65 protein-coding genes and 3 pseudogenes (2 of these 68 only partly in view) are annotated in these 56,555 nt (G+C 42.7%); 65 read left to right on the forward strand and 3 right to left on the reverse strand.

The annotated features are described in order from the left end of the window. Positions 1-43 carry the beginning of a hypothetical protein gene (locus ACHHV8_RS11030; protein ID WP_395158306.1) on the reverse strand. It extends 272 nt beyond the left edge of the window, so the window shows 43 of its 315 coding nt (coding positions 1-43); its start codon is at positions 41-43; its stop codon lies off the left edge, out of view. A 289-nt stretch (positions 44-332) separates the two neighbouring features. On the opposite strand from ACHHV8_RS11030, the gene ACHHV8_RS11035 reads away from it, so the two are divergent. The 40 genes from ACHHV8_RS11035 (at position 333) to ACHHV8_RS11230 (ending at position 30,297) form a co-directional block, all read left to right on the forward strand. Further along, a complete protein-coding gene (locus ACHHV8_RS11035; protein WP_395158307.1) occupies positions 333-653 on the forward strand; it encodes a hypothetical protein in 321 nt (106 codons plus the stop codon). Positions 654-836: 183 nt separating this feature from the next. Further along, entirely contained in the window at positions 837-1,355 is a 519-nt protein-coding gene (locus ACHHV8_RS11040; protein WP_395158308.1) for a hypothetical protein, read from the forward strand. Positions 1,356-1,475: 120 nt separating this feature from the next. Next, entirely contained in the window at positions 1,476-1,739 is a 264-nt protein-coding gene (locus ACHHV8_RS11045) for a hypothetical protein (RefSeq protein WP_395158309.1), read from the forward strand. 338 nt (positions 1,740-2,077) lie between these two features. After that, entirely contained in the window at positions 2,078-2,377 is a 300-nt protein-coding gene (locus ACHHV8_RS11050) for a hypothetical protein (RefSeq protein ID WP_395158310.1), read from the forward strand. A 134-nt stretch (positions 2,378-2,511) separates the two neighbouring features. Then, positions 2,512-4,149, forward strand: a complete 1,638-nt coding sequence (locus tag ACHHV8_RS11055; RefSeq protein WP_395158311.1) for a DNA primase family protein — start codon at positions 2,512-2,514, stop codon at positions 4,147-4,149. A 650-nt stretch (positions 4,150-4,799) separates the two neighbouring features. Next, a complete protein-coding gene (locus ACHHV8_RS11060; RefSeq protein ID WP_395158312.1) occupies positions 4,800-5,021 on the forward strand; it encodes a hypothetical protein in 222 nt (73 codons plus the stop codon). A gap of 93 nt (positions 5,022-5,114) precedes the next feature. Beyond that, a complete protein-coding gene (locus ACHHV8_RS11065) occupies positions 5,115-5,417 on the forward strand; it encodes a hypothetical protein (RefSeq protein ID WP_395158313.1) in 303 nt (100 codons plus the stop codon). Continuing rightward, entirely contained in the window at positions 5,383-5,700 is a 318-nt protein-coding gene (locus tag ACHHV8_RS11070) for a hypothetical protein (RefSeq protein WP_395158314.1), read from the forward strand. Before ACHHV8_RS11065 ends, ACHHV8_RS11070 begins: the two co-directional genes overlap by 35 nt. Before the next feature lie 221 nt (positions 5,701-5,921). Continuing rightward, a complete protein-coding gene (locus tag ACHHV8_RS11075) occupies positions 5,922-6,224 on the forward strand; it encodes a hypothetical protein (protein WP_395158315.1) in 303 nt (100 codons plus the stop codon). A gap of 56 nt (positions 6,225-6,280) precedes the next feature. Then, positions 6,281-7,183: a hypothetical protein gene (locus tag ACHHV8_RS11080; protein ID WP_395158316.1), complete on the forward strand. Its 903-nt coding sequence runs from the start codon at positions 6,281-6,283 to the stop codon at positions 7,181-7,183. Beyond that, complete coding sequence (locus tag ACHHV8_RS11085; protein ID WP_395158317.1) at positions 7,180-7,641, forward strand: crossover junction endodeoxyribonuclease RuvC; 462 nt, start codon at positions 7,180-7,182, stop codon at positions 7,639-7,641. The genes ACHHV8_RS11080 and ACHHV8_RS11085 overlap by 4 nt, the downstream gene beginning before the upstream one ends. After that, positions 7,625-7,852, forward strand: a complete 228-nt coding sequence (locus tag ACHHV8_RS11090) for a hypothetical protein (protein ID WP_395158318.1) — start codon at positions 7,625-7,627, stop codon at positions 7,850-7,852. The genes ACHHV8_RS11085 and ACHHV8_RS11090 overlap by 17 nt, the downstream gene beginning before the upstream one ends. Beyond that, the gene (locus tag ACHHV8_RS11095) at positions 7,852-8,217 is read left to right on the forward strand and encodes a hypothetical protein (RefSeq protein ID WP_395158319.1); all 366 of its coding nucleotides are present in this window, start codon (positions 7,852-7,854) and stop codon (positions 8,215-8,217) included. Before ACHHV8_RS11090 ends, ACHHV8_RS11095 begins: the two co-directional genes overlap by 1 nt. Continuing rightward, entirely contained in the window at positions 8,214-8,336 is a 123-nt protein-coding gene (locus tag ACHHV8_RS11100; protein ID WP_395158320.1) for a hypothetical protein, read from the forward strand. Before ACHHV8_RS11095 ends, ACHHV8_RS11100 begins: the two co-directional genes overlap by 4 nt. A gap of 72 nt (positions 8,337-8,408) precedes the next feature. Then, positions 8,409-8,750 carry a hypothetical protein gene (locus tag ACHHV8_RS11105; protein WP_395158321.1) on the forward strand — a complete coding sequence of 114 codons (342 nt, stop codon included), beginning with the start codon at positions 8,409-8,411 and terminating at the stop codon, positions 8,748-8,750. A 4-nt stretch (positions 8,751-8,754) separates the two neighbouring features. Beyond that, positions 8,755-9,138, forward strand: a complete 384-nt coding sequence (locus ACHHV8_RS11110) for a hypothetical protein (protein ID WP_395158322.1) — start codon at positions 8,755-8,757, stop codon at positions 9,136-9,138. After that, the gene (locus ACHHV8_RS11115) at positions 9,128-9,727 is read left to right on the forward strand and encodes a hypothetical protein (RefSeq protein ID WP_395158323.1); all 600 of its coding nucleotides are present in this window, start codon (positions 9,128-9,130) and stop codon (positions 9,725-9,727) included. Before ACHHV8_RS11110 ends, ACHHV8_RS11115 begins: the two co-directional genes overlap by 11 nt. A gap of 2 nt (positions 9,728-9,729) precedes the next feature. Beyond that, the gene (locus tag ACHHV8_RS11120; protein WP_395158324.1) at positions 9,730-10,350 is read left to right on the forward strand and encodes a hypothetical protein; all 621 of its coding nucleotides are present in this window, start codon (positions 9,730-9,732) and stop codon (positions 10,348-10,350) included. A gap of 732 nt (positions 10,351-11,082) precedes the next feature. Next, positions 11,083-11,376, forward strand: coding sequence for an ImmA/IrrE family metallo-endopeptidase (locus ACHHV8_RS11125; protein WP_395158325.1), 294 nt, complete (start codon positions 11,083-11,085; stop codon positions 11,374-11,376). Then, positions 11,376-11,525, forward strand: a complete 150-nt coding sequence (locus ACHHV8_RS11130) for a hypothetical protein (protein WP_395158326.1) — start codon at positions 11,376-11,378, stop codon at positions 11,523-11,525. The genes ACHHV8_RS11125 and ACHHV8_RS11130 overlap by 1 nt, the downstream gene beginning before the upstream one ends. Beyond that, entirely contained in the window at positions 11,518-12,315 is a 798-nt protein-coding gene (locus ACHHV8_RS11135; protein ID WP_395158327.1) for a sigma-70 RNA polymerase sigma factor region 4 domain-containing protein, read from the forward strand. Before ACHHV8_RS11130 ends, ACHHV8_RS11135 begins: the two co-directional genes overlap by 8 nt. A 220-nt stretch (positions 12,316-12,535) precedes the next feature. Then, a complete protein-coding gene (locus ACHHV8_RS11140; protein WP_395158328.1) occupies positions 12,536-12,859 on the forward strand; it encodes a hypothetical protein in 324 nt (107 codons plus the stop codon). A gap of 62 nt (positions 12,860-12,921) precedes the next feature. Next, positions 12,922-13,647, forward strand: coding sequence for an HGGxSTG domain-containing protein (locus tag ACHHV8_RS11145; protein WP_395158329.1), 726 nt, complete (start codon positions 12,922-12,924; stop codon positions 13,645-13,647). Next, positions 13,637-15,034, forward strand: coding sequence for a terminase large subunit (locus ACHHV8_RS11150; RefSeq protein ID WP_395158330.1), 1,398 nt, complete (start codon positions 13,637-13,639; stop codon positions 15,032-15,034). Before ACHHV8_RS11145 ends, ACHHV8_RS11150 begins: the two co-directional genes overlap by 11 nt. A gap of 4 nt (positions 15,035-15,038) precedes the next feature. Beyond that, positions 15,039-16,424 (forward strand): hypothetical protein, encoded by a 1,386-nt coding sequence (locus ACHHV8_RS11155; protein WP_395158331.1) that lies wholly within the window; start codon positions 15,039-15,041, stop codon positions 16,422-16,424. A 163-nt stretch (positions 16,425-16,587) separates the two neighbouring features. Further along, positions 16,588-17,154 (forward strand): hypothetical protein, encoded by a 567-nt coding sequence (locus tag ACHHV8_RS11160; RefSeq protein ID WP_395158332.1) that lies wholly within the window; start codon positions 16,588-16,590, stop codon positions 17,152-17,154. A gap of 20 nt (positions 17,155-17,174) precedes the next feature. Further along, the gene (locus ACHHV8_RS11165; protein WP_395158333.1) at positions 17,175-18,152 is read left to right on the forward strand and encodes a hypothetical protein; all 978 of its coding nucleotides are present in this window, start codon (positions 17,175-17,177) and stop codon (positions 18,150-18,152) included. Positions 18,153-18,203: 51 nt separating this feature from the next. Next, the gene (locus ACHHV8_RS11170) at positions 18,204-18,407 is read left to right on the forward strand and encodes a hypothetical protein (protein ID WP_395158334.1); all 204 of its coding nucleotides are present in this window, start codon (positions 18,204-18,206) and stop codon (positions 18,405-18,407) included. Continuing rightward, positions 18,400-18,801: a hypothetical protein gene (locus ACHHV8_RS11175; protein ID WP_395158335.1), complete on the forward strand. Its 402-nt coding sequence runs from the start codon at positions 18,400-18,402 to the stop codon at positions 18,799-18,801. Before ACHHV8_RS11170 ends, ACHHV8_RS11175 begins: the two co-directional genes overlap by 8 nt. A gap of 4 nt (positions 18,802-18,805) precedes the next feature. Beyond that, a complete protein-coding gene (locus tag ACHHV8_RS11180) occupies positions 18,806-19,255 on the forward strand; it encodes a hypothetical protein (protein WP_395158336.1) in 450 nt (149 codons plus the stop codon). Then, positions 19,245-19,772 carry a hypothetical protein gene (locus ACHHV8_RS11185; protein WP_395158337.1) on the forward strand — a complete coding sequence of 176 codons (528 nt, stop codon included), beginning with the start codon at positions 19,245-19,247 and terminating at the stop codon, positions 19,770-19,772. Before ACHHV8_RS11180 ends, ACHHV8_RS11185 begins: the two co-directional genes overlap by 11 nt. Beyond that, entirely contained in the window at positions 19,769-20,215 is a 447-nt protein-coding gene (locus ACHHV8_RS11190; RefSeq protein WP_395158338.1) for a hypothetical protein, read from the forward strand. Before ACHHV8_RS11185 ends, ACHHV8_RS11190 begins: the two co-directional genes overlap by 4 nt. 21 nt (positions 20,216-20,236) lie before the next feature. Further along, positions 20,237-20,905 (forward strand): hypothetical protein, encoded by a 669-nt coding sequence (locus tag ACHHV8_RS11195; RefSeq protein ID WP_395158339.1) that lies wholly within the window; start codon positions 20,237-20,239, stop codon positions 20,903-20,905. Positions 20,906-21,071: 166 nt separating this feature from the next. Beyond that, positions 21,072-22,370: an IS110 family RNA-guided transposase gene (locus ACHHV8_RS11200; protein ID WP_395158340.1), complete on the forward strand. Its 1,299-nt coding sequence runs from the start codon at positions 21,072-21,074 to the stop codon at positions 22,368-22,370. A gap of 416 nt (positions 22,371-22,786) precedes the next feature. After that, positions 22,787-23,449: a hypothetical protein gene (locus ACHHV8_RS11205; RefSeq protein ID WP_395158341.1), complete on the forward strand. Its 663-nt coding sequence runs from the start codon at positions 22,787-22,789 to the stop codon at positions 23,447-23,449. Positions 23,450-23,493: 44 nt separating this feature from the next. Further along, on the forward strand, positions 23,494-23,679 hold the full coding sequence (locus ACHHV8_RS11210; RefSeq protein WP_395158342.1) for a hypothetical protein: 186 nt from the start codon (positions 23,494-23,496) through the stop codon (positions 23,677-23,679). A 23-nt stretch (positions 23,680-23,702) separates the two neighbouring features. Next, positions 23,703-26,444: a hypothetical protein gene (locus tag ACHHV8_RS11215; protein WP_395158343.1), complete on the forward strand. Its 2,742-nt coding sequence runs from the start codon at positions 23,703-23,705 to the stop codon at positions 26,442-26,444. Between the two features lie 49 nt (positions 26,445-26,493). Continuing rightward, on the forward strand, positions 26,494-26,850 hold the full coding sequence (locus tag ACHHV8_RS11220) for a hypothetical protein (protein WP_395158344.1): 357 nt from the start codon (positions 26,494-26,496) through the stop codon (positions 26,848-26,850). Then, complete coding sequence (locus ACHHV8_RS11225) at positions 26,850-29,105, forward strand: hypothetical protein (protein WP_395158345.1); 2,256 nt, start codon at positions 26,850-26,852, stop codon at positions 29,103-29,105. The genes ACHHV8_RS11220 and ACHHV8_RS11225 overlap by 1 nt, the downstream gene beginning before the upstream one ends. A gap of 19 nt (positions 29,106-29,124) precedes the next feature. Further along, positions 29,125-30,297 carry a hypothetical protein gene (locus ACHHV8_RS11230; protein ID WP_395158346.1) on the forward strand — a complete coding sequence of 391 codons (1,173 nt, stop codon included), beginning with the start codon at positions 29,125-29,127 and terminating at the stop codon, positions 30,295-30,297. 47 nt (positions 30,298-30,344) lie between these two features. Here ACHHV8_RS11230 and ACHHV8_RS11235 read toward each other — a convergent pair. Continuing rightward, positions 30,345-31,573, reverse strand: a protein-coding gene (locus tag ACHHV8_RS11235; RefSeq protein WP_395156174.1) for an IS3 family transposase whose coding sequence is annotated in 2 segments (ribosomal slippage) — positions 30,345-31,285 and positions 31,285-31,573 — 1,230 coding nt in all. Because the reading frame shifts where the segments join, the coding sequence is not laid out codon by codon here. A gap of 151 nt (positions 31,574-31,724) precedes the next feature. Here ACHHV8_RS11235 and ACHHV8_RS11240 point away from each other — a divergent pair. The 9 genes from ACHHV8_RS11240 to ACHHV8_RS11280 all read left to right on the forward strand — a co-directional run bounded on the left by ACHHV8_RS11240 (position 31,725) and on the right by ACHHV8_RS11280 (position 39,147). Further along, a complete protein-coding gene (locus tag ACHHV8_RS11240; RefSeq protein WP_395158347.1) occupies positions 31,725-32,261 on the forward strand; it encodes a hypothetical protein in 537 nt (178 codons plus the stop codon). 13 nt (positions 32,262-32,274) lie between these two features. Continuing rightward, positions 32,275-32,439, forward strand: a complete 165-nt coding sequence (locus ACHHV8_RS11245; RefSeq protein WP_395158348.1) for a hypothetical protein — start codon at positions 32,275-32,277, stop codon at positions 32,437-32,439. Between the two features lie 145 nt (positions 32,440-32,584). Beyond that, the gene (locus ACHHV8_RS11250; protein ID WP_395158349.1) at positions 32,585-33,079 is read left to right on the forward strand and encodes a phage holin family protein; all 495 of its coding nucleotides are present in this window, start codon (positions 32,585-32,587) and stop codon (positions 33,077-33,079) included. Position 33,080: 1 nt separating this feature from the next. Beyond that, positions 33,081-34,028: a peptidoglycan recognition protein family protein gene (locus ACHHV8_RS11255; protein WP_395158350.1), complete on the forward strand. Its 948-nt coding sequence runs from the start codon at positions 33,081-33,083 to the stop codon at positions 34,026-34,028. 157 nt (positions 34,029-34,185) lie between these two features. Next, positions 34,186-34,575 (forward strand): hypothetical protein, encoded by a 390-nt coding sequence (locus tag ACHHV8_RS11260; protein ID WP_395158351.1) that lies wholly within the window; start codon positions 34,186-34,188, stop codon positions 34,573-34,575. A gap of 943 nt (positions 34,576-35,518) precedes the next feature. Further along, positions 35,519-36,049: an RAD52 family DNA repair protein gene (locus ACHHV8_RS11265; protein ID WP_395158352.1), complete on the forward strand. Its 531-nt coding sequence runs from the start codon at positions 35,519-35,521 to the stop codon at positions 36,047-36,049. A gap of 128 nt (positions 36,050-36,177) precedes the next feature. Beyond that, positions 36,178-37,377, forward strand: coding sequence for a DNA cytosine methyltransferase (locus tag ACHHV8_RS11270; protein ID WP_395158353.1), 1,200 nt, complete (start codon positions 36,178-36,180; stop codon positions 37,375-37,377). A gap of 142 nt (positions 37,378-37,519) precedes the next feature. Then, positions 37,520-38,314, forward strand: coding sequence for a TdeIII family type II restriction endonuclease (locus tag ACHHV8_RS11275; protein ID WP_395158354.1), 795 nt, complete (start codon positions 37,520-37,522; stop codon positions 38,312-38,314). 29 nt (positions 38,315-38,343) lie between these two features. Then, complete coding sequence (locus tag ACHHV8_RS11280) at positions 38,344-39,147, forward strand: TdeIII family type II restriction endonuclease (protein ID WP_395158355.1); 804 nt, start codon at positions 38,344-38,346, stop codon at positions 39,145-39,147. A gap of 516 nt (positions 39,148-39,663) precedes the next feature. Here ACHHV8_RS11280 and ACHHV8_RS11285 read toward each other — a convergent pair. Next, a pseudogene (locus ACHHV8_RS11285) lies at positions 39,664-40,720 on the reverse strand (YifB family Mg chelatase-like AAA ATPase); the annotation flags it as partial. 205 nt (positions 40,721-40,925) lie between these two features. Here ACHHV8_RS11285 and ACHHV8_RS11290 point away from each other — a divergent pair. From ACHHV8_RS11290 to fliI, 16 genes and pseudogenes are all read left to right on the forward strand, one after another. After that, entirely contained in the window at positions 40,926-41,186 is a 261-nt protein-coding gene (locus ACHHV8_RS11290) for a hypothetical protein (RefSeq protein WP_395158356.1), read from the forward strand. Between the two features lie 340 nt (positions 41,187-41,526). After that, positions 41,527-42,687, forward strand: coding sequence for an ADP-forming succinate--CoA ligase subunit beta (gene sucC, locus ACHHV8_RS11295; RefSeq protein WP_395158357.1), 1,161 nt, complete (start codon positions 41,527-41,529; stop codon positions 42,685-42,687). A 60-nt stretch (positions 42,688-42,747) separates the two neighbouring features. Continuing rightward, positions 42,748-43,677 carry a succinate--CoA ligase subunit alpha gene (gene sucD / locus ACHHV8_RS11300; protein ID WP_395158358.1) on the forward strand — a complete coding sequence of 310 codons (930 nt, stop codon included), beginning with the start codon at positions 42,748-42,750 and terminating at the stop codon, positions 43,675-43,677. 142 nt (positions 43,678-43,819) lie between these two features. Next, positions 43,820-44,926, forward strand: a complete 1,107-nt coding sequence (gene dprA, locus ACHHV8_RS11305; RefSeq protein ID WP_395158359.1) for a DNA-processing protein DprA — start codon at positions 43,820-43,822, stop codon at positions 44,924-44,926. Positions 44,927-44,966: 40 nt separating this feature from the next. Continuing rightward, positions 44,967-47,052: pseudogene (gene topA, locus ACHHV8_RS11310) on the forward strand (type I DNA topoisomerase). 61 nt (positions 47,053-47,113) lie between these two features. Continuing rightward, positions 47,114-48,442 (forward strand): FADH(2)-oxidizing methylenetetrahydrofolate--tRNA-(uracil(54)-C(5))-methyltransferase TrmFO, encoded by a 1,329-nt coding sequence (gene trmFO, locus ACHHV8_RS11315; protein WP_395163474.1) that lies wholly within the window; start codon positions 47,114-47,116, stop codon positions 48,440-48,442. A 222-nt stretch (positions 48,443-48,664) separates the two neighbouring features. After that, on the forward strand, positions 48,665-49,210 hold the full coding sequence (hslV, locus tag ACHHV8_RS11320; RefSeq protein WP_395158360.1) for an ATP-dependent protease subunit HslV: 546 nt from the start codon (positions 48,665-48,667) through the stop codon (positions 49,208-49,210). 19 nt (positions 49,211-49,229) lie between these two features. Continuing rightward, positions 49,230-50,624 carry an ATP-dependent protease ATPase subunit HslU gene (gene hslU, locus ACHHV8_RS11325; protein ID WP_395158361.1) on the forward strand — a complete coding sequence of 465 codons (1,395 nt, stop codon included), beginning with the start codon at positions 49,230-49,232 and terminating at the stop codon, positions 50,622-50,624. 44 nt (positions 50,625-50,668) lie between these two features. Further along, positions 50,669-51,442: a GTP-sensing pleiotropic transcriptional regulator CodY gene (codY, locus tag ACHHV8_RS11330; protein ID WP_395158362.1), complete on the forward strand. Its 774-nt coding sequence runs from the start codon at positions 50,669-50,671 to the stop codon at positions 51,440-51,442. 214 nt (positions 51,443-51,656) lie between these two features. Beyond that, entirely contained in the window at positions 51,657-52,055 is a 399-nt protein-coding gene (flgB, locus tag ACHHV8_RS11335) for a flagellar basal body rod protein FlgB (protein ID WP_395158363.1), read from the forward strand. A 6-nt stretch (positions 52,056-52,061) separates the two neighbouring features. Continuing rightward, positions 52,062-52,514, forward strand: coding sequence for a flagellar basal body rod protein FlgC (gene flgC, locus ACHHV8_RS11340; RefSeq protein WP_395158364.1), 453 nt, complete (start codon positions 52,062-52,064; stop codon positions 52,512-52,514). Between the two features lie 29 nt (positions 52,515-52,543). Beyond that, positions 52,544-52,843, forward strand: a complete 300-nt coding sequence (fliE, locus tag ACHHV8_RS11345) for a flagellar hook-basal body complex protein FliE (protein ID WP_395158365.1) — start codon at positions 52,544-52,546, stop codon at positions 52,841-52,843. Positions 52,844-52,889: 46 nt separating this feature from the next. After that, complete coding sequence (gene fliF / locus ACHHV8_RS11350; protein WP_395158366.1) at positions 52,890-54,482, forward strand: flagellar basal-body MS-ring/collar protein FliF; 1,593 nt, start codon at positions 52,890-52,892, stop codon at positions 54,480-54,482. Positions 54,483-54,494: 12 nt separating this feature from the next. Then, entirely contained in the window at positions 54,495-55,511 is a 1,017-nt protein-coding gene (gene fliG / locus ACHHV8_RS11355) for a flagellar motor switch protein FliG (protein ID WP_395158367.1), read from the forward strand. Continuing rightward, positions 55,504-56,326: pseudogene (locus ACHHV8_RS11360) on the forward strand (FliH/SctL family protein). Before fliG ends, ACHHV8_RS11360 begins: the two are co-directional and overlap by 8 nt. Before the next feature lies 1 nt (position 56,327). After that, a protein-coding gene (gene fliI, locus ACHHV8_RS11365) for a flagellar protein export ATPase FliI (protein WP_395158368.1) crosses the window boundary here: on the forward strand, positions 56,328-56,555 show its start. The gene runs 1,089 nt beyond the window's last position; only the first 228 of its 1,317 coding nucleotides appear in the window; it begins with the start codon at positions 56,328-56,330; the stop codon falls past the right edge of the window.

The raw sequence follows: 56,555 nt of genomic DNA on the forward strand, positions 1-56,555 counted from the left end.
TCCTCATATTAAAAAGGGGATAGAACCCAACGGCCTTAATCACAGAAGCACCTCCATACCTCATTATAAAACGAGAACGTGTTTTTGGTCCATAGCGATGCGCGTCGAAAAATATAACAAATACGGGATTAGACAGTTGATGAAAAATAAAATAAAATTATTGGAGAAATAAAAAGGATATTTAACTTGGAAGTATAAATATAGAGTGTAAACTAAATTTGAATACTTAAACACACAACACCAACACACCCACTGGAGCCGCGACCTCCTAAAATTTAGTTACACGCGGCTCCTAAAGGTGTGTTTTTTATTTACGGAAAGGAGTGATTACGATGGTAGGCTACGAGTTCAGCAAAAAAGGCTTGCTTGCCCAGGCAAAGGATTTCCATTCCCTCAGCGAAGATGTAATGGAACAAGAATATGGATTGGTAAAGGTGAAGTCTCGAAACGGAAAGCCGCTAAAAATCGAGGGTTACAACGTCTACAGAAGATACCTTGCGGATCTCGATGATTGGGAGTTCAAATACGTAAGCAAGTCTGGAAGAAAGACATTGCGAAACATGAAGTTTCAGGACTGGGAGTTAATTAAGGAAGTCGGAAAGCCCATTGCACCTCATGCAAACTTTATAAATTACTTGAATGCTGCGGGGTAAAATAATGCTCCGCACCATTCAAAGAATATTTATATTTTTTCTATTTTTTATCGGAGAAAAAAGCAGGAGGTTATCAAGAAAAGTTTAAATGTATAAGTGTAAGCAATGAGAACGAATGTTCTGTAATGGGTTATGTCTTAATCCCACATACAAAAAGCACCGCATAGGGAGGGGAAATGAATTATGAAAGATATTAAGTTTGAAACATTTACGAAGGAATTTGAAGGTAGAAAGGTGATTTTCGAGGTTGCTGCAAAAGAAGATAATCATGGTGGTATATATCTCATCATTAAAGGAACTGGACATAGCAAATTTGAAAAGGAAGTAGTAACAGCCGTTATAGAAAAGAATGGAGTTTACTATTACAAATATGGAACTGTTGGAATTAGTTCTCCTAACGCAAATAAAGCAATTGTTTTTAGAGATAACATTCAAGATGAGATTGACAGAATGACAGTTTTCTTCAGTCCTCAAACGGTCTGCTGGACAGTACCTAGTTTTAGATTAGAAAGCAGTGTTGATAAAAGAATCTTTAATCTTCTTTTGAGCAATGGACTATACAAACAAGAATATGACGAAGAAACTGAAAGCCGTTTTTCTGGTTGGGCAATAAACGGTGAAGAAAAGTTTACAGAGGTAAAAAGAGAATTAGAAGCAATAGGATATAAAGTTTTATTAGGTAAACAAGTGAAAATTAAATAATCACATTTGGCTCGGTTGGGTTATCCATTTGGACACCAACGGAGCCCTTGGTAGTACAAGGGTTATGTCTTTATCCCTTCTACAAAAAAAGCGCCGCATAGCGAAAGGGGAATGATTTATATGTTATTAAAAAATCAAGCAGTAAAGGTAAGTTCAAATGGAGGTACTAAAAATATCAGTTTTGGAATGTTGAGACACTACTACAAAATGGGAGAACACAAAAGCGAAATGTTCCACAATGGAAGATGGACAATCATTTTTTGGTTGGATAAAGGTACTAAGTTCGTAACAGCAAGCCTCGGTGAAGGTGAACACGATTTTGTAACTTCGGAAGACACTTACTACGATAGCGAAATTGCAATTTACGATAGTATTACAGCCTAAAAACCGAAAACCAACCCCGTGAGTAGGGGGTGGCGCATATGACAGAGTTTTTGCAACTAAAGACAAACCGGGTGGTTCCGCATAGCCGCCACTGGCAATACTGATGTTGAGGTGATAGACATGTTCAAGTTCATGTTCGCAGTAGTAGTAACAGTAAATATCCTTGCTGTTGCAAGTTTGTTCCTGTACTTTGCAAAATTCACTGCCAACCAACAAAATTTAGTATTCCAGGCTGTTCTCGTCTTGCTGCTTACCATCATGTTGGTAAGTTACATAAAACTGATAGTAGCGCATGTAAAGTATGCTAGAGAGAACTATTAAAAAAGGAGGAGATAATCATGCAAAATGTTTTAACACTTAAATTGCTCGACATTAACTACTACGTAATGGCTCACACTGACGAAGAGGACGAAATTCAGTTCATTTCTGTCACAACCATTAATCCGCTAACCATGAAGAGTCAGCGGGAAAATTATTTCGACCTAGATGATTTCAGAAGCATCTTCATTTACGGGAAGTTGAAGAACCTTTGGAATGATTATCAATTCAAAAAAGTTGAAAACAAAAGCAGGGTTTACAACGAAATAAACGAAGCAAAGAGACAACTGAATTGGTTCGTTGATATTATGAAGATTTAAATGCAAGAACTTACTTAGATAGACAGTCCCGCTTCACTAAAGACAGAACAGGTGGCATCGCATAGCCCACCAAGGAGACAAACACAACAGTTCAATAAAGCACGTTCTCCCTTATCGAAAGGAGAGCGATATATATGAATAAAATTAATTTACCGGCATTCGACGATATGCCAACAAAAAAGGTGTCCAACTTCCAAGGTGTTGAGTTTAACACCAGACCGGTTCCCGCTCCTACAGAGGAACTGATTGAAGAGGAAGTTGAAGAAGTAACTACTGTTGAAAGCAAGCCACAGGAAAGCAATGTGGTTAACATAAACACAGCAACAAAAGGATCAAGTAAAAAAATAAAAAAAGAAAAGAAGGAATTAGACACTTCAGAACGATTAGAGTACTACAAATACAACGAAGACGGTGAGGTTGTTGGAATTAATACCGGTCTCTACGTTGAGAGTATTGCTTTCAGAGTACCCGCGATATCCGTTCACGGCGATTTTTACCTCTACAAAAACGGTTACTATCAAAAATGTGATGAAGAGGACGCATTAGAGTTTTTAACTGGAAGTATTCACCCGGCCGTGAGAACATACGGCACGATGAGCGATATAAGCAAGCAATGGCATGTGCATTACCATATCAGAAAGAAGCCGCACCAAGTCAACGCAGACCCCTACAAACTCAATTTGACGAACGGTATTTACAACTTAGCAACGGGGGAGTTCGCAGAAGGGCATTCCGCAAATGACCTAATGACACATAGAGTCCATGCGAACTACAATCCAAATCTATCTCAAAAAGATGGTGAGGTATGGCATAAGTTTTTAGACTATGCTTTACCAGATAAGCATACCCAAATGGTTCTTCAAGAGGTCATGGGGTACTGTGTCACACAGTTTGTGGATGCTAAGAAATTTTTCGTTTTTGACGGTATCTCAAATAGTGGTAAGTCTAAGATTATTGAATTCCTTGTTAAGTTGTTAGACCCAACGAATGTGAGCCATGTGCCAATTCAAGATTTAAAGGGATTTAATTTGGCAGAACTACATAATAAGTTGCTTAATACCTTCGCTGATCTACCTGCTAAACCAATAGATGACGCAAACCTAATTAAGATAATGACCGGGGACGATGACGCTTCTGCAGAAAGAAAATTTAAAACAAGAATTAGTTTTAAGAATATTGCTAAAATGCTTTTCTCCACAAATGGAATGCCTAAAAATTATGGGGACAAGAGTACAGCGTTCTATAACCGTCTTATTATTATTCCTTTCAACAATGCAGTAACTAAGGAAAATAGGGATAAAGACCTTCCATACAAATTACAAAAAGAAAAAGATTATATCTTTATGTGGATGCTTGAAGGTCTTGAAAGATTGATTGAAAATGGATTCGTTTTTACAGAAGCCGATGAAATCAATTCTGCTGTAAAAAACTACATGGAAGACGGTAACACGGTTATCCAGTTCGTAAAAGACAAGTGCAGCATTCAGGAAGACAAAAAAATGCAATCATTACTGTTATTTAAAGACTACAAGAAGTATTGCAAAGATGAATTAGGCATAGATGGAATGGGCAAGAACAACTTCTTTAGAGAACTAAAAGAAAAGTTCCCTGAACTTCGTTATTATAAGAGCGGGCCTGATTACTACTTTAAAGGTATTATTTTTGGCAAGACAAAGGAACAGGAAGCAAAAGAGGCTGCGGAAATCTTCAACGAAGAATTGGACGAAGCAATGGAAGCATTAGGAGTAAAAGCACCAAAATTAGAGTTTTAATAACAAGAGGGCTGTGGAAACGGCTCTCTTTTCTTTTACTCTAAAAACTCTAAAAGTTGCTCTATTTTTGGAGTATGCTCTATTTTCGAAAATCACTTTTAGAGCATGGGTCGAGGCTGAAAACCCTTGATACATAAGGATTTTTTTATAAAAACTCTAAAACTCTATTTTTATTTCGAAATCTAAATATAGAAATTTGCTTATTTAAACAACAGCAATAGAAGGAGGTAAATACATAATTCTATTTTATATAAATGGATTTGCGATAATTTTTAGAGTTTTAGAGTTTCAGCCTTAAACCCCTTGATATATAAGGGTTTTGCTAACTCTATTTTTATTTTCAGTTTTAGAGTTGCTCTAAAAGTAACTCTGTTTTTAGAGTTTTTACCTTTGGATAGGAATTAAGACAAGATTCCGTCTTCGATGAAAAAGACGATGAAAAAACAGCCGCTAGAATTGAGCATAGGGACTTTAGGCATCCTTAACGCTACATCTTGTATTCTGATATCTGGAGGTTGCAATAAAAACAGATGCACGCTATCATACATCAACAATATTTTCCAATGACAAGGAGTGATAGTATGTGTCTCGAATGCTCAACCGAACGAAGCCCAATATATCCTATGGCTGTCTATAAGGCCACCAAACGAATGGAGCAGTCCACAATCACCAACCCGCTCCGAATTAACGGAATAATCCTGCATGAGGTGTCCAGGCACGGCTACAACCTCTACAAAGACCATGTGGAGTGGTTTGACGAAGGTAGCGAAACATGGATAGCAGCGGAGATACCGGCTGTTGTTTGGTTCATGGAGAGTGCTGCTGAAATCGTGAATTATCTAGATGATTATTTTAATTTTTTGGAAGTGTGAGTCCCGCTTCACATGGGAGGAAAAACAAGGATATGGCCGGTTGACCGCCAATTAATAAGTAAATCATTTACCTACGAAAGGTGGCTAATCGGCATGGCAAAACTTGTGCTAGAAAACGAAGAAATTGAACAACTTACAGAAGCGGGACACACACTTTATATAACCGTAAAGCACTTTACGACCCATTCGGTCTTTTTAAACCGTGTGGTTGCACCCGATGGTGCTGAATTGCTTAATATCCGTAGTTGGGAAGCCCTACCCTCTATGCTTGTTCTTGCGAAAATCTACACTGAGTACAATAAGACTTCCCAACTTGAAATGCTGAAGGAAGTATTTGACGAAATAAAGGAGGATTTTATCGATGAACATGGATCTCAACCGGTTTGGGAATTTTAACAGAACCAGAGTGTTGGAACTCGTAATGCAACAATATAAGGTATACATAGTTAAAAGCGAAAACATCCTTCGACCAGTCGAAACGAACTATATGTACTTCTTAACAAATACTATTCAAACGGTTGAAGGACAACTGTTTGAGGAACTGATTGATTTCCATTACACTGTAATTCCAGATGACGTTTGGTGCTATGTACTAGCAAGTCATGTTAATTTCGTTCCTGAACCTGACGATCAGTTTATCGAATCAATGATGCTCGAAATAAATGCCCTCATATCATAAGCGGCGGGAAACCCTCCCCTGCTTCTTTTTTTGTCCATATATTGGAGATAAAAATAAGATAAAAAAAGAGTAAGAAAATAAAGGAGATCGTATAGATTTGTTTAAATAATGAGTAAATAATAAAATAACCAATAAACTCAACCAACACACCCATTAACCCGCTTCCATGCGGGTAGATCGGTGTGTTTTCGTTTTTCATAAAGCATAAGGAGGCGATACATATGAAAAATAAAAAAGTAAAAGTATCACATGAAGGGTTCGTGTTGGAAGTTGAATTGCTTCCACACAGCAAAAAAGAACAAAAGAAGACAGGAAGAAAATATTACTTTTCTTGCTTGTTGTACAAGGTGCGGGGACGTTTTGAAATTATTGCTCAAACCACCTACTTCCCGTCCATTAAGGACAATGCTTCATTCTTGGCTTATACCAAGAGTTTGGACATTCTGGAAGCATTGTATGAAGATGCAGAGTTTGAAGTAGTTGGTCTGTTAGCAGCAGAGGAGCAAGAACCAAAAGTAGTGTAATCCATGAGGCGGTCAGTGGCTGCTGGCCGCTTGTTTTAGCGAAGGAGGTGTCTATCATGGTTGCAGTAAAAAATCCACAGGAAAGGGGATTAGAACAAGCCTCATTTGGGTTTGAAAACGAGGCTTCACTTTGGTTTTATAATAATGCGAAAACACTCGGTATCGAATGGCGAAGCGGGAATGTGAAAGTAAATAATATCCGAGAGCATATGAAAGCGAAATACTCTAAGGATATTGCATACTGCTTTAAAATTGATGTCCTTACCGAATACAACGAAATAGACAGAGTGGAAAACGATCAAGTTGAAGGTACATGGTTCTATCTTTCCTTAAAGGAAATAAAAACGGATGTTCCCGAACGATATTGGAAGGACATATTTGAGTGGAATAAAGGCGAATTTTATCTTCCTGATTATATGGTAGTTGATATGAATGAAACAAAAGAAGCAAGAAATAAAAAAACTCAATATGTAGCCATTAAAGACAGCAAATACGGAGGTTATTACCTTTATTGTAGAAACGACATTCTATACTCCAAAGTTTCTTCTTATTTGCTTGAACCAGAAGGAGGGCAATTAAAGCCTGATCAAGAGTTTAAGAGACCTCACCCCGATATGGAAGAAAAGGAAGGCGATATAAAGAGGAAGTATATCGTCAAAAAGACGAGTTTACGGTTCGATACCTTCGGTGAAGTCGTCTTACACTTAAATGACCAGTATGTGGAACCGGCTACGGACTGGGAAGCGATGAACGAAGAAGCGGATTTACGAGTAGATCTAATAAAGCAAAACAATGGAAAAGTGTACATAGCAGCACCTTCCCCGTATAAGGTGAAAGACCCCAAACGAACAAAACCCATCGAACTCACGATAAAATCCATTCGTAAAGTCACCAAACCCGATCCCGCTCCTGTAAGAGCAGAAATCCCGCTTCCACCTTTTGAAGAGGTTTCACCATGATACTTGCTATCGATCCAAGTTTAGCAAGTACGGGTATTGCGGTTCTCAACAATAAGAAGGAGATCCAATACATAACTACCATTAAGACCAAATCAGATGAAAGTATCGGTAAGCGTATATCCCGCTTCTGCGAAGAGATAGAAAAAATCATTGATACATATAAGATTGATTTGGTTTTGACGGAGTTCAACTATTCAGGCGGTTCTAAGGAAGTGAATTGGGTTTTAGGCAACATATTTCGCATTACAGAGGAGCAGGACATAAGGATAGTCACATATGCACCCGCTACCGTTAAAAAGGTTTGTAGCGGCTCTGGGAGAGCGACAAAGGCTGATATGAAGAAAGCAATTATAAAAATATATGGGGATATGAAATCCAATGAGCATATTCGTGATGCTCTTGGTGTAGCACATTGCTACTTTGTGAAGGAGGAGATTAATCATGGAATTTGTAACTGACGGAGTGAAGCATGTAGTTGAAGAATGGCCTGCTGGTTTTGAGGTTACTTCAAGTTTCAATGGACGAGTGATTCATTCAACGGTATTGAGAAAAGACGTTGGAGGAGTAACTGCTGACGATAAAGTATTGCGAATCATTTTTGATATGGTGGACAACAACCACAGGGAACTAACCCGCTCCGAAGCGGGAGTAAAGGAGGAGATTAAATAATGAAATATTCAAAAAGAAGTTATGAAGTACAGGAAGCAAAAAGTGAATTAGGTCTTTATCTTTGCAAACTTGTCAGTGAGTTTGGTTTAGAACTAAATGAAGTAATCTACATTCTTCAAGACCTGCAAAGCAGGTATATTGGACGAACGTATTCTCCATTTGAGATTGAAATAGAAGATGATACTATTTTTCGCCATAGTTTTAGTAATCTCATGAAAGGTGGAAAGGTTGATAGGCCAAAAATTACTGAACCAATTCACTTTGATATAACACCTGAAGAAAGGGAACGGCTTGAAAAACAAATGAATGAAGCATTCAAAAAGTTGGCTGAACAGATGAAAAACAAAGGAGGAGACTTACGATGAAAAGTTTGCATAAACAGTGCCAAGAGGCATTAGATAAAATCGTTCGTGAAGACGCTAATAAGGAGAATTTGAAGCAGTTCGTAGCGGCCATTAATAAAATCAAAAACGAATATAAGTAAGTGCAGTTTGTGGGGCTGGACAAGCCCCTTTTTATGTTCCTGCAGGAGCGGGATCGGGAAGGAGTGAGTTGTGTGAGTAGTACATATGGAGTTATTAAGTTTAAGGACAACCAGATTTTATCATTCGTGTATTATGGGACTTCTGACATTGTAATACCCGGTTTACATACAGATGTTAAGGAGATATGGGACAAAAATAAAGAAAGTTGGGATAAGTTATTAGATTGCAATCACACTGGTGAAGAAGTTGAAGCCTATGCTGAATACTTGGGATGTTCATGGATAACAACAGCATGTAGAGAATGCGGAGTTATAAATGGTCTACTAATGACAGATGACTTTGAGGATGAACTTGTAAGAGGGAAGCCTGATTGGGTTAAGGAGTTCTGCATTAAGACTTGGGGAAAGGAGTGAGTTTATGGAACAAATGATTATTAGATTTTTATTCGTGCTTTTTTTTATCGTTATATTCGTTGTTTTATTTAAAGAAATCACGAACTGGATTGAAGAGAGACAAAGAAGAAAACGCTTAGAAAGATTTATGCAAACCGAACTATACCAACAAATGAAAGAAGATTTTATGAAGGTACATATAGAAATGGGCAAGGCCATTCTCCCTCCAATGGTTGAGTTAACCAAGGCTTTGGCCTTTGTAGCAGAAGAAATGAAAAATTTCATGACTGATGAAGAATACGAAAAATTTGATATTGATGCTCATTTAAGAGCAGATAAAGAAGGCGTTCATATTGTTGAATCCCGCTCCAATGAGCAAGAAAAGGAGGACGATCATAATGCAAGATAAAGTAACCTACCGCTTTCAGAGCGGTACTGTGGAGGTTGAGATAGTAAGACAAGGGGATTACCCAGTTGAGAAAATAAAAGAGGAAATAAAGGAAATTGAGCAGGTATTTGCGAACAGCCCCGCTCCTATTTCACAAGAACAATTCAAAGAAGAGTATGTGGCAAGTTGGGGTGTTTCTGAAAAAGAATATCGTCAATATGCAGAGGGAGATTGGAATATCAAAAATGAGAAACAAGCCCGCTCCGAAAGTCAAATTGTAGCAATTCTAAAAGAAGATAACAAGCGAATACCTACTCTTAATCACATGGACGATGTTCTGCATCAATGCTGTACTGCTGCAGAACTTTATGGAAAAGACATTCCCATAATGAGTTCTAAATACATACATGATTTCCACCGGAAAGCATTTAATATCCGAACCGAAGATAATTTGAAATATTACGATATGGAGCGAGAGTATAAGTGCCTGATTAGGGCTCTTGGTTTGGAAGACATGCCGTTTTTATCGAATAAGACATTTGAGGAATTTATTGTTTACTGTTACTACGATGCTATTGACGAGAATATTGACGAGTGGGATGAGGACTAATCATGAAGTTCTATCTTGTGTTTGAAGACCATTGTATGGATGATATGTCTGCTGCCCTTATAGGCATATTCTTGAATGAAGGAACCGCTAAAAAGTGCATGGAAATAAGAATGGAAGAAAATAAAGATGCTATTTATTGGGGTGAAGAACATTACCTAGATGTTATTACTCCTGAAATATATAAAGACCCAGATATGTACCATAAAGGATATAAAATACCAAGAGAATGTGAAGGCAAAATCTTAACTCAACAAGAACTTTCTAAGTTTGAATGGTCCCGCTCCAACGGTAAGAGACCGAAGAGCCTGACAGAACAGTTAATTGATAGAGGAATAAAGAAAGAGAACTTTGAAATAAAATACAAACAATCTGGATGGGGCTATCTATACGAGGAAGAATGGGTTGTAGGGATAGAATTAACCAATAATGGATTTTGTGACTGCTATGATATTTGGATATTTAACTTAAAGGACGACTCAAAGACCGAACTTCACAGCGGTAGTTGGGATCTCCAATATGAGAAAGATGCCATGGAGGAAGTCTTAGAAGTAATAATTGATAATTTTAAAGACTTGGAGCGGGAACAGTTAAGAAAAAGATTTCATTCAAGACAGGAGGATTAACTTCCTGTCTTTTTTGATATCCATATCAGTTGACCAGGATTGGTTAAATGCGCTAACATCTGTCTAAACTATTAAATGGAGGCGATGCTAGTGTTCAGATATAGAACAGACTATGTTTCATTCTTTGTTTTCTTGCTTTTTCATTATGTCTTTACCTTACCCATCGTAGCGGGATTGTTTTACTTTGCCTTTTGGTATATGGGTTGGATCGCGGCGGCCACACCTCTATTTGTCTTTGTTGTGGTATTGGTCATGATCGTGCTGGCTATGGAATCCTATTTTAATGTGAGAAACTTTGCACAGAAGCGGGATCTTGAAGATTTAGGATTTAGATAAATTTTATAGAAAAATAAAGGTTTTCCCTTGTTAAAATAGAATAGTATATATAATACCGAACAAATGTTTGGTGACATCCTTTTTACGGGCTATGCGGGCTTTAGTAAATTAAAAAGACGATAATAACAGAGAACAGACCATTTCAACCTACCCCCTTTCTATCACGGGTTGATCTGGTCTGTTTTTTCGTTTTTATTTGCAGGATTCCACGGTTCGATGAAAAAGGATGGTAATAAGCAGTTACGTGATCATACGTGATTGAAGATACATCAAGTCCATTGAGATTCCAGTTCTCGATGAATGAAAGGATGAAAAATGGCTTGATAAAAACACATGATGTGTTGATGCAGCAAACATGGTGTTTGCTTTAGTAATTTGTCAAAGGAGGACGATATTATGATTTTTAAAATTGGAGGTATGTACTATAAGGTACAGGAAGAAGAAAAAATTCAATACCGATACGAGGTTCTTGGACAGGTCGATTACCTGACAGGAGAAATCGTGGTAGATAACAAGTTAGACATAAATAGAAAGAACCAGACAATAGCCCATGAATTGCTTCATGGAATGCTATTTGAAGCGGGATATAAGGAACAAGACGAGGATTTAGTCCATCGTCTAGGTATCGTCTTTTATCAGTTCCTTAAAGACAATGACTTGTCTGTCTTTAAAGAGGAGGCTGATCTGTAATGAGTGATAGAAAGTTATTTTTCACCAGCAATTATGCAGATTACTTAAGAAAAGATGTTGCTGAACTATATAAGCAGCATGAGTTAATCCTTTGGAATTACATACAAAAGAAGAAGGGAAAGAAAAGCGATGTGAATTCGAATGCTTAACATCGTTAGTGCAGATTGGTATTACATTTATAAGATGGTATTAATAAAACTAAAAGAACGCGGCTACAGACTGGAGGACTGGATTGAAAGTCCGGAAGAACTGCAGAACGAGACTTATGTGAAGTTCAATTACCTTTTGAAGACTTATGATAGTTCCAAAAGTAATATAAATACTTGGTTATCTAAGACTTTGCCAAATAAAATTGTTGATACCTATGTTAAGAAGGACTCTCAGAAAAAGCCAATTGTAACGGTTCCCATAGATCAAGTTGAGAATGAATTAATGTACGAGTTTGAATACGAAGAAGAACTCAATTGCCCGTGGTTCAAACCTGATTTCGATAAGATGTTTTTCCTTACTGATAAACAAAGAAATTTATCAGATCTTTATTTTAACCAAGGAATGTCAGACATTCATATCTCCGAAATTCTTGGGCAGGAAACCTTTACTGTTCATAGGGATCTAAAACTTATCAGCAATAAAATCAGAGAGTATTTATCTAATAATGTCTATAACTTCATTTACCTGACGAACCAGGCTATAGAACTTTCGGACTTGGACTTTATTGAGAACAAGAGACAGAAGAAGATTCTGTTTATGCTGCTGAATGGACATAGAAAATCGCATGTCCGCAAAAAGTTAAAGATAACGATAGATGAATTAGAAAAAGAACTTGAAAACGCATTTGAATTGATTTCAGAACATTGGAGTTTTGAATTAGAAATTAACTCTGTCCTAATGGATAACGACAGAGATTTTATAAATAGGGTCGATTTTTGTATGGAGTAACAGTATGTTATATGTATTGTCCTCCAGACATACATAGGGTTGTGCAGAAGAGGATTACACCGTCCTGCTAAGACCGTGATGCAGGTTCGAACCCTGCCGTTCAGCAGAGGCTGAATGTCGGCTAATCGGTAAGCCACGTATTAAATCCTCTTCGCTTTTCTCCCGCCATATATCATGGTATGATTCTATTATCTTGTAAAAATTTGGGGGATGATAGAATATGATGAAGGTCACTGTCGAATGCACCAAATGTGGTAATAAAGTTGAATTAACCCCGGTTACGAATGGACAACATGCTTATTTAAACCGCAATCTTCGGGAAAATGATTTTCGTATCCACGAAGTTGTGATGCCGGTGGAGATTACAAGCAGCCCATACATGGATTTTACAGATAAATTAACCCAATCACGAACGAATGAAGAAACAAATGAAATTTTAGATGATGACATTCGTTACAATGTAGATTTAGAAAAGAAACTTGAAGAAGTGCGAATTGACTGCGGTAACTGCGGCGATTATATCGTACTTACAGAATTTGAATAATAACTTTCCAAGGCGGCCTGCTAATGTGGGTCGTCTTTTTACTTTGCAAGGAGGGGAGGGAAATGAGCCAAACTGAAAGAGGCACAAAAATTCATAACGATTGGAGTGAAGAACATGTTCAAAAGATCGAAGTATTAGAAAATGAAAAAGAAAGAGCAATATGCGGTGCTAAGAACCGCCGCGGCGAACCCTGTGCTAAAACACCGTTGGAAAACGGCCGCTGCAAACTCCATGGTGGCAAAAGCACCGGCCCGGCTGACCAGGTTGGGAATACCAATGCCATGAAGACGGGCATAACCGCTGCGAAGACGCAAGCAAAGATTTACGAAGAATGGTACGGGATGATACCACGTCAAGAACGAGACCCGCTTATAAGAACAAATAGACTTCTGATGATACAGAACTTTCTTTTAACGAAGTATGCTTACGAAATCAAAGATAATCCAACTTTGGAGGATTTGGAACGGTTAAACAACGCGGTTGATCAGTTAAGTCGTTCTGAATTGAGAATTGATACTGCCATGCAAAAGAGATTGAAAAAGAGCGGTCTCACAAAAGAACAACTAGATGCAATGTCTCCGCAGGAAAGAATGAACTTCATAAACAACAACCTTTTGGAAATCATGCTTGAAGATGATTATGAGTTTAAAGGTATGTTTCAGTTGGCTTCTATGTCTCTCAAAGCCGAAGGTGATTTAGCATTCAAGGCAGAGGAGAATAAGAATGAGGAGTATGACGATGAAGATATAGACGACTCCATTGAAGGGGTCGATGACGATGACTGTTAAACTCTTTGCAAAATATAAACCGCATGAGGAACAGAAGAAGTTTCATAAATCAACAGCCCGATTCAAAAATCTGTGCGCAGGTGTCCGTTCGGGGAAGACATATGGAGCCGCACGGGAGTTTATTAAGCAAATACGAAGGGATGTAAAAATAAAAAATAAAAAGAACTTCCTGTATTGGGCGGTTGCACCGGATTATGTCATCGGGCAAACCCAAATGGAAGAAGTGTTCAAGGTTCTGACTGAACCCTTTGGCATCCATTATGAAGAAATCAGAAAGTCTCCATTCGTTCGTTACTGGAATGAGAACAAGAAGACCTTGGGATTAGTTTTCAAGGTAAAGAAGAATGGAAAGACAATTAAGAAGTTCGTTCGTATTCGCTTCCGCTCCGCAGAACGTCCAGAATCGCTTGTAGCAGACACAGTAGACGGTACATGGGTTGATGAGGCTGCTCGTCTAAAACCCGCTGCATGGCCGAATATTCGTGCGAGGGGTGTTACTACACAGGGATGGGTGATATTCTCTACAACACCGTTCGGACGGAACTGGTATTACGATCAGGTTTACCTCTTGGGAGACAAAGGTTCAGAACAGTATAATCCCGAATTTGAGAACTTCGTGTTCTACACAGTGCATAATACTGCAGTTCCAGGCATTCAGGCCGAAGTTGAACTGGCTCGTAAGCAGATGCCAGAAAAATACTTCAAACGAGATTTCATGGCTTCCTTTGATACCTTTACGGGGCAGATATACGATAACTTTGACCGGAAGAAGCACCTTGTTCCAAGACAATATATAAACGAAATTATTCAATCAGGTAAAATCAAAACTTTCATAATGGGTAAGGACTGGGGAGATACGAACCCCGGTACTTCCGTAGTAATTGGAGTCGATGGAGACTTCAATTTTTTTGTCGTTGATTTGATTTATAAAACTCAAACGAATGTCGATTCAAGTGATCCCACAGAACAAACATGGGTGAAGATGGATAAGGAATTATTTAAGAGGTATCCCATTGAGTATGTTTATGCAGATCCCGAAGATGCTGCTTATATCCGTATATACAAAAAGAACCATTTCCCTATCACGAAGGTTGATAAGACAGTAAATGCTGGTATTCAGGCTGTTTCTACATTGTTACATGTAAATGAACGAACGGGGAAACCCAAACTGTTCATTTGTGAAGACCTGAGAGAATTGATAAACGAAATGCAATCTTACCAGTGGGCAGAGAACCGCAGCGGCGATTTAAAGGAAGAGCCGGTAAAGAAGAACGACCATGCAATGGATGCTCTCCGCTATGCACTGTACAACTATTGTCTGAAATTTATGGATAGACCTCAATATACGGCTTATGACCGTGAAGAACTTGATATGGAAGGGTGGTGATTAAATGAGGAAGATTAAACCTGTAAAAACAAGGGAACAGCGATTGTATGAATGGGATAAATGGATGGATATCTATAATGGCGAAGTTCATGATTATTGGATTCCCGAAAGCAACAAAAAAGAGAAAAAAGAATATATCGTTGTAAACTATGCTCAAAAGGTTCCGCAGCATATAGCAAGGATATTAACCAATAAAAAACCTAAGATTACGGTTCAAGATCCCGATATTCAAAAATTTATTGATAAAGTGGTGTTCAACAATCATTTAATCGAAAATCTACCCGGCGCTATTATTGCAACCATGGTTCTTGGGGATTATCTTGTAAGAACAACATACAGAAGAATAAATGAAAATTCCCCCAAACCCCAAGTCTGCATAGATTTCGTTCATCCAGAATGGTATGTCCCTAAAATGGACTCATGGGATAAATCGAAAGTAAAGACTAATGAACTTATTTTTGAGAATGAAGAAGAGGGTGTTCAGTATAAAAGAATTGAAAAAGACTCGTACAACTTATTCTCTGAAGAGTTCTATGTAAAGACAGATAAAGATGCTGATTTTGTCTTAGTAAATGGTCAGAAAATCGAACATGACGGTGGGTTGCTTATTCAGCATCTGGCCATCGATGCTTTACCTAATGAATTTTGGGGAAGAAGTATTTATAAAACAACGGAATCCTTATTCAGAAGTTTAAATGAGTTTATTACCCAAGTCGCAGATGTAATAAGAAAACATGGAAAACCTAAAATGGCCGTTCCACCTTCCACTTTTAGAGAACTTGTTAAGAGATCTCCGGTGTATGAAGATGCACAAGGAAATAGGTATGTCATGGTGAAAAACCGTGAAGTTTATTGTGTTGAAGAAGGGGAAAAGAACCCTGAATACATCGTTTGGGATGCGAAATTAGATTCAACTTTTGAGTTAATTAAACTTCTTCAAATTGCGATTTCGGTTATAAACGATATTCCCGCCGATGTTCTCCGAAATACAGATACTTCTATCCCCGCCTCCGGTGTGGCCATGGATATTATGCACTTAACAAGCAAGTACCGTGCTGCTGAAATTGCGAAGATATTCAAGAAGTCGCTTGAAACCGCGTTGTATCAAGCACAACTTTTAGAAATAGACAAAGGAACAGAATTAACAGGTAAAAAGGCTGAATGGGTAAATGTTGAATTTGAGTTGGATATTCCAGTGAATAACGATGAACATGTTAAGAATGAAATATATAAATATGAAAAAGGTGTTCAGAGCAGGAAGAGAACGGTTATTCGTGTGAATGATCTAAATGCAAATGAACTTGAAGAAGAACTCGAATTGATCAAACAAGATAAAGCGGCTCCCAAACCTTCAGAAACGTCCCACAATCAATTAGAACAGACTGGTTAAGGGGTTTGTTCGTCTAAGAATAAAATAATAGCCCAGAAGGGATTTAGAAGGCTCATTTGAGAGCCTTTTTTTGTTGTCTTGACGTAACTTCGGCGTCGTTAAATAAGCGAAGGTTACAGTGGCACTCACCACTTAAATCATGAGGTGAAGGAGGAATGATTTTATGAAATTGAAAGAATTACTTGAAAAGGCTTTGGCAGCGGGATTGATTACTCAAGAGCAAGTGAATGCTTGCCAAGATGATGTAAATCGTATCGTATCTGAACGTGTAAATGATACAGCAAATAAATATAAACCACTTACAGAAGAAAACGAAAACTTGAAGAAGCAGGTTGCTGAACTTGAACCGTTCAAGGCAGAAAATGAAACTCTTAAACAGCAAGTTTCAGAACTCGAACCTATTAAAGCGGAAAGAGAAACTTTGCTTAGTGAAAATAATGATTTAAAAACAAAGGTTCAAACACGTGTATACGAAGATACGGTTAATTCCGTTCTCAAAGAAGTCTTTAAAGGTAAAGATTTCCCCGACATTTACCGTGAAAAAATCGTTAAATCAGACGATTTAGAAGCAGTAAAGCAATCTGTTATCGATGCTGTAAATCTTTACAAAACTAATCACCCTACCGAGTTTGGTGGCGGTGCAAATCCGGGTCAAGTGAAACCGGATTTCAGCAAGGAATCTATTTCTTCCTTGCTTAGTGAAGGTATTAAAGAAACCTTCATGTCATAAGAAGAGGAGGCTGAAAAATTATGGCATTTTACACATACTCAGAAGCAGTAAATAAATCTAAAACTAAATTAGAAGCAGGTATTTATCGTACATATGCTTTGAAAAATCCATTGTCTAAAATTTTACCTATCTTGCCTGTAAACGATCTTGTTTATAGTTTTTTAACAAGTAATGGCCTTGGTAATGATATGGCAAACCGTGAATTCGAAGGCGCATTCAACGAAGGAACAGGTACAAAAACCGAATTAAGAACTATTCCTCTTGGTGTTTATCAACAAACTCGTAAAATCGAACGTTTGTTCCAAGAGTATAAAGGGGATTTGTCTGAAAACGGCTCCCTTTTGGATGACGAAATGATCGATATTTTGACTGTTCTTACTTACAAGTCCATGTATGACTTTATCAACGCTGATATTGCAAATGGTAAGAAATTTGATGGTCTTACTAAAATTGCTGTTACGAAAGGTCACAATTTCTCTATTGGGGATGGTGCAGTAGCGGCTAGACTAGATAAGGACAATATCTTCGATGAACTTTCTCGTCTTCAAGATGCAATCCTCGGTGAAGACAGTGATAAAGTGTTCATGGTAGATAAAGCGATTTTCACAAATATCCAAAAAAATCTAAGACTTTCTGGATTGGAATTTGTAGTAGCATCAGACGACTTTGGCCGTCCATATGCTTCTTTCCGTGGAAGTTTGATTATCCCTTTCGGTTCTTATGTAGTAGATCCTCAAGGCGGTGCTGGTCCAGAGAAAATCGACCTTATCCCTACGGCTACATACGGTGGAACTGCTAATACTCACAAAATCATCTGTGCAACTTTTGGTCAGAAGAACATTCATGCTCTTCGTGGTTCAAAAGGCACGAAAGTGCGTGCAGACTTGGAAGCAACTCGTCCTAACACTCACCCAATGGTAGATGTGGAGGACACTTTTGCAGTGGTTGATAAAACAAACGGTAACTCCGTTGCAGTTCTTGAAGGTATCATTCTTTAATCTAGGGCAGGGGTAATTCCTGCTCTTTCTTTTTGGAAAGGGGGAAGGAAAATGAAATTCAAAATTATTGTAAGAAATCAGCGATACAATCAGTGCTTGTTAGGCATTCAGTTCACTAACGGAGTCGGCTATACAGACGATGACAAGAAAGCACAATACCTTCAAGAAACCCTTTGCTATACGGTTGAGCAGAATGAGACACCTGAACCCCTTCCTGAAAAGAAGAAAAAGGTAAGAGGTGGTTCTCATGTTTAATGCAGTTACTATTGCTTTTGCGGATACATTCCTTTCCGCTCTTCCAGAGGGAAGTAAGTGGCTAGGTGTAAGTGATGAGGACAAAGAAAAATACATTCGTGCTGCTGTAATGGATTTCGCAGATGTTTTATTTTACGATGATTACTTTGTAGAAGGTGTTGCTGTTCCTGAAAAAATCAAATGGGCTATATGCTACCAGGCATTATATATTCTGCTTGATCCTAATCGGATTGAGAATGAAATAAGGAAGAAGAACGGTCTGAAGAGCGAAGAACTCAAACTCGATAAGATCACGGATAAAACCACTTATGGAGGCGCAGACAAGCGTTCTCTCTACCCGAAAGCATATAATCTTACAAAAGACTTCATGATATTGTCTGCTGATTGGTGGTGATTGTATGGGTCTTCAAAGCCTTGTCATAAAAACAAATAAAGAAATAAATAAGTTTGGAAATGACACCATGCTTATCAGCCAGAACAAAACCAAATGTGCTGGAGCCTGGAATATGGATGCTTACGATAAACTGCAAGATGCTACTTATCATAAACAAAATCCCGCTGCTCCTGTCTGTTCTATGGGTCATATTGTTGCAGAGAGTACAGCAACGGAGAAAGCCATTATGGACTTTGTAACCGTTGTTTCGGATAAAGTCCTGTACGCCTTCGGGAATGTAGAGGTCGGAGATATTATTGCTACCTACAAGGAACAGGTGAACATTCGTAATTACGAAATAGTTCAGTTCCAAGGAAAGAGATACAAAATTGAAGCAATAAAGGAAGATATCTTTGGCAATATCCGGGTACGGTGGCTCGTTCACCTGAAACGGGGTGATGCTTATGGCAAGTAAATTTACCATCACGCAAAAGCCCAAAATCTTTGAGACTATGAGGAAAAATGCTCCAGCAGCAAAAGAAGAGTTCCTAAAGCGATTAGCAAAAGAAGTAGAGCAGGAGTTATTTAAGCGAACACCAAAGGACACCGGCCGTTCGGCCAGAGCCATTATCCACATTATTGAGGATAACGGCTTTTTTGTTGGTTGGACAGATGAAGAGTTCATTACACATTTGGCTACTCTGAATTATGGTTCTACAAACAACCCTGACGGTTGGCTTATCTCCGCAAAGGGTGCTAATGCTGGCGGCTCGGACTGGCTGATATTCCCGGAGAAAGAAGGATACGGTCCATACAACCTCCCGCAGATAACCATTGACGGTAGGAAGTTCTATATAGCCAAGAAGGTTCATCATCCGTATCAGAAGGGGCTCAAATTCATTGAAGGTACGGTTGAGGAGATCCGCAGCCTAATTCATCGGTTAGCAAAGCAAAGTTATTTCAGGACCTTAAAGGGAGGTGGTCGCAAATGATTGATAAAAACAGAATGATAAACAATTCTCTTTCTCTGCTTCATTCGTTCCTAGACGGCCATTTTGCCACAATAGAAGGCTTTGAAACGGTGAAGGTAAAGAAGTCTTATCTTGGGTTTGAAGACCTTCCTCTGAACGACAAGGTGGTTCTCTGCTTGAGTTCTAATGCTGATCCCATTAAGGAAGAAAGCAGAAAGTTGGGAGCAAAAGATTTAGATAAGATTGAATTTATGCTTCGGATTGATTTAGACCTTTTCGGTCATTTTGAGAACGATTTGTTTCTAGAAGATGTTTATAACGAACTTATTAACGTCTTAACTCTTCAAAACGGCGAATTGTATCGTCAGGGGCTACGTCCGTATGCAATCAGGTACAGGAACAAGTCAAGACCTGACAAAGATAAAACCGTGAATATCACGGCTGTATTATTAGCCTATGTCTAGGCTTAGGAAGGAGGAAAAATAATGATTAATAATCAATCAATTTATATGAATGGTAAACCCATTACTCATATGGTTCCAGATTTCGGGATGACACCAAATTCAAGCGAAGATGTTCGCAAGAAAATGGGATCGCTTGTTCCTAAAAATGCGCGTGCAATTACAGAGTCGGTGAACGGTGATATTGTTATAGATGAAACAGATATCCGTGAATTTGACGTAATCAGAGGAAAATTAACTGCTGACGGGAAACGTGTTAAGTATGCACCTGAGTCAGATATTAAGGTTGTGAACACGGACGAGACAGGAGCAATTGTCTATACGGAAGTAATTCCTGTTGCTGTAATTAAGGATACCGGAGTTCCTAAGAAAGAGAACTCAGCACAATACCAACAATACGAATTCGGCTTCACTGGTTGGGGCTATGAGCGTATTTACAGTAATTACGTGGCAACGGAAGAGGTTGCTACAATTACAGGTGGAAAAATCACTCTCAAGTATCAGTTAAACGATAAATCAGATGTAATGCTTCTTCGTATCGGAGAGAAAATTTTATCTGAAGACTTGTACACTGTCACAGTAGGAGCAACCGGTGGGAAATCAGAAATTCAAGTTTCATCTTTGGTCTCTACAACAGGCCAAAAAGCAAAAGTCGTTTATGTTTCAACATTAAAAGCAGTGCCAACAGAGTAACTTTTAACGGAGAGCAGACATACTGTTCTCCGTTTTTCTATTTTAAAGGAGCCATTCCTGTAATGAAGTAATTTGAGCTTTGAACGAAAAAAGCGCCTCTTGTATACTGGGAATCGTTGTTCTCGACCAAAAGAACAAAACCCACATACGAAAAGAGGCACCTACTATGAAGCATAAGCTAAAACAGAAACAGAATCAACGGATTACACGAATTACCGATTCGACGCTGGTTGTCGGTGCGGACATTGCCAAGAAGATTCATGTAGCGCGTGCAGTAGATTTTCGTGGAATTGAACTGGGCAAGGATTGCGTGTTCCACAACGATCAGGGAGGGTTGACAAAACTGGCGACGTGGATGAAGGAGCTCGGACAAACACATGGCAAGACTGATATTGTGTTTGGAATTGAGCCAACCGGACACTATTGGTTCCCGCTCGCAGCATTTCTGCAGGAACAAGGCATTCAGGTCGTTGTCGTCAATCCGCATCATGTCAGCAAGACGAAAGAACTTGAGGACAACTCGCAGACGAAAAGCGACTATAAAGATGCCAAAGTCATTGCGGATCTCATTCGGAACGGGAAGTACTCGGAGCCGAAATTGCCTACAAAAGAATACGCAGATTTACGAATCCTGATGAACCTGCGGGAGAAGGTGTCGGCCAGCTTGACGCAAGTGAAAGGTCGCATCGGCAACTGGTTTGACAGGTTTTTTCCGGAGTACATCGGTGTCTTTAAGGATTGGGACGGCAAAGCTTCGCTCATGACGATGAGGGCATTTCCGTTGCCGGCAGACATCGTCGCCAAGGGGGCCAGAGACGTCCTGGCTCACTGGAAGACGGACGTGAAGCGTGGCGTGGGGATCAAGCGTGCAGAAAAGCTATACGCTGTCGCTGTTGCGTCTATCGGACTGGTAGAAGGCGCCGTCGCGGCTCGAATGGAACTTCATACGCTGCTCGGGCAGTTCGACCTGTTTAACGATCAACTGGAATCCATTATGGGGCAAGTCATGCGGATCCTGGAGAACATTCCTGGAGTAATACAAATGCTGACCGTACCGGGAGTTGGAGCGATTACCGTGGCTGGATTTCTAGCTGAGGTTGGGGATCTAAACAACTACGATCACGGTCAACAAATTATTCGACTCGCCGGGCTAAACCTCAAAGAGAACAGCTCGGGTAAACGCAAGGGCAAGACGGGAATTAGCAAGCGAGGACGATCACGCCTGCGAGCGCTCTTGTACCGCGCGGTGATGCCAATGGTGGCTAAGAATGAGGCTTTTAAGTCGCTTCACAAGCACTATACAACGCGAAGCCAAAATCCACTCAAGAAAAAGCAGTCCCTCATCGCCTTGTGTGGCAAACTCATTCGAGTTCTGCACACGCTGGGGACAAAGCAAAGAGAGTACAACGCAATTGACGTTATGGGTCCCGTTAGGAGCTACCAGATACAGCAAGAGGCTGCTTAGAGCAAGAAAGCAAATACCTGGAATCTCGCATTATTCACAAGTGAACAACTATGACAACGGAAGCACCGGAGAAGCCGACGAACAATATTCCATAAGGGCAACGACCCCGTAAAGGAGCAAGAATCGGCATCCACCCCTTGAGAGGTAGAACGAAGGAATGTGAGGGCATAGACCCAGCGTGACATGGGAGGGTAAACCTCGAGGGTGAATGTGGATATCCAACTGTGCGATCATACCGAATAATCCACAGTTTTGGAATCTGATATCCTAAGCTCTATTCCCGCCTACGCTCTGACTTCAATCAGTTGCACAGGCCGCATTCTCCACTATTATCGCTCAAGCTGTCAAAGTTGAAATATTGAGAATTCGTGAGAAACCAGGAGAAAACATTACTTTATAGTAGGAGGTATGTCATTATGACTGAAAATATTGAAGTTCAAAATAACGTTGAAGAAAAAGAGGCTAAATCCAAGTTTGAACGTGTATTCGTTGAGGGTGGAAGCCAATTTAAATATAAAGATAAATGGTATCTAATCAAACTGCCTAATCGTGAAACTGAAAGCGCAGTGAATAGATACAGAAATGCACGTGTCCGCTATTGGTTGGATCAAGGCCAGCCATCGTATTCCGAGATTGAATTATACATTGAAAAGAACAAAGCAAAGTTCCCACCACAGTACTACATTCAAACTAAAAAAGTAGAAAAGGATGAAAACGGTAAGGAGCAAACTAGATACGATTTAGATAAAGTTTCCTTAGAAGAAGTTGCGGTTATCGAAAAAATGAACAAGCAGAAAGCCAAAATAAAAGACATTCTTAAAACCTTGAAATATAACCCTGACAAACAAGAATTGATTGCTTATCCAAGTAAATCTGAGCAACTGCAATATCAAGACACCGCAGAAGTATTGGCCGGTGTCGATGAAAATGCGTTCTTGCTTTCTAAGATTGTGCTTCTTGCTAACACCGAAGAGCCTGTTTGGGCAACCGCAGATGAAGCACAAGACGATGAAGAATTGTTAGAAGTTGCGCTTGAAGAATACAATGCGTTGCAGAAAGAAACGGATAAAAAAAAGTAAGAGAGTTGATAGAGAAACTTCCCTTTCTGAAGAACTATCAACGAATGGCAGAGGATGAGCATAGCAATATCTTTCGACACCGTTATGGTATTGAGGTTCTTAATGATCTACAAGAAGTCTTCCTCATGTATTTAAAAGAAGCCATACATGAAGATGACATGGAGTATCAAAAGGAACAGGAAGAAAAAGAAAATAAAAATCAACACCAAATTAGTTATTCCTTTAGGTAGTAGGGAGAAAGGAGGTGCATTTTATGTCTAATACTCAAGAGCGATTAGGTATGCGTGCTGAATTGGATGATAAACCGTTCCTACAAGCCCTTGCCCGAATTGAAAAGCAGTTAAACAAACTTAATCAAATGACTAACAAGATGGGAACTGGTTTAGATAAGTCCCTTCAAAAACCATTAAATTCAATGAAGAAAATGGAAGCGGCGATCTCTAAATTGGAAAAAGGCATATCAAAAGTGGCTACAATTAATCAGAAATTGGGGAACTCATTCAATACAATGAACACCCACATGAATAGAAATGTAAGCATTGCACAACAACAAACATCAAACTACACCCGCCAAGCACAGGCAATTTCCCGCTTGAATACACAGTTGACTACTTACACCCGAAATTCCCAAACAGTGGCTAGGACGGCTCAACAAACCGCCCAGGCAACGGCCTCTGCAACAGCCAGTGCTTCAACTAATGCAAATGATCTTATCACGTCAGGCAACGCTCTTAATAGTGTTGGTAATCAGATGATTGCTGCTGGTGGTGCGACTATTTATGGGGCAAAAAGTCTTAGTGATAAATACGAAGAATTCGCAAAGAACCAACTTCGTATTTACGTTCTTGAAGATGACATGGATTCCAAGGGATATAGAGACATGCAGGATAAAGCCCTTAGTACCGCTAAGAAGTACGGTGTAAATGCAAGTAGTTTCTCACGTGGGATGTATGATGCAATTTCAGTTATGGACTCGTATAAGAATTTTGAGCCTGATATGGATTTGTTGGGTAAAGGAAGCATGGGATTCTTAGTTGATCCAACTGTTATGTCCAGCACGATGAGCACGGGCTTTGTTAACTTTAACCTTGATAATAAAGACAAAATGTCAGATTTCATGGATTCCATGTATGCGATGGTAAAGACATCAAAAGCCGAAATGAGTGAATTGGCTCCTTATATAAGTGAAATTGCACCTTGGTTTAGTAATGGAGATCCTGATTCAGAACGAGCATACAAGGAAATGTTCACGTTATACGGAGCGGTATCCAAGACCCACCGTCCTGCAAAGGCGGCTACAATGACTCAACGGTTCATGGTCGATTATTTGGATTTGAATAAAAATATGGAGTTAAACGAAGCAATTCACTACTTGAACCAACAACCTCAGTTCCAAGACAAGCAATTTGATTACTTAGATACAGGGTATATGAAGCGAAACGGTGCCATTCAAACCTCCCTTAAAGCGGCTGAAGTTTATGAAGCATTAAAGAGCATGGAAGGTGACGCAGAAGCGACCGAGCATGTTCAAAGCGGTTCTTTTTTTGGACAAGTAAATACAAAAAAATATCTTGAAACGTTGATAAACAACAATGGACGTGCGTTGAACGAGTCCATCAAGAATATGAATAATCGGGATGGTATGGTGGACGAAGCCTATGACAAAATAATGAAAACAGACGAAGGGAAATATATGGCTGCAAAAGAGCGACTAGATGCCGAACTTGTAGAATTGGGACGCAATATTACTCCAGTTCTTGCTGATTTAGTTGAAGTCTTGAATGGTGTATTGAAAGCAGTAAATGCATTGCCCGACTGGTTGCAAAAACTTATAGCGGCTATAGTTGTTTGGGGTGGTGCTGTTTCTATACTAGGTGGTGCTGGTATGAAGGTTTGGGGGATGACCCGGAAAGTTAAAGGTGGTATACAGTTGTTAAAGGGTGGTAGCACGATTGCCGCTGCGGGATCAACTGCTGCTTCAACAGCAACGGCCGCAGCCGGTTCATCAGGTCTCTGGGGAACTCTTGCCGCCACTGGTGTAGGGTCATTCTTCGGGAACATGAGAAACAGAATAAGCGGTCATGAAAGCACCCGTTTGAGTGCAGATTTTGAACGACTTAGCAATAGATTGGGTAGTACAACGACCCGCATGGGAAGGTTCTCTCAGAACCTTAGTGCTATTCTTGGAAGGTTTCCGGTTCTCGATGGGGCATTAGGCAGACTCACTCAAAATTTCAAAACCCTAAGTCTTACGTCGAAACTGGTTGGTGGAGCGACAGCCGTTGGTGCTGGTGTGGCTTCTTATGGCCTTACAACAGCAGCACTAAATGCTAATGATGGATATTTAGGGAATAAAGTTAATGATTATTTCACAAGTGTTTCTGACAGCAAGTGGAGTGCTAAACATTTGCTCCCGTGGAATGCGGCTATTAAGGGTTTAGACTCTACATTAGAAATGATTGGTTTAGGTGGCTTCGGCACAAACTGGAATAGAAAAGATATCGGTGCTGAATTAAATCAAGAAAAACTGAATGAGTTAAAGAAAAAAGGGTACGAGGTTGACGAAGAAACTGGACAACTCTACAAAATGGAAGATGACTCGGACTGGTCAGAAACACCGAATGACAACACTCTTTCTCCTTATTATGGTTCAGACATTTTTGATGACGAAAAGGAAAAGAAAAAAGAATCGAGTGGCTTCCAATGGCATTATGGAACTCCGGATCGTGTAGATTTCGTTGAAATGCCCACATTAAGAAAAATGATGGATATAACGGGTGGTCAATCCGCAAAACAAGCAGCGACTGCTTCTGCTGAACGAAGCAAGCAGAATATTACCAACAATCTCGGTGGTATTACTTTTGTTGTTCCTAAAACGGACGATCCAAAAGAAATAATGAAGTTGATTGAGTCAACGATGACAAAAGTACTTACGGATTTAAGCAAGAACACTGGACGCGGAGGGGCGACTCTTAACTCCAGTTCAAGAATTTAATTGGAGCAGGGGAACCTGTTCCTTTTGTTTTTAGAAAGGAGTGAATGGCATGGTACTTACCTTTAAATATCCCGGAGGAGAATACAGAACTGATGAAATACTTAGTTATGAACCTAGTCCTGTAGTTAATTCACAGACACGGTCAACGGCTGGTGGAAAAACGGATACCGTATTCATAAAAACGACTGGACAAATGGATTTAGAAATTCAACTAGATGTTTATGAACCTGAACTGGTTGATGCCCTAATAGCAGCAGCCCAAAATTGTGATGATATTCAACTTTATAAGAATGGAGTGCTTGTTGGGACATTTCGGGTTCCTGCCTCAATAAAAATGCCGTATGTTGAAGACTCATATGATACTCACCATACATTCACTATCCCATTACAGAAGGTGGTGGTGTGATGCAAAACTTTAATGCTCAATTAAAAGCAAAACTGCAAGGTAATAAGCATAGTTTTACGGCAAAGGTTGAACTTTACGACATGACCGGCGGGATAGAAAGAACTCTTGCTCCTGAAGCAAATGTTTCTGTTATTTCGGGGGAGTATAAGAGGATTTTCTATGACCCTATCCAGAACATACCTTTAACACATGTTTGTCCTATCCGCATAAATAACAAAATCATAAATTTTCAAACCCTGTCCTATATCTCTACTCCCTTCAATACAGAAGTGATTTATAGTGACTACACAATTGGATTTGGGCTGGCGTACTTAATTAGTTCAGATGAAGGTTCAACTTGGAGTTCTCCATTAAAATTGCCGAACCTGACACTTCCACAGGGAGTCAATGTATATAAGCCGGTAAAATACTGCCCTGTGTACTTTAACAACAAGATTTACTTCTTTTATGCTTGGGGAGGTATGACGAACTTAGGGCAACTGGGCTATACTGACCCACTTTCAGGAAGTGTTCCAGGATCGGGATTACAGACAGCCGAAATTCGTTGCAAAATTCTTGCTTATGATGAAGCAAACGGAGTGCTTACCCAAGAAGCAGATGTAAGACTAATGCAGAAGGAATATGTCTTCCATGCTTTCGTTCAAAACAATGCTTTATACATTGCTTATCACCGAGAAATGAATATATTAATACAGAAATTTGATACAACAACAAACACACTCGCAGCAACCGCAACTTCCGTAATGAAGGACTTTCCCGATCTTAGCAATATAACAGTAGCAACTAAGTCAAACAAAGTCATATTGGCCGCGGCGGTGAACGACACGCGAAACGATAGTAAGGGGCGTACTTTCTTCTATGCTACTACGAATGCGTCTGCATGGACCCTACAAGGAAGCACTAACTATCATGTAAGTCATCTTCATTACCAAGCAACAGGTGACAAGTTCCATGCTCTAATTAAGTACAAGAATAGTAACGGATATCTTATTTTAACGAGCATAACCGAGTGCAAATATTGGAGTGGATACGAAGTATTCGGAACAGAAGGAAAAGAAACTATGATACGTGTGAATGATCACCGTATGATAGTTGAGAATGGCAAGGTAATGGTTTACTACATTTATTCTTCTTTGGATTATTACTGCAATAAAAGAGATACAAAAGTAACTTATACAGATAACCGTAACACTGTAAAAATTGCAGATATCCCTGAAGAGCGAATTCGCTATGTGGAATGGGATTATCTCATTGGTGATGGGGTAAGCAGAACTGCCCGCATAGAGTTAAGCAACACGGGAGAATACTTCAGCAAAAATGGAATAGATTCAACGACCCAAGTCCCGTATTCCGGGATTTTTTCATTTTCTAGTAAATACAACCTCGTTAACAAGATGATTGTATTAAAAATTGGGGACAACCAAATATCCGATCCTTCTTACAGATATGAAACAGTTTTTACCGGAGTATTAAAGAACCATTCGTTTTCTGGGAAAATCCTAAGTTTGGATTGCGAGGACATGCTCTATCTTGCAAGACAAGCGAATGTGAATGAAAAAAAGTGGGAAGGTTTCAGCGCGTCGTATTTGGTTGGACAACTATTAGACATGTGCGGTGTTCCATCATACGTTATTAATCCTTTTGCAATTGAAGTAGACAATTTGGAATTAGACAGACGAAGCACCGTATTGGACAACATATTAGAAATTCTAAATGTATCTGGCACAAAGATGTACTGTGACCGCTTCGGTGTTATTCGAACAGTAGACATAGTACCGACAACAAACCCTGTTATAACTCTAACAGACAACGACTTCTTTGGAGATATTACTCGGAATGGTCCAAGTACCGAACAAACCAAAAATCGTGTAAACGTCTTAATAGACAGTCAAATTGAAGATGAAGATGACAAAATAAAATTCATAACCGTGGAGGACAAAGAGGCACAGCAACAAATGAGGCGTATCGCAGTGTATGAGTTAGACATTACCCCTATGATTCAAAGCGGCAATATTGCCGAAAGCAAAGTAAGAGAAATAGGGCAATATTACCTCAGAAAAGTTTGTAGAACAACTACAACCGTTGCAGGCTCCATCAAAGGTTACTATTGGTTAGATGTTTATGATGTTGTTGGATTAAGTGTTTCCAGTCCGTATACTTCCGGTTACTTCTACATGCAGAATATGAAAGCATGGATTGGCTTGCATTCTGACAATCTTGGATATGATTTCTCCATCAATATGATGGACACGTAAAGGAAAGGAGGTGCTTCTTTTGGATGATTTAATTAAAAAGATAACCGAACAGCAGAAGCAAGTTGTTCGGGACATGATTAAAAAGGAAAGGCGTAGGCGCAGTTCTTCGACGTCTGTGGGGTCTGGACAAAGCCAGGCTTACACAGAACTTCAAATGAAAAAGAATCAAGCAAATGTAGATAAAATCCCTACACTAGAGACTTCGATTAGTGGCAATACAACTGAAATTACTAACTTGAAGACAAGGGTTACTGCGCTGGAACAAGGGGTAGGGGCAAACATATCTGCGGAACTAACAAAAATAAGGAACAATTTAAAGAATACAGATTTGAATTTAATGAAGAACACACTTAATGACAGGATTTTTAGAGAAAAAGAAGACCCCACAAAACCTATTGCCCAAATGAATAATTTTGTTACGGACACTCTTGAAGACGGGGATGGGTTAGATGCGGAGTTAAGCATAAACTGCTTTTATGATTGGAGTACAGGGACAATTAAGAGTACTACTGCAGTCAACAAAAGACCTGTATTTACAACAGATGTTCAAAATCCTATGCTCTCAGAAGGGGGCTCGATCTTCTACGTCCCAACAAAGTCTGAGTGGGGTAACGATTGGTATGCTGTCGTCTATCTATTAACGAGGGATTTTAGGCTTATTAGGTTCTCTGAATATGGAAGTGGCGTGTCTGAACCTGTAGAAATTGAGATTCAGAATAGAGAAATCGTTGAGGGTTCTTCAGAATTCACGGGTGCGTTTGCATTATCACGGAACAAATATTATTTTACAACATATTTATTCGCTGAATTTCGCTTATTTGCTTTAGATTTAACCAATTTTTCCTTCGAAGAAGTAATTGCTGTTGGAGACCTCCCGACTACTATGATTGATGGAAACATCATGTGGTGGGACAGCAATTATAATGTCTTGGCCTTCAATGGTGGCTACAACAATGACGGAGACTTCTTTATATATAATCCCGCAAATAACAATATGATCAGATCCTATTGGGGCATGTGGCAATTGGATGAAAGTAGTACTCAAAGAGCATATAATCCTCAAACTAATAGATTTATACATTTTATACCGGAGTATCGTGAGTTGTATCAATATTTTGTAACTAACGGAACAGACATTGTAATAAGTGAAGACATTATTCAAGGTGTGGTTCCAACCGGATTAACCCCTTGAGTTTGGACACAAGCTCACCCTTACTCATCCAGGCTTAGTTTCTTAAGTTATACACGAACTTCTTTAATTGGGATCGGTTTAATCAGGTTCTGCTCATAGAATTGGTCTGGCGACATATCCCGGATGCTGGAATGGATTCGCCGCTCATTGTAGAATCGAATGAACTCGGTGACTGCTTCATAGGCTTCGCTGTAGGACTCAAAATCATATCGAGCTAAACAGTCGTCCTGCAGCAACCGGTGGAAAGACTCAATGTGTGCATTCATGTTCGGCGTTCTCGGTGGAATCCGTTCATGTTCTATTTCAAAGCCTTTACAAGCTGCTTCAAAAACATGTGAGACAAATTGAGGTCCATTGTCGGAACGAATGACAGGCTTTAATTCTGCCTCAAACAACTGACGTTTAAATAGGGCCGTTTGCAGGGTCCGTACCACATCGGTAGCTTCACAACGTAAGCCAATGTGGAAAGCGACCACTGAGCGGTCGTAGACGTCTAAGCAGGATTGAATAAAAAAGAAGCGATCCTCACCTACAATGTAGCCATATTTAATATCGGTCTCAAAAAGTTGATTAGAGGCCGTAATGATCCGGTTTCGAGCAAGTTTCCTCGGGTATTTAGAGTGAATTTTTCGCTGTGGGCGCAGAATGTCCAGCACTTTGCATAATCGGTAGACTTTCTTTTTGTTAATCACAAGGCCGTATTCCCGGCGTAGCGCCACGGTTAGTTTCCGATAGCCATACGTATAGCCGTCCCCAGCTACCAGTTCCATTAACCATTCCTGAATCTGAGCATCCGCCACTTTGGTGCCGTCTTGCTGAATGGAATATCCGGGTGCTTGGCGCCCCTCACTTACTGTTTTCTCCACTACTTTACTGAACTTATGGTAGTAGTAGCTGGATCTCGGAATTTGGACCAAACGCAGCACAAGCGTTACGGCATATCCCTGGTTAATGTAGCTGTCCGCTACTTCAACTTTGTCAGCAAATGAGGGTTTTTCTTTTTTATTAAGCCACGAAGGATCGCAATCTCTAGGGCTTGTTCACCAAGCAACTTCTTTAATTGATCGTTTTCCTGAGCCAGCACTTTCGATTCCAATCCTGTAACGGCATCATGTGATGTCTCACCGTACTTGCCTTCTTCGAATTCTTTCACCCAACGGTGAAGCATATTGACCGCAATCTCATAGCGGCGCGCCACCGCGGATTTATTCCCGGTTTCTATTGCTTCTTTGACAACCTGCTTCTTAAATTCTTTTGAATGTTTATTTCTTGTCATTTCATCAGCCCCTATCACTAATAGTGTAAACCATACACACTCTTAGTGTCCAAGTTCTCTAGGGGGCTAAACAGCAACAATATTTCATGCAAAAAGTTTTGTGAAAGACAATGAACTTATAATAATGTATCCGAGTGGTTACAAGGAGAATGTGTACAAGATAAATTTAGATAGCAAAGCCTTTACAGGTAGCAATGATTTTAATTTTGTTGGAAGGAAGGTGGCAGACTATCAATCCTTCTTTGACTATATTGAAATTCTTAAGGATACAGAAAACAACTTGCTCATCAACCCAATAAGAAGTGTAGTTGTGGTCAATATGCTGAACGAAGCCACCTATCAGATGGACAACAGCATAAGTGCATGGAGATTTAAATACAAAGGAAACGGTGAGTATAATCCGAGCGATCCTCTTAATCAAACACCTTGGATATTCGTTAGTAAGGAACTAACAACGACTAAAATTCTAAACTGGGCTTACGGATTGTTGACAGCATATTCCAATCAATATGGGGAACTCGTAGGTTTTTACTTTAGCCGCAACAACGGAACAACATGGAGTTCCTTGTCCAACGCAGAGGATTTAGTTAATATTACAACCCAACCGTCTGGACAGAGTTTAAGGATTAAGATAGCGGCAAAGCATGACTATGAAATAATTGCATATGCGTTTGGTGGCATGGAGTGAGGTGATTAGTATTATGGGTTTTATTCAAATTGAAACACTCAAAAACAAGCAAGAAAAGGAAGCACAACTACAAGAGTTAAACCAAAAAATTGATTTGGTACTTGAAGTGAACGAACAATTGCGGGAAGAAATCAAGCAATTAAAAACTGAATTACAAAAAGGGGACGGGGAGTCCTAACCCCTATTTCTGAAGAAATTTCGGACAAATCCTATATATTAATTATAGGAAATGTCCAGTTTTCCTTCAGATTTCATACTTGAGAGTAGTCTTTATAGGCTGCTCTCTTTTTATTTGGAGGTGCTGCGAGGGGAGGGATTTTCGCATGGATACAGTGGTATTGTTTTTTCAAAGATTAATTTTATTGTTGAGCAAGGCTTACACATATGTAGTTGAAATTATTCTAACCCCATTTGGTTTGGCCATGACTGATGGCTTAATGGAGAAATTCGTAGTAATGATCGTTATTATGACAATAGCAATTTTTGCTGATTTCTTTTTAAAATTCATACACGTACTTTTGTTAACCAAAAAAGAAAAGGTTAAAAGTGACAAAATGGGAAACACCGTAACGAAATTAGTTGCAGCATATTTTCCTTTTTTAGTTTTATCATTGGTTACTTTTATTTCTTTGAAGGTATATCCAGCAATTAGCATGATTTCAGAAAGTGCAACATTCACATTGTTTATCCTTGTTGTAACTAGAGAATTGCTTTCTTTATTAGAAACTGCTGAAAAAATGGGACTTCCGGGTGCAAAAAGAGTAATGGATATCATTAATTCCTTACCGGATCTATTTATAAAGAAAGGAGGAAAATAAGATGAAGTATGAAATTCAATTTAAGTATATTGAAGGGCTTCCAAAGAAGTCATACCGTAACGGGAAGCCAGAGGGCATTGTCATGCATGAAACTGATAATGAAAAGTCTACAATTTGGAATGAGATTGCTTTTATGAGTAGAAATTTTTTGAACGCCTTTGTGAATGCTTTTGCAGATAAAGATAACATTGTTGAGATTGCAGATCCCAGATATATTTGTTACGGAGCAGGTGCAGTGGCGAACAGATTCCTGATGGGAATTGAACTTTGTCACCACAAGACAAAAGCGGATTTTGAAGCAAGTTTTGATCGCTGGTGCTTCTATGCCGCGGCTAAGTTAGTTCAATTTGATTTACCTGTCATCGATGCAGAAAAAACGGGAAAAGGAACCTTATGGAGCCACGCTGCTGTTTCAAAACATCTGGGAGGAACAACTCACGATGACCCTCACGATTACCTAGCAAGGTTCGGATACAATTGGAGCATGGTTGTAGACCGAGTAACTAAGTATTGGAATGAATTGAAGGGTGTAAAGACCGAAAACTCTCTACCAACAGGGAAGGTTTATGCTTACGAAGTTTATCAGTCAAAATCAGTAGGGTTTAGTACAAGCACTTATTTGTCAGGTTTTAATGATTACTATGCAGCCGTTGATTTTTGCAGACGGTGGGATAGTGCTTTCGTTAAGGAACACAACACTGGAAAGACTGTATTTGGACCAACACCTGCAATAAAGCCTGCGATAGATGTAAGTAAATATCCAACACTAAGAAAAGGTTCAACCGGCCAATACGTTAAGACCCTCCAGAAAGCCTTGGGGGGTCTTGTTGTTGATGGAAGTTATGGTTCTTTAACGGATACTGCTGTTCGTGCGTTCCAGAAGAAGAACGGTTTGACCGAGGATGGAATTGTCGGCCCAAAAACATGGGATAAGGTTATCAATGGCTAATACTTAACATTATTAAATAAATCTATTCATAACCGTTATTATTGAATATTAAGTACTTCCTATTCGATTTTATAAGTAGTTCAAAATCATTTTATAGGTACTTCAATACTTTTAATAACGGTTCATATCCATACCTAATAGAAAGGGGTTGATAATAATGGATATTAATATTTATGTTGTTGTAGGTTGTGCTTTGGCTGCTCTTTTGGCTTTCGGATGGGTGTATTTTAGCAAGAAGTATTCTCCAGTCATCCAAAATCAGATGAATTCCATCAAAGATGCAGTAAAACAGAAGGTTGGAGTTGGTCTTTACGGTGAAATTGAGCAAACAGTTATCCTTGGAATACACCAGGCAGAGGAAAAATTCATGGGATTCGCGCATGATAAGTACGGAATCAACCGTCATACCTTCGCAAAAGACGTGATCCGCACGGTTATTAAAGAATTCAACCTGCGGGACAAGATTTCAGATGAACAAATTGACTTGTTAATTCAGTTTTATGTAAAGGCACTAGGCTTTGCTAAAGGTGAAAACAAGGATAAATAAGCATTTCCCCTCCCACTGCGGAGGGGATTTTTTTTCGTTTTATAACACTTAAATTATAAAAATAAAATCAAACTACAGGAGATCATACTCTCATAAGAAAAATCTTTTAATAGAAAATCCACTCCCTAAAATAGATATCCATTAGTCTTTTATTTTAAATGAGGATATCTGCTTGAATATCAGTCTGAATCGACCCAAATCAAAATAGGAGAAAATAATAGGATAAATAAAAAAGGGTTTAGTCCTGATTTATTGAAGTGTAGGGTAGGAAACGTATTTACTGCAGACAAAAGAGGCTTACCACAGACAATTTGGGATCACACCCTATTGTTTGGGTAGGTCTCTTTTTGTTTTTGTCAGTCGTTTTACTACTCAGTTTAGGAGGAGTCACATGGAAGAGAATAACCCGTTTGGGAAAATAGCATTCTTGTACTTCGTGGTGGTTATGATTGTTGCAGTTGTGCTGAATGTAAAGTAAGGCTTTTGAGGACTGGCCAGTCTCCAAAATTCGAAAAAACAAATATAATAGGGAGGTTTTACAATGACAGCAAAAAAGTTCGCTAAGATCTGCAATTTGTTCGTAAAGGCGCTGCTTACAACTTTGGCTTTGCTTGCTATCATGATTGTAGTAAACAGCATCACTCACTAAAGACAAGGCCGGGGATCTCCGGCCTAACTTTTTTAATACGGGAGGATTTGCATGAAGTATTTAGGTGTTGTGATCCTTGTTGTGCTTATGTTCGTTCTTACGTTACCATTTCAGATGCGGAAAGAAACAGAGACTATGGAACGATGGGACAAGATAAAGCACAATTGGAAATACGAAACATTTGACAATAAAGCATGGCTGGTTGGGCAGTACATTATAGCAGTCATGTTCATGCTCAGTTGTCTGTTGTTTCTTGGAATGCTCATAAAAGAACTCTTTGTGAGGTGGTTTTAGGTGAATTGGGAACAACTATGCAGACCATTTAGCCAATCTGAAATCAAGCAGAGAAAGGGCCGCAAGGGAATGTATTTCAACTATGTCCCTTCGGATTCACTCGTTATTAGGTTGAATGAGTGCGGCCCGGACAAATGGCAATTCATTATAAAGGAAAGCAAGGAAATAAGGGACGAAATTATTGTCTTGGGGAGCCTGACTATATGCGAAATCACAAAGGAAGGTTACGGTTCAACACTGATTGAGGAGAACAAAGGAGTAGGAGACTGTTTCAAATCTGCTTCCGCTTTGGCATTAGTTAAAAGTGCCAGCCTCTTTGGAATTCCGTGTATCTTCCATGCCAAACCGCAGAACCAACAAGAGCAGCCGCGGCAAGAGGAGAGAGAACCAAGTCCGCAACTTCCTGTTCAGACGAAACCAGGTTGTGCAGAGTGTGGTATTGAATTAACTGAGAAAATCTATAATTGGAGTATGAAGAACCTCGGAGCAGCATTATGTCTACGTCACCAAAGAAACCGAGGTGCTATTTAATGAAGGAAGCGGACTAAACCGCTTCTTTTTTTTGTTACATTTGGGGTATGGACCTATTAAGTTTTACATGGTATAATAACTCCACAAGTGATAAGATAGAAGGCTATATAGGAAGTGGAGTGAGAATTTTGGCATACAATGTAATTTCCCTGTTCAGCGGAGCAATGGGATTGGACTTAGGACTGGAAGCAGCCGGTCTAAAAATAAAAGTAGCACAGGATGTAGATGAGTCATGCGGGAAAACAGCAGAGGCGAACAAGAAGAATTTTATTTTGGGAGATATTAAGAAATTAGTTGAAGAAGATCCTGAATGTAATTTTCTTTTAAAGAAAGCAAAATTAAAAAAGAAAGATGTATTCGCAGTTGTCGGTGGGCCTCCATGTCAAGCATTCTCAACGGCTGGTAAGAGGGAATCCATTGATGACCCTCGTGGAAGTTTGTTTATGGAATTCGCTCATGTAATTAGAACAATTAAGCCAAGATTTTTTGTAATGGAAAATGTTAAAGGATTAATGTCTGCTTCCATTAAGAAGCCGGAGAAAGGCAAAAACCCTAAAGATTATACACCGGAAGAAATGCCCGGCTCGGCATTTAAGATTATCAAACAGACCTTTGAGGATATCGGGTATAAGTTAGTTCATGATGTTCTGGATGCCGCTCACTTCGGTGTTCCGCAATTTAGAGAGCGGCTAATCATTATTGGTTCAAGAGATCATGAGGATATCTTCCTTCCTCACCCTACACATTTCCAAAAGCATCAAGATCCGAAATACAGATGGCAAACATTGGGTGAAGCAATAAAAAAATTAGAAAATGACCCCGGACTTTGTGGTTCTTTTTCTGCAGATAGAGTTGAGTTCCTTAAGCAGGTTCCAATGGGTGGTAATTGGAGAGACTTGCCGGTAGAACTACAAAAGGCTGCTATGGGTGGAGCATTTGAAAGCGGTGGGGGTAAGACAGGTTTCTACAGAAGACTCGACTACAATCAGCCGTCCCCAACCCTTGTTACAAGTCCGGTGCAGAAAGCAACCCTTCTTTGCCACCCAACGAAAGACAGACCGTTATCTGTAAGAGAATATGCACGTATCCAACAGTTCCCGGATAAATGGAAAATTGAAGGAGCAGTTGATGATTTATACCGTCAGATCGGAAATGCGGTTCCCATTGGCTTAGGAAAAGCAATTGGACAAGCATTATTGGCGGTAGCGAAGGATGACGCACAAATCAAGACAAAACGGACACGCGGTACTAGCGTGCATAAGGCAATGCAAGAAGTGGCCGCTACAGCCAAAGAAGTAGCCGTGATGAAGGAATTTATTGAAGTGTAAGTCATGAAGATCCTGCCTGTAATAGGTAGGATCTTTTTTTTAGGTCCTTTTTTGTATGGTTATTTCCAATTTAGGTCCTAGACAGCGGATTCCGTTTAGGTTATACTCCTAACAGATGCAGATGACAACTGGAGGGTATAAGATGAACCATACAACACGGCAACTTGTAAAAGATCACATTCAATTCGCAATGGATCGCAAGATCCGCAGTTTGACGCTTGAAAATCCGTTCGATGAGGATGCAGTGCTGCGAAACAACCCGTTCGGGTCGCGAATTGTTCCAAACGAAGTGTGGTTGGGTAGCAAATTCGAGCGTTCCTTCGTCACGACTTTGGGGCAGGGAATCTTCGAGCAGTTGGGCAAAATTATTGCCGTCGGTTCCGGGGCTTACGCCGAAAATCAGCATACAAGCGTGCTCACACTCAACACATTCCAGACGCAAACAATCGAGCAGACGGTCGAGCGGCAAGGTGCTGTTAGAGCGGACGCAGTACCCGATATTCACCGTGAGATCAACAATTTACGGGGATTGAATATCGACTCCACTGTGCGTGTATCCGTTATTAGCGACTTGTATGTACGTCGCCCCGACGGGCACGAAGAATTCTACAGTTTCAAGACGGTGAAGCCAAATAAGGATCAGAGCGCCATTGCAAAGAAGAGCCTTCTGTATCTGAAAGTGGCGAATCCTGATTGTGACGCATACTTCGCGCTTCCGCACAACCCAGCGGGGGAAGGTAACTCCTACGGTTCACAATCGCACAAAATTCCGTACAAGTACTTCGACATGGATGACCGGGACTTCGTTCTAATTGGTTCCGACCTTTGGAATCGAATTGGTGAGGATGACAACACGTTTGACGAACTTCTTGAGGTTTTTGAAGAAGTCGGTGAAGTGACGCGGGCACGCATTCGGACGGAGTATTTCGGGCTTTAATCAACGATGAGTAAACGCAGGGGGCAAACATGGACAAAGAAACAAGAAAAAAGGTAAAGAAACATATCATGGATGCCATGGACAAAAAAATCGAGGATATGACAATAAATAATCCATACGATGAAGAAGGAATAATAGAGGTAAATCCTTTTGGAGCAAGAATCGTTCCTTCAGAGGTTTGGCGGGGGTCTAAGTTTGAACGCTCGTTTGTCACTTCCTTAGGCCAAGGCATACTTGAACAAGTTGCTAAAATAATTGCTGAAGGAACTGGTGCTTCAGCAAAAAATCAATATAAAAAAACAATTAAACTAAATACACATCAACGTGATACTATTGATAAAATTGTTAATCGTCAGAAAAAGGAAAAGGGTAAAAAAGTAGTGACTCCTGATATAAAGGATGAATTAAAGAAGTTAAGGAATACGGATCATGATGCTACAGTTGAAATAGAAATAATTAGCGATTTATATGTTAAACGTACGGATGGAACAAAAGAATTCTATTCCTTTAAAACTGTAAAACCCAATAAGGATCAGACTGCGGCCGCTAAAATGAATTTGCTTTTCCTTAGAACTGCAAACAAAGATTATAAGGCTTATCTGGCTCTTCCTTACAATCCAGCCAAAGAAGGCAACAGTTATATGGCTCAAAGCCATAAAATCCCTGCAAATTTCTTTGATATGGACGATAAAAATTATGTTTTAATTGGTTCTGCTCTTTGGAATAAAATTGGAAACGACAAAAATACTTACAATGAACTTTTGAAGATTTTCGATGAAGTTGGAGAAATCACAAGAGATCGTATTAGACGTGAGTATTTCGAGTTGGAATAGGCACGGTAGGAGCGGATATAAACCGCTCCTTTTTAATGTGACTATAAAAGGGGGAGATCGATATTCCTACATTTCAATCGTTAATCGATGTTAACATTTTTCAAGATGAGTATAACTACAAATGTGCTTCACTTAATGTCATCTTTCATGAAGCACCTAATATAGTCTATGAATTCGAAATGAATTATTTATATGGAGAATGGGAACCTGCTTATGTTTATCATTCCATTAATCATGCGTGTCCATTTTGCAAACAAATTCCTGTTAACCAAGTAACAAATGAAAGAACCATTTGTAAATCGTTGTCGGAACCAATAACATTGGACGGAATCTACAAATATATCGAGACCCATGACAACATAATTCTTTTAGACCTTCTTGAGTAAAGTGGCTTATTTCTGCCGCTTTTTTCTTTTTCCATTATAATAGTAGGTATATGAGATCATGAGTTCATCAACTAAGTCCTCAGTGATTTTTAACGAAATGGCTTCTTGTTGTGGGTTCCGGCACACTCCTGCAGGGGTTCATAGAAGCGGCCAGAATGAAATGGGCCGGAAACACATACACGGCCCGCGCGCGTCCGATGGTCACCTGGCGGTCCTCCAGAGGCTGACGCATCACCTCGAGCGCAGCGCGGGAAAATTCGGGCAGCTCGTCGAGGAAAAGGACGCCCCGGTGGGCGAGGCTGATTTCGCCGGGCTTCGGAACGGAGCCCCCGCCGACAAGGCCGGCGCTGGACACCGTATGGTGAGGCATGCGGAACGGACGCTCCCGGATCAGCCGGCTGCGGTCGGCGAATTTGCCGGAGGCACTGTAAATTTTGGTTACATCTAAAGACTCCTGCTCGGTCATCGCGGGCAGGATGGTCGAAAGCCGCTTCACGAGCATCGTTTTCCCGGTTCCCGGAGTGACCGACGAGTAGAATATTGTGCATCCCGGCAGCGCAGATCATCAGCGCCCGCTTGGCATGAAGCTGGCCGAACACGTCGCTGAAATCTTCCGGATTGGCTGGCAAAGCAGCGAATCCGGCTGGGGAGGACGGCTTTGCCTCAGAAGCATCGAAGGTGCAGGACATTCCGTCTCTCATCTCCTGAATATGAGACAAAGCGCCGATCTCGATTTCTTCTATAAGAGAAGCCTCCGCTGCGTTGGGGCGGGGGACAATAACGCGCCGGATCCCCTGTTCCTTGGCTGTCGCGATCATGGAGAGGACGCCGGGAACCGGCCGGATCGAGCCGTCCAAAGCCAGCTCTCCGAGAATCAGCGTCTGTCCGGCATCGGGAAGCGTAATTTGTCCGCTGGTAGCCAGAATGCCAAGAGCGATCGCAACATCGAAGGCGGAGCCTTCCTTTCGAATATCGGCCGGAGCCAGATTGATAGTGATTCTCTGCAGCGGGAAGGTGAAGCCGCAGTTTTTGATCGCGGCGCGGACGCGTTCCATCGATTCCTTGACGGCGCTGTCGGGCAGGCCGACGATATGCATCTGGGGAAGTCCGTTGCTCAGGTCGACCTCCACCTCCACCAGTCTTCCATCCACGCCATGCAGGCAAGCGCTCATTACTTTTCCATACATAACTAAAAACACCTCTTCCACGGGAGTCTGTCGCTTCCATTGGCAAAAGGTGCTTCCTTATCGGCCGTATCATTTTGAAATTATTGTAACGTCTGCAGCTCTATTACGCAAGTCATTCGCTAAGCGAGGCGATGTGCACAAAGTTTCACCTTTGGAAGGTTTAACCGGATGAAAACTGGATATACCATGTAATGAGGTGATGACAATGCAGGATAAACCATATTTTTGTCCGAACTGCCGATCCAATCGCGTCAAATTCAGCATCATTTCCAGTTTTAATCAGCGGTTTATGAAGGATGCCGTGACCGGCAACGTTCAGGAAGTCGACGAGCCGCAGCAGATTCAAGACAGCGAGCCGATGATTCAATGCCAGGTATGCAGCTTTACAGGAAACGAACTGCGTTTTATTAAACAGGCGGAGCGGGAGCCGAGAACGATGACTCCGACCAACCCGACTTATACGTAATGAAGGAATCAAGCTAAAGCAGCGCATGACGCATGTTTTCTTTTCGGAGAAAAGATGCGTTTTTGTGTTTGTTTTCATTTCCTTGGGAATGATATTATACGGGAAATTTTTCAGCCGCATAAAAAACTTTAATTGAAAAATGAAATGTTTACATGAAAATTTAAGGAAACTGTCGAAAAAAAGTGGTACAATAGTGAATGTTTGCTGCGACACATGCATCAAACCAAATTGTGAATGCATCATAGCGAAAAAAATTTTCGTTTGATGCGGGACTTTGCAGGCCTTATGCCGCAGTTCTGATTCATATAGAAAGCTATTACTGATAGGAGGATTTTGCTAAATGAATATCCATGAGTACCAAGGCAAAGAAGTGCTGAGACAGTATGGTGTTGCCGTTCCTGAAGGAAAAGTTGCTTTCACCGTGGATGAAGCCGTTGAAGCTGCCAAGCAGCTGGGCACTTCCGTTGTCGTAGTTAAAGCGCAGATCCACGCGGGTGGACGCGGTAAAGCCGGCGGTGTTAAAGTTGCGAAAAACCTGGACGAGGTACGTACATACGCCGAGCAAATTTTGGGTAAAGTGCTGGTTACGCATCAAACCGGACCGGAAGGTAAAGAAGTGAAGCGCTTGTTGATTGAGCAAGGCTGCGATATTAAGAAAGAATACTACGTTGGTGTAGTTGTTGACCGTGGAACGGGTCGCGTAGTTATGATGGCATCTGAAGAGGGCGGTACCGAGATCGAGGAAGTAGCGGCTCATACGCCTGAGAAAATTTTCAAAGAAGTGGTCGATCCTGCGATCGGTCTGCAAGCGTTCCAAGCGCGTAAATTGGCTTATGCCATTAACATTCCAAGCGAGCTCGTGAACAAAGCGGTTAAATTCATGATCGCCTTGTACACTGCATTCGTGGAAAAAGACTGCTCCATCGCTGAAATCAACCCGTTGGTTGTAACTGGCGACGGCAACGTTATGGCTTTGGATGCGAAGCTGAACTTTGACTCCAATGCTTTGTACCGTCATAAAGACATTCAAGCGCTTCGCGACCTTGACGAAGAAGACGAAAAAGAAATCCAGGCTTCCAAGTTCGACCTGAGCTACATCGCGCTGGATGGTAACATCGGCTGCATGGTTAACGGTGCAGGTCTGGCTATGGCGACTATGGATATTATCAAATATTACGGCGGCGACCCTGCGAACTTCCTTGATGTAGGGGGCGGTGCTACGAAGGAGAAAGTTACCGAAGCTTTCAAAATTATTCTTTCCGACGACGCGGTTAAAGGGATTTTCGTTAACATCTTTGGCGGCATCATGAAGTGTGACGTTATTGCCGACGGCGTAGTAGCCGCAGCCAAAGAGCTTGGCTTGACGCGTCCGCTTGTTGTTCGTCTGGAAGGCACGAACGTGGAGCTGGGCAAGAAAATTTTGAACGAATCCGGTCTGAACATTGTGGCGGCTGACTCGATGGCTGACGGAGCACAAAAAATCGTTGCTCTTGTAAAGTAATCGTCTCCAGGCTGACATTTTGTTTTTCTTCAAATAAATCAAGGGATGTGAACTATACAAATGAGTATTTTAGTTAATAAAAATACAAAAGTAATTACACAAGGGATCACCGGTTCCGTGGGTATGTTCCATACAAAAGGCGGTCTGGACTACGGTACGCAAATGGTAGGGGGCGTGACTCCAGGTAAAGGCGGCACGAACGTCGATATTACCTTGGAAAACGGTTCTACCGTGTCTCTCCCTGTATTCAATACTGTGCTTGAAGCGAAAAACGCAACGGGCGCTACCGTTTCGGTAATCTACGTTCCGCCGGCTTTTGCAGCAGATGCCATTATGGAAGCTGTTGACGCTGAATTGGATCTGGCTATTTGTATCACAGAAGGTATTCCGGTACTGGACATGGTTAAAGTAGCCCGTTACATGGAAGGCAAAAAAACGCGTCTGATCGGACCGAACTGCCCAGGCGTCATTACACCGGGCGAATGCAAAATCGGTATTATGCCAGGATATATTCATACTCCAGGTCACGTAGGCGTTGTTTCCCGCAGCGGAACGTTGACTTACGAAGCGGTTCACCAATTGACTACACGCAACATCGGTCAATCCTCCGCAGTCGGTATCGGCGGCGACCCGGTTAAAGGCTCCGAGTTTATTGACATTTTGAAATTGTTCAACGAAGATCCGGACACCTATGCTGTTATCATGATCGGTGAAATCGGCGGTACTGCGGAAGAAGAAGCGGCAGAATGGATCGCGGCTAACATGACGAAGCCGGTTGTCGGCTTTATCGGCGGACAAACTGCGCCTCCAGGAAAACGTATGGGCCATGCCGGTGCGATCATTTCCGGCGGTAAAGGTACAGCTGCAGAGAAAGTAGCGACAATGGAACGCTGCGGAATCAAAGTAGCTCCGACACCTTCCGAAATGGGCTCCACTTTGGTGAGCGTATTGGAAGAAAAAGGTCTTCTGGACAAATGCATCACAAAATAATAAGCATTTCCGGATAAGCTTACTTATCCTTAGAGCAAGGCAAGCAGCCTTCTATTCCCGTCCCGGGAATGGAAGGCTTTTCTTTTTATTCGCTGCCCGAGAGGGCAAAAGTTGTTCTCAAAGAAGGAGTGAGATATACTAGATGGACAATAGAACGATTCTCATCGCTCTGCATCATATGGAGGGCATCGGATGGAAGACGATCGACAGGCTTGCAAGGCATATGCCTGACCTGTGCGAGATGGTCTCCTTGTCATCCGCAGAATGGAAAGCGCTTGGCATTCCGCAGACAAAGGCCGAAGCGCTGACCGGCAAGCTGCAGGCTTGGCTGCATGAACAGGCTGCGGTCTTGCTGGCATCCTATGAACAGAAGCGAATCGGCATATTGACGATTTACGATGAAGGGTACCCGGCTCTGCTGAAGCAGACGGCACAGCCGCCATGGGTGCTGTATACACGTGGCAGGTCCGAGCTGCTGCACAGCCCATGTCTCGCTGTCGTCGGAACGAGAACGCCAACCGTCTACGGCCGGCAGTCTGCGGAGCAGCTCTCGGCCTCGCTGTCCTCGGCGGGGATGTGTATTGTAAGCGGCTTGGCACGAGGCGTGGACAGCGCAGCGCATGAAGGGGCCGTCAAGCATAGCGGGAGTACGATTGCCGTTCTCGGCTGCAGCATAGATCAAGTGTACCCTCCGGAGAACAAGTTTTTGTACCGGCGGCTGACGGAAGAAGCGCTGGTGATCAGCGAATATCCGATAGGCACCAAGCCGCATCCCGGGCTGTTTCCGCAGCGCAACCGAATTATCGCGGGATTAAGCCTGGGGGTTCTCGTCGTTGAGGCGGCGCTCAAAAGCGGTTCTTTAATTACGGCGGATCAAGCTCTGGAGGAATCAAGGGATGTGTACGCGCTGCCCGGACCGATCAACTCTCCGAAGAGCCAAGGGACGCTGTCTTTGATTAAGCAGGGGGCGAAGCTGGTTACTTGTGCGGGCGATATTTTGGAGGAATACCCGCAGCTGGCGGTAAGTCCGGAGAAACGATCGCAGGCTTCCGGCATTATAAATGAAGGAACGCCGTTATCTTCCGAGGAGCAGCTGATCGTCGATTTGTTACGGGACAAGCCGTTATCCATTGACGAGCTATTGGCCCTCAGTCAATTTACCTTTGGACATTTGCATGCAGTTCTGTTAAATTTACTAATGATTAAACGTGTGGAACAATTACCAGGTTCAGTCTATGTTCTCTGCTGATTGACTGCACATCACATACATTGAGGGGGGAAGGACGCCTATGGCAGATTCATTAGTCATCGTGGAGTCACCCGCAAAAGCCAAAACCATCGGCAAATATTTAGGCAGCAAGTTTATCGTGAAAGCATCGATGGGCCATATCCGTGATCTTCCGAAGAGTCAAATCGGTGTTGAAATAAAGAAAAATTTCGAACCCAAATATATTACCATCCGCGGAAAAGGCTCTGTTCTTAAGGAATTGAAGGATGCGCGCAAGAAAGTCAAAAAAGTTTATCTGGCGGCTGACCCGGATCGCGAAGGAGAAGCCATCGCTTGGCATTTGGCGCACTATTTGGAGCTCGAAGAGACGGAAGCGTGCCGGGTTGTATTCAATGAGATAACCAAGCAAGCGGTGAAGGATGCTTTCAAGACGCCGCGCAAAATCAATCTGGATCTTGTGAATGCGCAGCAAGCCCGTCGTATTCTTGACCGGTTGGTCGGTTACAAAATCAGCCCGTTGCTGTGGAAGAAGGTCAAGAAAGGATTGTCCGCAGGCCGCGTGCAGTCCGTTGCCGTCAAGCTCGTCTATGACCGCGAGAATGAGATCAAAGCGTTCGTTCCCGAGGAATATTGGTCGATTACCGCCAAGCTGCTGGCCGGTAAGACGGAATTCGAAGCGAAATTCCACAGTGTCGGCGGCGTGAAGAAGGAGCTTTCGAACCAGCAGGAAGTCAATGAGATTCTGGCCGTGATCGAGAAGGCGGACTACATCGTTCAAGATGTGAAGGAAAAAGAACGCCTCCGCAATCCGTCGCCGCCGTTTATTACAAGCTCCCTGCAGCAGGAGGCTGCGCGCAAGCTGAACTTCCGGGCGTCCAAGACGATGTCTGTAGCCCAGCAGCTGTATGAGGGGATCGATATCGGCAGCGAAGGAACCGTCGGTTTGATTACGTATATGCGTACGGACTCCACGCGGATTTCGCCTATTGCTCAAGAGGAAGCGAAGGAGTTTATCCTGCAAAAATACGGCGACAGCTACTACCCGGAAACGCCGCGCGTATATGTCAAGAAAGCTGCAAATGCGCAGGACGCGCATGAAGCGATCCGTCCGAGCTCCGTACTGCGGGAGCCCGACCAAATTAAAGAATATTTGAGCCGCGACCAATTCCGGTTGTACAAACTGGTCTGGGAACGGTTCGTCGCAAGTCAAATGGCTTCGGCCGTGTTGGATACGATGACCGTGGATATCACTGCGGGAGATACCGTATTCCGGGCGGTCGGCTCCAAAATGAAGTTCCCTGGTTTCATGAAGGTGTATGTCGAGGGAAACGACGACGGCACCACCGAGGAAGATAAGCTTCTGCCTCCGCTAAAGCAGGGAGATCAGGTACAGAAGAAGAACATTGATCCGAAGCAGCACTTCACGCAGCCGCCTCCGCGTTATACGGAAGCGCGCTTCGGTCCGCGCTCTGGAGGAAATGGGAATCGGACGCCCGAGTACATACGCTCCGACGCTCGAAACCATTCAGCGCAGAGGCTATGTCGCGATCGAAGAGAAGAAGTTCGTTCCGACAGAGCTGGGTGAGCTGGTGATTCAGCAGATGATCGAGTTTTTTCCGGAAATTCTCGATGTGGAATTTACCGCACAGATGGAGGAAGAGCTTGACCATGTGGAAGAAGGCAAGGAAGATTGGGTAAAAGTGCTGGATACCTTCTATCAATCGTTCGAGAAACGCCTCGAGGTCGCGGAAGAAGAGATGGAGAAAATCGAAATCCAGGATGAGGTTTCCGATGAAATCTGCGAGAAATGCGGACGACATCTGGTATACAAAATGGGCCGCTTCGGCAAGTTTCTCGCCTGCTCCGGTTTCCCGGACTGCCGCAACACGAAGCCGATTGTGAAGGATATCGGAGTGACCTGCCCTAGCTGTAAGGAAGGCAAAATCATCGAGCGCCGCAGCAAAAAAGGCCGCGTATTCTACGGCTGCGATCGTTACCCCGAATGCGAATTCGTTTCGTGGGATAAGCCGGTTGCCGATCCGTGTCCGAAATGCGGTTCCATGGTGATCGAGAAGCGTAACAAAAACGGTGTGTTCCACCAATGCGTGCAGTGTGATTTTAAAGAGGAAGTACAGGAGAAGGAGTAAAACGAATCCTGTTTCTTCATTAATATAGACCCGTCTCAGGAGGCTAATGATTGTGTCACAGATTGATGCTACACCTAAAGTAACCGTCATCGGGGCGGGGTTGGCTGGCAGTGAGGCCGCATGGCAAATCGCCAGTCAAGGCGTTCCCGTCGTATTATATGAAATGAGGCCGGTCCGAAAGACCCCTGCGCATATTTCCGATCAGTTTGCCGAACTCGTATGCAGCAATTCGCTGCGTGCCAACGGGCTAACCAATGCCGTCGGCGTCTTGAAGGAGGAGATGCGGATTCTCAATTCGCTCATCCTCCGCTGCGCGGATAAGCACGCCGTACCGGCAGGCGGAGCGCTTGCCGTCGACCGCGAGGGCTTCTCGGCCGAGGTCACGACAATGCTTCGCAGCCATCCGTTGATCGAAGTCCGCAATGAGGAGCTGGAATCGCTCCCCGAGGGGATTACCGTCGTTGCGACCGGGCCGTTGACTTCTCCCGGCCTGTCCTCCCATTTGAAGGAGCTGATGGGGGAAGAATATTTGTACTTCTACGATGCCGCGGCGCCGATTGTAGAGAAGGATTCCATCGATATGAGCAAGGTATATCTTGCATCCCGTTACGATAAGGGAGAAGCGGCTTACCTGAACTGCCCGATGACCGAGGAAGAGTTCAACACGTTCTACGACGCGTTAATATCCGCGGAAGTCGCGCCGGTCAAAGAATTCGAGAAAGAGATTTACTTCGAGGGCTGTATGCCGATTGAGGTCATGGCCAAAAGAGGCAAGCAAACGGCGCTGTACGGACCGATGAAGCCGGTCGGACTAATCAATCCCCATACGAATGAACTGCCTTATGCCGTAGTGCAGCTTCGGCAGGACAATGCGGCGGGAACACTGTACAATCTGGTCGGGTTTCAAACCCATTTGAAATGGGGCGAGCAAAAGCGGGTATTCTCGCTAATCCCCGGTCTGGAGAATGCGGAATTCGTTCGTTACGGCGTCATGCACCGCAACACGTTCATTAACTCTCCGAAGCTGTTAAAGCCGACGTATCAATTCGCCAAACGGGACGACCTGTTCTTCGCAGGACAAATGACCGGTGTGGAGGGATATGTGGAATCAGCGGCTTCCGGTCTGATTGCAGGTATGAATGCAGCGCGCTACGCGCTTGGCAAGGAGTGCCTCGTGCTTCCTCAGGATACGACGCTCGGCAGTATGGCCCACTATATCACTACGGCGGATTTTAAGCATTTTCAGCCGATGAATGCGAATTTCGGACTGCTGCCACCCTTGGATGAAAAGGTAAAAGTGAAGAAAACGCGCTACGAAAAAATCGCATTACGAGCAATTGAGAAAATTCAGAATTTTTCTAAAAATGAATACAATTTCACTTGTAAGTAAAAGCTTTACTGTGTTACTATAATAATGTTTTACCGTTCCGCCTTCCCATTCATGGCAGGAGGCGGCGGATCCACTATTTATCAACGCTTTAATTGGATACGATTTTCATTCAAATGAACCTCTGCATCGCGGCTGCACTTCCTATGCGACCTCGATCGGGGTTTTTCTATTGCACTTCGTTGTGCGCTCCCTATAGTCCAATTCTTTGGAGGTATGTCTTGTATGGAACAAACCTTTCATGCTACAACCATTTTTGCTATCCGCCATCAAGGAAAAGGGGCTATTGCCGGGGACGGGCAGGTAACTTTCGGCAACAGCATGGTCATGAAGAATACGGCGAAAAAAGTCCGCCGTTTGTACCGGGGGAAGGTTGTCGCCGGTTTCGCCGGCTCCGTTGCCGACGCTATTACTCTGTTCGAGAAATTCGAAGCGAAATTGGAAGAGCATCAGGGCAATTTGCAGCGGTCTGCCGTTGAACTGGCCAAGGATTGGCGGTCCGACCGTGTATTGCGAAGGCTCGAGGCGATGATGATTGTTATGGATTCGCAAAGCTTGCTGCTGATTTCCGGAAACGGCGAAATTATCGAGCCCGACGACGGGATACTGGCTATCGGCTCGGGAGGCAACTTTGCTTTGGCCGCAGGCCGGGCGTTAAACCGGTACGCGCCGCATATGAGCGCCAAGGAAATTGCGCAGGCGGCTTTGACGATGGCGGCGGAAATTTGCGTATTTACGAATCACAACATCATTGTGGAAGAAATCGAGTAGAGGACGAGGAGGTTTTCCATTGAAGCATATCTCGCTAACCCCCAGAGAAATCGTTGCCCAATTGGATAAATATATTGTCGGTCAAAAGCAGGCGAAAAAATCCGTTGCCGTCGCTTTGCGCAACCGGTACCGCAGAAGCCTGCTGGAAGAATCGATCCGCGATGAGATTGTTCCCAAAAATATTTTGATGATCGGTCCGACCGGTGTCGGGAAGACGGAGATCGCCCGCCGGCTGGCAAAGCTCGTCAATGCCCCCTTCGTCAAAGTGGAAGCTACCAAATTTACCGAGGTCGGTTATGTTGGCCGCGACGTCGAATCGATGGTCCGCGATTTGGTAGAAACCTCTATCCGTATGGTGAAGGCGGAACGGACTGAAAAGCTGAAGGATCGGGCGGAGAAGCTGGCCAACGAGCGTATTGTTGCGATCCTCGTGCCCAATCCGGCGAAGCATAAAGCCCAGCGCAATCCGTTGGAGATGCTGTTCGGGAACCAGACGGCCAATGAACCGCAGGAGCCGGAAGCTGACCAGCATATCACCTCCCGCAGAATAGAGATGCGGGAGAAGCTGGAGAAGGGCGAGCTGGAGCAGCAGGTCATCGAAATCGACGTGGAAGACAACTCCCCGACGATGCTCGATATGCTGTCCGGGCAAGGCAACGAACAGGCCGGCATGAACATGCAGGAGCTGTTCGGCAGCCTGATGCCGAAGAAGCTCAAGAAGCGCAAGCTGCCGATCAAGGAAGCGCGCAAGGTGCTTACTCAGGAAGAAGCGCAGAAGCTGCTGGACATGGATGAAGTGATTCAGGATGCAGTGACGCGCGCGGAGCAGCATGGCATTATTTTTATCGATGAAATTGATAAAATTTGCAGCTCCGGCCGCGGCGGCGGGCCCGACGTATCCAGAGAAGGCGTGCAGCGGGACATTTTGCCTGTAGTTGAAGGCTCTACCATCGTGACCAAGTACGGTCCGGTACAAACCGATTACATTCTGTTTATCGCGGCAGGCGCTTTCCATATCGCCAAGCCTTCCGATTTAATACCGGAGCTGCAGGGGAGATTTCCGATCCGGGTGGAGCTCAGCAGTTTGACGAAACAGGACTTTATACTTATTTTAAAAGAGCCGAAGCATGCTTTAACGAAACAATACACGGCTCTTTTGGAGACGGAAGGCATTCAAGTAGACTTCTCCGATGCGGCTATCGACGAAATTGCCAAAATCGCGGCGGAAGTCAACCAGAACACGGACAACATCGGGGCGCGGCGTTTGCACACCATTTTAGAGAAGCTGCTTGAAGATTTATCGTTTGAAGCGCCTGAAATCACATTGGAGCAAATTGTCATTACGCCAGAATATGTCCGCGAGAAGCTCTCGGACATAGTGCAGAACCGTGACTTGAGCCAATATATTTTGTAGGCTGTATGAATTTATAAAGCGTTGGTCGCACTGGAGGCAGTATCATGACATTGTTAACGAAGACTAGAAGGCTAAATAAGCTGTTGCAGAAGGAAGCGGGAAATCCCGTCAGCTTTATGAATATGGCGGAAGTGCTGAGCGATATTTTGCAGGCGGATATTTTTGTAGTCAGCCGCAAGGGCAAAGTACTCGGCAAAGCTCTGACGAATATGGAGCAGGGAGACCTGCTTCACGAAACGATTTTGACCGAAAACCGGTTTCCGGCCGAATATAACCAGCTTCTGCTCAAGGTAGAAGAGACCTCCTCCAACATGGATGCGCAGAGCGTCTATCATATTTTTGGCAGCCGCCTTCCCGAGGAGCCTATTTATATCACGATCGTCCCGGTGATCGGCGGCGGGGACCGGTTAGGCACGTTGATCCTGACGAAACGGGAATCCGGCTTTATCGATGACGATCTGATTGTAGCGGAATACGGTTCGACCGTAGTTGCGATGGAAATTCTGCGCGAGAAGGCGGAGCAGATCGAAATTGAAGCAAGGGGCAAAGCGGTGGTGCAGGTCGCCGTCGGTTCGTTATCGTTCAGCGAGCTTGAAGCGGTCGACCATATTTTTGAGCAGCTCGAAGGGCATGAGGGCCTGCTTGTCGCAAGCAAAATAGCGGATCGTGTCGGAATTACTCGATCGGTTATTGTCAACGCGCTGCGTAAATTGGAAAGCGCCGGTGTGATAGAAACTCGTTCTTTAGGCATGAAAGGGACGTATATCAGAGTGCTGAACGATCAGCTGATCAGCGGGATTCAAAGCGTAAAACTATAGAAAACGCCGCAGGTTCTAAGCCCTATATCACAAATATAGGGCTTTTTTCATATTGTAATAATTTTCATATTTATTCATATTAGATATAGTTCTCGTATACTACATTTACTTCCAATAGTGCAATAATTTTTGATTATTATGTCGAAGAAAGGAGGATAATGCTGCTGACTCGTTGAATAGTACACATAACATCAACTTGAAGGTAGGATGAAGCATGAATATTTTAAACAAGCCTGGCTTTATGCAGATGGAACGTTCCTTGGATGCGGCTAGTCTCAGACAGAAGGTAATAGCCGACAATATTGCAAATGTGGACACGCCTTATTTTAAACGCTCGGAAGTCCGTTTCGAGGATTTGCTGCAAAATGAATTGAACGGCTCGTCCATTGAAGGCAAACGTACGGATCCACGGCATTTTTACATAGGAAAGCCGGCCAGCCCGGATCCTCAGATCGTGCGAGATAATTTGTCGGCGATCAACAATAACTTGAACAATGTGGACGTCGATTATGAAATGTCCTTAATGGCCAAAAACCAATTGCGTTATAACGTCATGATACAAGAGGTCAACGGCGACATAAAAAAAATGCGCACGGCTATAGGAGGGAGATGATAACCGATGAAGCTTACAAACGGATTTGATATCAGTGCTTCCGCATTAACCGCACAACGCTTCCGGATGGATGTCATCTCCTCCAATATCGCGAATGCGGATTCGACCCGGGCGAGAGTGGTCAACGGCAAATGGGTACCGTATCAGAGGAAGCTTGTTACGCTTGAACCGAACCAGCCTTCGTTTGATCAGGTGCTCAAAAATGCGCAGTCGGACACGCCTACAGCCGGAGAAGGAGTGAAAGTGACGAAAGTAATCGACGATACTTCTCCCTTTAAGCAGGTTTACAATCCAACGCATCCCGATGCAGATGAGAATGGGTTTGTTATGATGCCGAATGTTGATGTGCTTAAGGAAATGGTTGATATGATTTCTGCAACACGATCCTATGAAGCCAATGTGACTGCGCTGAATGCTTCCAAGTCGTTGATCAGCAAAGCGTTAGAAATAGGCAAGTGAAATGATAAATAGATAGGGGAGAGCAACACATGATCGATAAATTAACCCTTCAGCCCATACAAGCTGCTGCACCGCAGCCTAGCAAGAAAATGTCCGCTTCGGAAGTGACGGAGCAATTCGGACAATTCCTGAATGACGCGATCACGAAGCTGAACGCTGACCAGCAGACGGTGGACAAGATGAATGAACAGTTCGCTAAAGGAGAAATCACAGACGTACACCAAATCATGATTGCCTCGGAAAAAGCCTCGTTAGGCTTGGAGCTTACGGTTCAGCTGCGAAACAAAGCGCTCGATGCTTATCAGGAAATGATGAGGATGCAAGTGTAATCATTAGGGGAATCCTTAGCGATGGTCATTCAGATGGGGTGAAATAGTGAACGAAAATATTACCCAGTATTGGAGGAAGGTGACCCAGTACTGGAATCAATTCAGCAAGACGCAAAAAATAACGTTTATCGCAACCGTGGTATTGGTTATTTTGACGCTCGGCATTATCAGCTATAATTTTTCGAAAACCGAATATGCTTTGGCTTATACGGATTTGCAGCCGAGCGATGCGGCGGCAATCAAAAATTATTTGGACGGAGCGAAAATTCCTTACCAGCTGAGCGAGGACGGCAAAAGCATCGGTGTGCCCCGCAGTGAGGTGGCCAACGTCAAGTTGGCGGTTGAATCTCAAGGGTTGAACAAGACCGGCAACATCGGGTACGGCGCTTTTGGCCAGAACAGCACGTTCGGCACAACGGATAAGGAATTCAACGTAAAGTATGTCAATGCTGTGCAGGGAGAGCTTCAGCAGCTGATCAACTCGAATACGGCAGTAAGCAGCTCAAAGGTATTAATCAGCCTTCCGGAAGAGACGGTGTTCCTGCCTAAAGGCTCCGAGAAGGAGAAAGCGACCGCTTCGGTCGTCCTGAATATTAAGCCGGGCTATCAGCTGGATCAAGCCAAGGTGGACACGATGTACAATCTCGTTTCCCACAGTATTAAAGGGCTGCCTGTAGAAAATATTACGATTTCGGACCAGAACGGCGAGCTGCTCGAGTATTCGAAAGGCAACAACAAGATCAACAGCACGAGTCTTGCGACGCAAAATTTCGAGATCAACAACCAGTTCAAAAACGATGTGCAAAAAAATGTGCAGCAAATGCTCGGCGCCATTCTGGGCAAAGACAAGGTTATTGTCTCCGTATTCTCCACGATGAATTTCGACCAGGTCAACAGCAAGGAGCAGCTAGTTACGGCACCGAATACCGTCGATCAAAAAGGATTGGAAATTTCGGTACAGGAAATTCAGAAGAACTATACGGGCACGAGCGCAGCGCCGGCAGGCGGTGTGGCAGGAACGGGGCAGACGGATGTTCCCGGATATCCCGGCAGCAATGCCAATGGCGATACCAAGTCGGAAGAAATTCAGAATACGATCAATTATGAAGTCAACCGGATTACGAACGAAATCGTTGCGACACCATACGTTGTTAAAGATTTAACCATTAATGTCGGGATTGAACCACCTAATCCGGCAGATCCGAATTCTTTAACGCAAGAAACGAAAGATGCGGTTCAACAAATCCTGGTCAATGTCGTCAGAGCGGCGTTGGCGGACAATAAGCAGACACTGACGGATGAAGATCTTGCGAAGAAGGTTACCGTTTTCGCGCATTCCTTTGCTAGACCGAATTCCAGCGCGGTTGCAAGCTCCAATGCCATGTTGTTGTACGGCGGACTTGGCGGCGTAGCGTTAGCTCTATTGGCTGCAGGGGCCTTTATGTTCATGAAAAGACGCAAAGCAAGACTCGCAGCGGAAGAAGAACTGGAAGCCGAACCGACCAAGCTCGAATTCCCGACCATTGATATCGATAGCGTAACTAATGATAATCAGGTACGTAAGCAGTTGGAAACTTTGGCCAAACGAAAACCAGAGGAATTCGTTAATCTGCTTCGCACTTGGTTAGTAGACGAATAGAGGTGTGCTTTATTGGCTAAGGTTCAGCAGCAAGGGTTAACAGGGCGACAAAAAGCCGCTATCTTGTTGATTAGTTTAGGTCCGGAAGTTTCGGCGCAAATCTTCAAGCACCTTCGCGACGAGGAAATTGAGCAGCTTACTTTAGAAATTGCAAATGTGCGCAAGGTGGACAGCGCGGAGAAAGAATCTATCCTTGCTGAATTTCATCAAATTTGCTTGGCGCAGGAATTTATTTCTCAAGGCGGTATCGCATATGCCAAGGACATATTGGAAAAAGCGTTAGGCTCGCAAAAAGCGCTGGACATTATCAACCGGTTGACGGCAACGCTGCAAGTGAGACCGTTTGATTTTGCCCGAAAGGCGGATCCTGCACAAATTTTGAACTTTATTCAAAATGAAAATTCGCAGACGATCGCTTTGGTGCTTGCTTACCTGCAGCCGGAGCAGGCTTCAATTATTTTGTCTTCGCTGCCGCAGGAGAAACAAGCGGATGTGGCTAAAAGAATTGCGTTGATGGACAGCACCTCGCCGGAGGTCATCAGTCAGGTGGAGCGGGTGCTGGAGCAAAAGCTTTCCGCTACCGTTACTCAGGATTATACGAACGCCGGCGGCATTACGTCGATCGTTCAAATCCTCAATGGCGTGGACCGGGGAACGGAACGTACGATTCTCGACTCGCTTGAAATTCAAGATCCGGAGCTTGCCGAAGAGATCAAGAAAAGAATGTTCGTCTTCGAGGATATCGTCAGTATCGACAACCGTTCGATTCAGCGTATTATCCGGGATATCGAGAATGCCGATCTGCAGCTGGCGCTTAAGGTGGCGAGCGAGGAAGTTCGGGATGCAATCTTTAAGAACATGTCCAAGCGTATGGCCGAAACCTTCAAAGAGGAAATGGAATTTATGGGTCCGGTTCGTTTGCGTGATGTAGAAGAAGCACAGACGCGTATTGTCGCAACGATCCGCAGACTGGAAGAGTCTGGTGAAATTATCATCGCTCGTGGCGGAGGAGATGATATTATTGTCTAATGTCATCAAATTTACTCAATATATCGCAATAGACGATAAAAAAGTGGTTGAAGTTGCACCCCAGCATAATTATGATGTTTCGGCCGATGAAGCTGAGGAAGGCTTGAGCTTGGAGCAGCAGGCCGAGCTTGACGAGCTGGCTTCGGTCAGAGACCAAATTCTGCAGGATGCGGAAAGCTTTGCCGAAGAACAGGTCCGGCAGGCGATGGATGAAGCGGCTGCTATGCGCCAGCAGGCCCAAGCCGAAATCGAACAATGGTGGAGCGAGCAGCGCCGAAACGATGAAGAGCTGCAGAAGCAATTAAAGGAAGACGGCTTTCAGCTCGGTTACGAGGAAGGCTTGAAGCAGGCGGAGCAGGATCTCCGCGAGCAGTACAACGACATGCTGCATGAGGCTTCACAAATTTTGGAGCAGGCCTATGTACTCAAGCAGCAAATCGTTCAAGAGGCCGAGCCGTTTCTCATTCAAATGAGCTGTGCAATTGCCGAGAAAATCGTTGCCCGCCAGCTGACGGTCGAGCCCGAATGGGTCGTGGATTTAATCCAGAGCGTATTGGCCCGCCGCAGAGAGAAAGGTATTATTACCCTTTGCGTTTCCCCGGCTCATTTCGCTTATATCCAGGACGCCAGGGAAGAGCTGCTGCTGCATATTGATTCGCAGGCCGAGCTGCAAATTATTCCGGATCCTTCGGTGCAGTGACCATGGCTGTGTGATTCGATCGTCGTTCGGAAGCATTGACGCGAGAATCGATACCCAGCTGAAAGAAATCAAAACTGCGCTGCAGCAGCTTGCCGTACGAAACGAGGGAGCTTAACATGAATCAGGTTCCAGATCCTTCTAAGTACATGGAGCTTCTAAGACAAATGGATCCGATCCGCGTGAACGGAAAGGTGACGCAGGTCATCGGGCTGACGGTCGAATCGGAAGGCCCCGATGCCAGTATAGGCGATGTATGTTACATTTACCCGTTGAAATCGAACCAGCCTCTTAAAGCCGAGGTGGTCGGTTTTAAAAATAATAAAGTGTTGCTGATGCCTCTCGGC

The organism is Paenibacillus sp. TAB_01 (assembly GCF_043945595.1).
Classification (GTDB): domain Bacteria; phylum Bacillota; class Bacilli; order Paenibacillales; family NBRC-103111; genus Paenibacillus_S.

Excerpts from the sequence above, each read along its gene's own strand:
- ACHHV8_RS11165 (WP_395158333.1), top strand. The coding sequence starts at position 17,175 with ATGGCATTTTACACATACTCAGAAGCAGTAAATAAATCTAAAACTAAA.
- ACHHV8_RS11250 (WP_395158349.1), top strand. The coding sequence starts at position 32,585 with ATGGATACAGTGGTATTGTTTTTTCAAAGATTAATTTTATTGTTGAGC.
- ACHHV8_RS11200 (WP_395158340.1), top strand. The coding sequence starts at position 21,072 with ATGAAGCATAAGCTAAAACAGAAACAGAATCAACGGATTACACGAATT.
- ACHHV8_RS11205 (WP_395158341.1), top strand. The coding sequence starts at position 22,787 with ATGACTGAAAATATTGAAGTTCAAAATAACGTTGAAGAAAAAGAGGCT.
- ACHHV8_RS11170 (WP_395158334.1), top strand. The coding sequence starts at position 18,204 with ATGAAATTCAAAATTATTGTAAGAAATCAGCGATACAATCAGTGCTTG.
- ACHHV8_RS11180 (WP_395158336.1), top strand. The coding sequence starts at position 18,806 with ATGGGTCTTCAAAGCCTTGTCATAAAAACAAATAAAGAAATAAATAAG.
- dprA (WP_395158359.1), top strand. The coding sequence starts at position 43,820 with ATGGACAATAGAACGATTCTCATCGCTCTGCATCATATGGAGGGCATC.
- ACHHV8_RS11085 (WP_395158317.1), top strand. The coding sequence starts at position 7,180 with ATGATACTTGCTATCGATCCAAGTTTAGCAAGTACGGGTATTGCGGTT.
- ACHHV8_RS11150 (WP_395158330.1), top strand. The coding sequence starts at position 13,637 with ATGACTGTTAAACTCTTTGCAAAATATAAACCGCATGAGGAACAGAAG.
- ACHHV8_RS11055 (WP_395158311.1), top strand. The coding sequence starts at position 2,512 with ATGAATAAAATTAATTTACCGGCATTCGACGATATGCCAACAAAAAAG.
- ACHHV8_RS11130 (WP_395158326.1), top strand. The coding sequence starts at position 11,376 with ATGAGTGATAGAAAGTTATTTTTCACCAGCAATTATGCAGATTACTTA.
- ACHHV8_RS11140 (WP_395158328.1), top strand. The coding sequence starts at position 12,536 with ATGATGAAGGTCACTGTCGAATGCACCAAATGTGGTAATAAAGTTGAA.
- ACHHV8_RS11060 (WP_395158312.1), top strand. The coding sequence starts at position 4,800 with ATGGAGCAGTCCACAATCACCAACCCGCTCCGAATTAACGGAATAATC.
- ACHHV8_RS11290 (WP_395158356.1), top strand. The coding sequence starts at position 40,926 with ATGCAGGATAAACCATATTTTTGTCCGAACTGCCGATCCAATCGCGTC.
- ACHHV8_RS11275 (WP_395158354.1), top strand. The coding sequence starts at position 37,520 with ATGAACCATACAACACGGCAACTTGTAAAAGATCACATTCAATTCGCA.
- ACHHV8_RS11195 (WP_395158339.1), top strand. The coding sequence starts at position 20,237 with ATGATTAATAATCAATCAATTTATATGAATGGTAAACCCATTACTCAT.
- ACHHV8_RS11185 (WP_395158337.1), top strand. The coding sequence starts at position 19,245 with ATGGCAAGTAAATTTACCATCACGCAAAAGCCCAAAATCTTTGAGACT.
- ACHHV8_RS11035 (WP_395158307.1), top strand. The coding sequence starts at position 333 with ATGGTAGGCTACGAGTTCAGCAAAAAAGGCTTGCTTGCCCAGGCAAAG.
- ACHHV8_RS11190 (WP_395158338.1), top strand. The coding sequence starts at position 19,769 with ATGATTGATAAAAACAGAATGATAAACAATTCTCTTTCTCTGCTTCAT.
- ACHHV8_RS11215 (WP_395158343.1), top strand. The coding sequence starts at position 23,703 with ATGTCTAATACTCAAGAGCGATTAGGTATGCGTGCTGAATTGGATGAT.
- ACHHV8_RS11040 (WP_395158308.1), top strand. The coding sequence starts at position 837 with ATGAAAGATATTAAGTTTGAAACATTTACGAAGGAATTTGAAGGTAGA.
- ACHHV8_RS11095 (WP_395158319.1), top strand. The coding sequence starts at position 7,852 with ATGAAATATTCAAAAAGAAGTTATGAAGTACAGGAAGCAAAAAGTGAA.
- ACHHV8_RS11115 (WP_395158323.1), top strand. The coding sequence starts at position 9,128 with ATGCAAGATAAAGTAACCTACCGCTTTCAGAGCGGTACTGTGGAGGTT.
- ACHHV8_RS11045 (WP_395158309.1), top strand. The coding sequence starts at position 1,476 with ATGTTATTAAAAAATCAAGCAGTAAAGGTAAGTTCAAATGGAGGTACT.
- ACHHV8_RS11110 (WP_395158322.1), top strand. The coding sequence starts at position 8,755 with ATGGAACAAATGATTATTAGATTTTTATTCGTGCTTTTTTTTATCGTT.
- ACHHV8_RS11175 (WP_395158335.1), top strand. The coding sequence starts at position 18,400 with ATGTTTAATGCAGTTACTATTGCTTTTGCGGATACATTCCTTTCCGCT.
- flgC (WP_395158364.1), top strand. The coding sequence starts at position 52,062 with ATGAAGCTTACAAACGGATTTGATATCAGTGCTTCCGCATTAACCGCA.
- ACHHV8_RS11280 (WP_395158355.1), top strand. The coding sequence starts at position 38,344 with ATGGACAAAGAAACAAGAAAAAAGGTAAAGAAACATATCATGGATGCC.
- fliE (WP_395158365.1), top strand. The coding sequence starts at position 52,544 with ATGATCGATAAATTAACCCTTCAGCCCATACAAGCTGCTGCACCGCAG.
- ACHHV8_RS11155 (WP_395158331.1), top strand. The coding sequence starts at position 15,039 with ATGAGGAAGATTAAACCTGTAAAAACAAGGGAACAGCGATTGTATGAA.
- ACHHV8_RS11120 (WP_395158324.1), top strand. The coding sequence starts at position 9,730 with ATGAAGTTCTATCTTGTGTTTGAAGACCATTGTATGGATGATATGTCT.
- ACHHV8_RS11090 (WP_395158318.1), top strand. The coding sequence starts at position 7,625 with ATGGAATTTGTAACTGACGGAGTGAAGCATGTAGTTGAAGAATGGCCT.
- ACHHV8_RS11255 (WP_395158350.1), top strand. The coding sequence starts at position 33,081 with ATGAAGTATGAAATTCAATTTAAGTATATTGAAGGGCTTCCAAAGAAG.
- hslV (WP_395158360.1), top strand. The coding sequence starts at position 48,665 with ATGGAACAAACCTTTCATGCTACAACCATTTTTGCTATCCGCCATCAA.
- ACHHV8_RS11075 (WP_395158315.1), top strand. The coding sequence starts at position 5,922 with ATGAAAAATAAAAAAGTAAAAGTATCACATGAAGGGTTCGTGTTGGAA.
- ACHHV8_RS11245 (WP_395158348.1), top strand. The coding sequence starts at position 32,275 with ATGGGTTTTATTCAAATTGAAACACTCAAAAACAAGCAAGAAAAGGAA.
- flgB (WP_395158363.1), top strand. The coding sequence starts at position 51,657 with ATGAATATTTTAAACAAGCCTGGCTTTATGCAGATGGAACGTTCCTTG.
- ACHHV8_RS11050 (WP_395158310.1), top strand. The coding sequence starts at position 2,078 with ATGCAAAATGTTTTAACACTTAAATTGCTCGACATTAACTACTACGTA.
- ACHHV8_RS11145 (WP_395158329.1), top strand. The coding sequence starts at position 12,922 with ATGAGCCAAACTGAAAGAGGCACAAAAATTCATAACGATTGGAGTGAA.
- ACHHV8_RS11210 (WP_395158342.1), top strand. The coding sequence starts at position 23,494 with ATGGCAGAGGATGAGCATAGCAATATCTTTCGACACCGTTATGGTATT.
- ACHHV8_RS11260 (WP_395158351.1), top strand. The coding sequence starts at position 34,186 with ATGGATATTAATATTTATGTTGTTGTAGGTTGTGCTTTGGCTGCTCTT.
- ACHHV8_RS11070 (WP_395158314.1), top strand. The coding sequence starts at position 5,383 with ATGAACATGGATCTCAACCGGTTTGGGAATTTTAACAGAACCAGAGTG.
- ACHHV8_RS11225 (WP_395158345.1), top strand. The coding sequence starts at position 26,850 with ATGCAAAACTTTAATGCTCAATTAAAAGCAAAACTGCAAGGTAATAAG.
- sucD (WP_395158358.1), top strand. The coding sequence starts at position 42,748 with ATGAGTATTTTAGTTAATAAAAATACAAAAGTAATTACACAAGGGATC.
- ACHHV8_RS11080 (WP_395158316.1), top strand. The coding sequence starts at position 6,281 with ATGGTTGCAGTAAAAAATCCACAGGAAAGGGGATTAGAACAAGCCTCA.
- ACHHV8_RS11125 (WP_395158325.1), top strand. The coding sequence starts at position 11,083 with ATGATTTTTAAAATTGGAGGTATGTACTATAAGGTACAGGAAGAAGAA.
- ACHHV8_RS11065 (WP_395158313.1), top strand. The coding sequence starts at position 5,115 with ATGGCAAAACTTGTGCTAGAAAACGAAGAAATTGAACAACTTACAGAA.
- ACHHV8_RS11135 (WP_395158327.1), top strand. The coding sequence starts at position 11,518 with ATGCTTAACATCGTTAGTGCAGATTGGTATTACATTTATAAGATGGTA.
- sucC (WP_395158357.1), top strand. The coding sequence starts at position 41,527 with ATGAATATCCATGAGTACCAAGGCAAAGAAGTGCTGAGACAGTATGGT.
- ACHHV8_RS11160 (WP_395158332.1), top strand. The coding sequence starts at position 16,588 with ATGAAATTGAAAGAATTACTTGAAAAGGCTTTGGCAGCGGGATTGATT.
- codY (WP_395158362.1), top strand. The coding sequence starts at position 50,669 with ATGACATTGTTAACGAAGACTAGAAGGCTAAATAAGCTGTTGCAGAAG.
- ACHHV8_RS11100 (WP_395158320.1), top strand. The coding sequence starts at position 8,214 with ATGAAAAGTTTGCATAAACAGTGCCAAGAGGCATTAGATAAAATCGTT.
- ACHHV8_RS11220 (WP_395158344.1), top strand. The coding sequence starts at position 26,494 with ATGGTACTTACCTTTAAATATCCCGGAGGAGAATACAGAACTGATGAA.